Below are 47,108 nucleotides of genomic sequence, written 5' to 3' on the forward strand. Positions count from 1 at the left end.
ATTAATGGAAACGCGGAGATAAGCAACTTCCAAAAATCACCGGTATTTACCACGGCTATAAACGTAAGCGATTTTAATTTTAAAGGTGATACCCTTGGTAACATAGCCCTTAAAGTAAATAACCAAACTGCCAATGCCTATGCCGCTCAAATGAGCATTACAGGCAAGGGTAACCAGGTTGACCTGAATGGTATGTATTATACTTTGCCCGAAAGCAGGTTTGATATGACCCTGAATATTGTTAACCTGGGGATGAAGAGTATAGAAGGGTTTAGCTTTGGCGCTATTAAAAACTCCAGCGGCAACATTACCGGGCAACTAAAAATAACGGGGACAACCACCGCACCTGCCGTGCGGGGCAATGTCAATTTTAATAAGGTGGGCTTTAACGTAAGTATGCTTAACTCCTACTTCACCATGCCGCAAGAGAGCATTACGTTTAATGATGAAGGTATCCGTTTCAACGATTTTACATTGGTTGATTCTACTAATAATAAAGCGGTTGTTTCTGGTTCTATCTATACCAAAACCTACACCGATTTTAAATTTGGGATGAACATCCGCTCGAATAATTTCAGGATGATAAATTCTACCAGGGCAGATAACAAATTGTTTTATGGTAAACTTTTCATGGACAGCGATATCAAAATACGCGGTGATATGGCCAAGCCGGTTGTTGATGCTACGCTTACCGTTAACGATAAAACCGACATGACCTTTGTATTGCCAACCAGCGACCCGGGTGTTGAAGACCGTAAGGGTGTAGTTGAGTTTTATGATGCAAGCGCACCAAAAATGGATTCCATATTAATGGCCCGCCAGTTAGATTCGCTAAAGCAATCGGAATTAACAGGGCTTGATGTAAACGCTACTGTTAATATTGACAAAAACGCCAACTTTACCATTGTGGTTGATGAGCGCAACGGTGATGTAGTTCATCTGAAAGGTGAAGCGCACCTAAGCGGAGGTATCGACCCAAGCGGTAAAACCAGCTTAACCGGTACTTATGTGGTTAGCAGCGGTTCATACAACCTGTCATATGCCACGGTATCGCGTAAGTTTAACTTTAAACCGGGCAGTACCATCACCTGGACAGGTGACCCAACCAGTGCTAACATTGACCTGACCGCTATCTACGTGGCTAACGTCCCACCTATCGATCTGGTAGCTAACCAACTATCAGACGAGAACCCCACTCAGTACAAGCAAAAACTACCGTTTAACGTAAACCTTAATTTGAAGGATGAGTTGATGAAACCAAACATCAGCTTTGATATTACCCTTCCGGATAGTAACTACAACGTATCTTCTGATGTAACAACCAGGGTTGGTACCCGCCTGGCGCAAATTAGGCAAGACCCTAACGAGTTGAATAAACAGGTGCTGGGTGTATTGGTACTTGGCCATTTTATTGGTGATAACCCATTACAAAGTCAGGGTGGAAGCGCAGGCGTTGAAGGTGCTATCCGTAGTAGCGTAAGCAGCTTACTATCCGACCAATTGAATAGCCTTGCAGGCGGCCTGATATCCGGCGTTGATTTAAACTTCGGTTTAACCTCCGGGCAGGATTATTCGTCCGGCACGGCCACGAACCGTACAGACCTGAACGTTGGGCTATCCAAACGTTTCCTTAACGACAGGCTAACAGTATCGGTAGGCAATAATTTTAACCTGGAAGGTGCCCAGCAGGGGCAAAAAACATCTAACATAGCGGGTAACGTATCTGTAAATTATAAGTTGAGCAAAGACGGGCGTTACACCCTGCGTGCTTACCGTAAAGATGAGTTTGTGGTAATACAGGGACAGATCATTGAAACAGGTGTTGGTTTCTCACTTACGGTAGATTATAACCGTTTCCGCGAAATCTTCCGTAAACGTACCGAGCAGGAAAAAGCGATGCGCCGCAAATATAAAGAGGAACAAAAGATAAAAGACGAACAGGAAAAGGCATCACAGCAAAAAGACAAAGAGGACAGAACTAAGACCCAGACCACAACCTTATGATAAAACGTATAATATATTTGCTATCACTGGCTGTAATACTAAACGCTTGTAGTACCACCAAATACGTACCCGAGGGTGAAAAACTATATACCGGCGGTACAGTTAAGGTTGAAGATAAAGCTATATCAGGCGGGGATGCTAAAGACCTAAGTAACGAAATGAAGGCATTAATACGCCCTAAGCCAAATTCATCGTTATTGGGGATGCGAATAAAGTTGTGGTTATATTACAAAACAAAAAACCGCCATGGTTTTATACAAAAGTTTTTAAGCAAATATGGCGAACCACCAGTATATGTAAGTCAGGTAGATTTGGCTAAGAACAGCGAAATTATGACAAACCGCCTGCAGAACGAAAGCTACTTTCAAGCTGCAGTAAGCGGTGACACCGTTGGTAAAAAGAAAACCGCCAAAGCTATATTTACCGCGTTGCCCGGCCCTTCATACACCATACGCAATGTTACTTTCCCAAGTGCTACAGATAACAGTTTGGATACCGCCATTAAAGGTACTACGGCTGGTACTCTTTTAAAACCCGGCGATAAGTACAACCTTGATGTTATTAAATCTGAAAGGATACGTATTGATGCCAGGTTAAAGGAAGAAGGCTTTTTTTATTTTGCGCCCGAACAATTAATAGTTAGGGTTGATAGTACCGTGGATAAGCATAAAGTAGACCTGGTTGTAAAAATTAAGGAGACCACCCCCGAAGAGGCACGCGAGATATATACGATAAGGAACATTTATGTTTATCCAAATTACTCGTTAAGGGATACTTCGTTAAAATTAGACCAAGCCCAGGCATACCGCTGGTATAATATTATTGACCCACGTAAAACCGCACGGCCATACCTTTTTGCTAATACGGTATTATTACACCCTAACGATGTGTATAGCCGCACAATTCATAACAACTCGCTAAACAGGTTTGTTAATCTGGGGCCATACCGCTATGTAAAAAACAGGTTTGAAGACGTAACACCCGATTCGCCAAAGTTAGACGTATACTACTTTCTAACACCCTACAAACGCAAATCGTTACAGGCAGAGATTATAGGCCGTACTACCTCCGCTAACTACACCGGCACACAAATAAATTTAAGCTGGCGAAACCGCAATGCATTTAAAGGCGGCGAGTTGTTAACCGTTACCCTTTTTGGTAGTACCGATGTGCAGATTGGGGGCCAAAATAATGGCTTTAATGTTTACCAGTATGGCGTACAAACCAGCCTTTCGTGGCCGCGCTTAATTCCGTTCAACATCAAATCATCAAATGCATATATACCACGTACTGTAGTTACATTGGGCTATACCTCGGTTGTTAGGCAAAAACTGTATTCGCTTAACTCCTTTACCGGATCATTTGGTTACCAGTTTAAAACAGACGTGCATAAATTGCACGAACTAAATATATTGGAGGCAACATTTGTAAAACCAAGAAATATAGATAGCCTTTATAGGGATAGTATCAATAATCCCAACAATCGTAACCCATCGCTTAAACACGTTATCGATCCTCAATTCACGTTGGGCCCAAGCTATGCCTATACATTTGATAACACTACCGAAGATTACCGCACTAACAGCATTTATTTCCGCGGGAAGCTGAGTTTATCAAACAATTTATATGGTATTATAAGTGGTGCCGACACGCTTGGCGGCAAGCCAAAAAAGTTGTTTGGCACCATATTTAACCAGTACGTTAAGGCCGAAAGTGAGATAAGGTTTTTCCATAAATTGAGCACCAGCAGTAAAATTGCTACCAGGTTTCTTGTGGGCGTTGGCTTACCTTATGGCAACTCTACCATTTTACCATATAACCAGCAATTTTTTATTGGCGGCCCTAACAGTTTAAGGGGCTTTAGGCCAAGGTCTATTGGGCCAGGCACGGTTGACCCTACCCCGCTTGGCGGCAACAGCTTTATTGCAGACCAAAGCGGCGACATAAAACTGGAGGCTAATATAGAATATCGCCAAAAGCTATTCAGTATTGTATACGGCGCTTTATTTGCCGATGCAGGTAATATATGGAATGCTAAACCCCATCAGCCCGGCGGAACATTTGGCCCCAAATTTTTAACTCAACTGGCCGTTGATGCCGGCTTTGGTTTAAGGTTTGATGCCACAATACTGGTATTACGTACCGATTTGGGTTTCCCGCTTGTTAGGCCCTATACCCCTGCTGGTGGATCGCGTACAATAAGCCCAAGCTTTAAAAACAGTATCTTAAATATTGCCATAGGATATCCGTTTTAAGCAAATAGTGAAATGTTGATTAGTGCGTTTGTGATTGGTATATTGCCGAACCTTAACCTGCCAATAACTAATGGTAGCAATTAAATTTAATGACCAAAAGAACCGTTTCCGTTCCGCTAAATATTATCGACTTGCATGGCGATGGCTTTCATCCAGTGCTGGATATTGTGGTATTTAATAAGCCCTTTAAAGTGGTGCTGGATACCGGCGCTTCACGTACCGCGTTTGATCACGAGCTTTTGGTACAAGCTAATGAGGAAGCGGCTATTATCGCCAGCGAACGGCTGTCAACCGGGCTGGGCACCAATACCATGGAATCATCCACAGCTATTATCGAAAACATTTGGATAGGTGATCTGCTCCTCCCCGAAATGGAAGTGGCCGTGCTTAACCTATCTACCATCAATGTAGCCTATCGCGAAATGGGGCACCCCGAGGTGTTGGGTGTTTTAGGCAGCGATATACTGATGAAGTACAATGCCGTGGTAGATTTTGGGAAGAAACGGTTATTGCTGAAGTAAACCTTGCGAATATAACTCTATACCACTTCTCTTTTTATAATTTGATTGCAGAGGCGTAAACAGCTTAAGTTAGTTATCATAAAAAATATGAGCACCACCACCAATGCCGGCAACGGGAGAAATTTTAATGAGTTATAATAATTATCGTCCGTATTACGGCTACCTGCTAAATAAAAAAAATGAGGTAAATAAAAAATGCTGTTTAGCAGCATAGCCGGCAAATACGTTTGCCCTATAAGATGCGCCTTTAATAACGACTTTCTGCCCTTATCTACTTTTATCTTTTTAGTGACGGCTATAAAAGTGTAGATGAGCGGCGAAAAAGCCAGTATAGCTATTGAAGTTATAAAAATTTTATGTACCAGTTTAGTATCGGGCATCACAAAACTCAGGCCTACACATATTGCGGTAAAAACCAATAATGACCAGGTTAGGTACCCCGCAAAAATGGTTTTAAACGTTTTGCCCATAAGCTTACGGTATATTTTCTCCTGCCCGGTAGCTAATTCCTCAATACCAACATAACCGTTAAAATGATCATCAACTACGTTTTGAAAAACTATTTCGATGCGTCTGGTATCCCCTTCTTTACGTTTAACCTCAATGCCCGTAACAATGTGGTCAAATATCTCATTATATATTTCCTGGTATTTGATATCGTATATCTTCATACGGTCAGTTACCCATTGTAGTTCTTCTGGCGATAGTATCATTTGGCTATAGCTGCATTTTTAAATTCACTCCTATACAATTTATATAAAGCCACGTTGTAAATAACGCCAAACAACAGCAATACAGTAGCGCTGTAATGATTTGTATTTTGCCATACTTTATAAAATGGGGTGTATACCCAAATCGTAAGTATTACAAAAATACGTAATGGCATGCCGGCCAATGTTTCAAACAATCTGTCTTTGGCCGACTTTTTAATGGTACCTAAAATATACCCCATGTTGTATAACCGCATCAAATAAATAACACCCGGAACAAAAATTATCAAAGCAAACATTACAGCAAATATGCATTCGGTAATAAACGCGCCAAACCTCATTTGCGATAAAAGATAATATGCAGCTAACGCGAAACCCGCTGTATATAATAAAGACGGAGCCTTAAAGCAGCCTACAAAATAGTCGGCAAACTTGCGAAGGCAATCTTTAACCAATGCGTTTTTACTGGTTCTTTCGGCTTTGAGTAAATTTTTAGCGCTGCCAAAATCACCGTTAATGATGTTATTTACAGCATCCTCGAACGAAATATTTTCCGGTTGATGTTCAATTGCTGATAAGATATGGTCGTAGATCTCTTCGTAAGTTTCCCGGTAGTTTAAAGTTTTATGCAGATAGCCCTGCAATACCTTTAGCTGTTGCTCGGTAGGTTTCATTTAGTCGCCGGTTTAAGGTTTAACAATGTTTGTAGTTGATCAATAAACGCCTGGGCCTCGGTTAATTTGCTGGTTACCTCTTTTCCTCCCTGTTCGGTAAGGCGGTAATATTTGCGTACACGATTATCAACCACCTGAGTAAATGTCTCCAAGAAACCATCTGCCTCCAGTTTATGCAAAGCGGGGTATAAGGCCCCTTCGGTAAGCATCATCCCGCCTTCTGATACTTCTTTTACCTTTTGGGTTATTTCGTACCCATACATCTGGTCGTTATCCTCCAGTAGTTTTAAAATGATGGTTTGCAGGCTACCTTTTAGTAATGGATTAGTGCTCATGACTCAAATATATAAATAATTTATATACATAAGGAAATTATGTATATAAATTTAAAAGTAAGTTTTAATACGATTGGTCATGGGTGAGCCAGTCCAATCATCTACGTGGGCAAATCCTTCGGCAAGCCCTCGGATAACATCATAAAAAAAGCCCTGCTTTTCAGCAGGGCTTTATATATCGGCACAAATACGCTTAGGTATCTATACGTGCGTAACGTGCATTTTTCTCAATAAATTCGCGGCGTGGGGCAACTTCATCACCCATCAGCATAGAGAAGGTATGATCGCATTCGGCAGCGTTTTCAATGGTCACCTTTTTAAGAGTACGGTGAGCTGGGTTCATGGTTGTATCCCATAACTGCTCGGCATTCATCTCACCTAAACCTTTATAACGCTGTACGTGTACGCTATCCTCTTTACCTCCACCTTTCAGGCGTTGTATAGCAACATCACGCTGCTCGTCTGTCCAGCAGTATTCAAACTCTTTACCTTTTTTAACCTGGTATAACGGTGGCGATGCAATGTACACATATCCAAACTCAACCAGTTCTTTCATATAACGGAAGAAGAAAGTTAAGATCAAGGTTGTAATGTGCGAACCATCCACGTCCGCATCCGTCATGATCACAATTTTGTGATAACGTAGTTTGGTTATGTTCAGTTCCTTCGCATCTTCCGGCGTGCCGATGCTAACACCAAGGCCGGTGAACATGTTCTTTATCTCTTCGTTCTCGTAAATTTTATGCTCCATGGCTTTCTCCACATTCAGGATCTTACCTCTTAAAGGTAATATCGCCTGAAATTCGCGGTTACGGCCCTGTTTAGCGGTACCACCCGCCGAATCGCCCTCTACGAGGTATAGTTCGCATAAAGTTGGGTCGCTGTTAGCACAATCAGACAGTTTACCCGGCAAGCCAGATCCACTCATTACACTTTTACGCTGCACCATTTCGCGTGCTTTACGGGCAGCTGCGCGGGCTGTAGCGGCAAGTATAACCTTCTGCACTATCATTTTAGCTTCCCTTGGATTTTCTTCCAGGTAGTTGCCTAAAATTTCGCCTACCGCAACGTTAACGGCACCACTCACCTCGCTGTTACCCAGTTTGGTTTTGGTTTGCCCTTCAAATTGCGGCTCCTGTACCTTTACCGAAATTACAGCGGTTAACCCCTCACGGAAGTCATCACCGGTAATTTCAATTTTCATGTTTTTCAACAAGCCCGATTTATCAGCATAAGCCTTAAGTGTACGTGTTAAACCCATCCTGAAACCGGCTACGTGTGTACCACCCTCAATAGTATTGATATTGTTTACATACGAGTGTACATTTTCGGTATAAGTATCGTTATACTGAAAAGCCAGTTCAACCGGGATACCTTGCTTAACCCCCTCCAGGTAAATTGGGTCGGGGATGATTGCCACACGGGTACCATCTAAATATTTAACAAACTCCCTTAGTCCACCTTCAGAGAAAAACTCTTCCATAATGACAGAACCATCGTCATTAGTTTCGCGTTCGTCTGTTAACGTTAGGCGGATACCTTTATTTAAGAAAGCCAGCTCGCGTAAGCGGGTAGCTAATGTTTCAAATTTATATTCGGTAGTTAATGTAAATATTTCCGGGTCGGGCTGAAAAGTTTGTGTAGTACCGGTGCGGTCTGACACGCCAATTTCCTTTACCTCAAATAAAGGTTTTCCCTGAGAATATTCCTGGGTAAATATTTTGCCATCGCGCTCAACAACGGTTTTCATATGGTTTGACAGCGCATTAACGCAACTTACCCCCACACCATGCAAACCACCCGATACTTTATAAGTATCCTTGTCAAACTTACCGCCGGCATGTAAAACGGTCATTACAATTTGCAATGCCGATACTTTCTCTTTTGTAGTGATACCTGTTGGGATGCCACGGCCGTTATCTACAACTGTAATGGAATTACCTTTATGAATAGTAACATTGATAGTATCACAATACCCGGCAAGCGCCTCATCTATTGAGTTATCAACTACCTCGTAAACCAAGTGGTGAAGGCCTTTTACGCCTGTATCACCAATGTACATGGAAGGTCTTTTACGTACAGCTTCTAAACCTTCTAAAACCTGTATATTATCCGCTGAATAATTTGATTTATCCTGATTTTTTTCGCTCATATTTGATTAATACAATAACCTTTCTCCAAGTGGAGTTCTATACACAAAAATACGATTTTTGCTTCATATTACGTTGAATATTGTGCAACATTAGTGCGATTGTGGATAAATATGACTAATAATAAACATGTTAATTAATGGTTAGGAAACTTGTGATGAAAGATTATATTTGTCAAAATTTTTTTTAAGATAAACAGAATGAAAATCAAGGCCTCAATTGTTACAAAATCAGTATTAGCATTATTAATTGCTGCAGGTGTATCTGCTTGTAACCAAAATAAAACAGATAGCAAACCAGCTGCTGCAACTACTGCAGGTACCGGTGCTACAACCCCTGAAATTGTTTACATAAACCAGGATTCGTTAGTATCTAAATACGATTACATTAAGGACATGAATAAACGCCTTGATGATAAAGGTAAGGCTGCACAAACTGATGTTGCATCACGCCAGCAAGCTATTCAACGTGAAATTGCAGAATATCAAAAAGCTGCCCCTACCATGCCTGCCGATCAACGCCAGGCTACTGAGCAACGCCTGCAACGTAAGGGACAAGAGTTTCAGCAATACCAGCAAAATGCAGGTGCGCAGGTTCAAAATGATCAACTAAGCGAGCAAACTAAGCTTTACGATAAATTGGTAGATTTTACTAAAGCTTATGCTAAAGAAAAAGGTTATAAAATGGTATTAACTACTCAAAAAGGTAACACTAACGTTTTATTTGCAGACCCAAGTCTTGATGTAACTGCTGATGTTGTAAAAAGATTAAACGAAGCTTATGCTAAAGACAAAAAATAATGAAAATGTGCAGATATGCTAATATGCAGATGTGCAGGTTGTAAATAAAAATCAATGAAAACCCCAGCTTTTTAGTTGGGGTTTTTTAATTTAGACTGATATGGAAGATAAAGGCAACGAAAAATTTATGCAGATGGCTATTGACCTGTCTGAATATAATGTAAAACAGGCGCAGGGTGGCCCTTTTGGTGCGGTAATCGTAAAGGATGGTATGGTTGTGGCACGCAGCGCAAACAAAGTTGTTACGCAAAACGACCCTACCGCGCATGCCGAAGTATCTGTTATACGTTTGGCCTGCCAGGAGCTGGGTACTTATGATTTAGAAGGCTGTGAGATATATACCAGTTGCGAGCCCTGCCCCATGTGCCTTGGTGCAATATATTGGGCACGTATTAGCAAAATATATTATGCCAATACAAAGAAGGATGCCGCCGACATTGGCTTTGACGATCATTTTATTTATGATGAACTGATACAACCAATGGAAAAACGCAAACTCCCTTTCGTACAACTAATGCGGACCGAAGCCTTTGCTGTGTTTAAACAGTGGGAGATATCAGAAAGTAAAACAGATTATTGATATAAAAGGCGCCATTGCGAGCGATAGCGTGGCAATCTCTTTAAGCTATTCGTTTATGCTACACGCGAGGATACCTGTTGCGCCAAAGCCTATCGGCCGATTTCATTATCCATAACAGTTTTTTATAATATTCCATTCCGGAATATAACTCCCAATTACTTTGCACATTGGGTAAGGGAACCCTTATATATTTTGTTTCTCTTTCAACAATTCATTAACAATTGCTAATCAGATATATAATGTGTAAATTTATTATACCAATAAGCCTAAGTGATAATATTTCAGAGTAGTTAGAATCTTAGGTGTTTTATCTCACATTTAAACTTAATCATATGAAAAAGATTTTCATTTATGCAACTTTATTAAGTTGCTTGATTTTAGGATGTAAGAAAAAAGAAAAGCCATCTCAGCCAAGCCAGGCAGGTGCATATGAACTCGAAAAACAAGTGCTTAGTCGCGGGGGCAAAGACTCTACGATTAAAAGAACTCAAATCAAAATTTATACAGATAACCACTATATGTATGCCAGTATAGTACCCGATTCATCTGTTGGGTTTGGTGTTGGCACTTATACACTTGACTCTAACAAAATTACGGAACGCAGCATTTATAGCAGCAGAGCGCTTGACTCATCTATAACCAGTAACCTTGAAATTAAAACAAAAGCTGATGGCTATACCCAAATCATTCCAGACTATGCCACAGTACAGGGTGTAAAATATGTTTTGACAGAAGACTATAAAAAATTCCCACCGGCCGATACCTCTGTACTTGATGGTTTGTGGAAATTGGAGAAAGCCTATACAATAAAAGGAAAGGACACTATACCAACCGATGTAAAACAGTATAAAATATTCTGGGGAGGACATTTTACCTTCATACACAGGCTGCCGCGAAATCCGGAAAAAACAAAATTCAAAAATGGTTTTGGCACCGGCACATTTACTTTTAAGGATGACATGCTCAGGGAAGAAGAGGTAACATCAAATTACGCTCTTCTTCGTGGCCATAAGTTTGCTATTAAGATTAAATTAAATGGCAGGGACGAATATACACAGGTAATTAACAGTGCTACGAATGGCCAATCTGTAGAAATATACAGGCGGGTTAAATAAGCATAATAATTAGAGCCACAAACAATCCTGCAGATCTGTAAGCATATGGAAAAGTAGCCCTACCGCTACTATCCTGGTTTTTGGAAAAAGCAACAGAACTAAATATACACTTATAGCATAATACGAATGTAATGGGTGAAAGCCGATACTACAGCGGTTTGGATCGAAAATAGGCCGGGCCAGCAAATGATCGGCATCAACTGCAATTGTAGCAACCATAATTAACCAGGCCTTTTTCCACCTATCCCTAAAAAACAGATATGCCAGTAAGCCCGGAGCTATAAAATGCAGCCCGTAATGCAATATGGGGCGCAGTGCATGCAAAAAATGAAAATTTTGCATCAGTAAAATTAAACTACATTTTACTGATGCCAGCAGTGCTTTATCCAATCAGCGATTTTATTAGCTCTTCCAGATCTTTTAAATAAAGCATATTTGGGCCATCGCTAAGGGCGTGGTCAGGATCTGGGTGGGTTTCTATAAAGTAACCGCTTACGCCAAACGCCCTTGCAGCGTGGGCCATGTTAGGTACAAACTTCCTGTCGCCACCGGTCTTGCCACCTGCACCGCCCGGGCGCTGTACCGAGTGGGTACAATCCATACACACCGGGTATCCAAATTCTTTCATATCATAAATATTCCTGAAATCGACCACCAGGTTATTATACCCAAATGAGTTTCCACGTTCGGTAAGGATAATTTGCTCGTTACCTGATTCCATTACTTTTTGTGCCGGGTAAAACATATCCTGGCCAGATAAAAACTGCGCTTTTTTGATATTTACAATTTTGCCGGTTTCTGCAGCGGCAACCAGCAGGTCGGTTTGGCGGCAAAGAAAAGCTGGTATTTGTAATATATCAACCACTTCTGCGCATGCTGCAGCCTGGAAAGGTTCGTGAATATCTGTTGTAACCGGCAAGCCAAATTTTTCTTTTACATTGTTAAGCATCTCCATACCCTTTGTTAAGCCCGGGCCGCGGTATGCATGCACGCTGGTACGGTTTGCCTTATCAAATGATGATTTAAATACAACCGTTATAGGGTATTTACTTCCAATTTCGGCAACCTTTTCGGCCACGGTATACAAAAGCTCCTGGTTCTCCATTACACAGGGGCCAACAATAAAAAAAGGTTTCTCGGTAATATCTTTATACAGTGCCATTGTCTTCTATTTTTTTACGTGCAAGTTCCAGGTCGGCGGGGGTATCTATACCCTTTTCAATGCCTTTCACTTCAATCATTTTAATTTTATAGCCGTTTTCTATCGCTCTTAACTGCTCCAGCTTTTCGATGCTTTCTAAAAACGAAACCGGCATGGTAATAAATTCTTGTAAGAACGAAGCCTTATAAGCATAAACGCCCATATGCTTTTTATAAACTGATACATCTTCCACCTCCCTATCCCTTGAAAAAGGAATGGCAAACCTTGAAAAGTATACAGCGTTGTTATTTATATCTGTTATAACTTTAACCAGGTTGGGGTTATTTAGTTCTTCTATGGTTGCAACCGGGGCGCAAACGCTGGCCATTACAGCATCGCTTTGCTGTAGGGCCGTTATTAACCTGTCTATGATACCTGCATCAAAAAATGGCTCGTCGCCCTGTACGTTAACAACAAGGTCGCACTCTATCTTTTCGACAACCTCTGCAATACGGTCGGTACCGCTGGGATGATCCTCGCGGGTCATTATTACATTTGGGGTAAATTGCCTGCAAACGTTAAATACCTCATCGCTATCAGCAGCTATCCAAATTTCGTGATGCAGGGTTGCCTTTAGGCAGGCTTCGTAAACTCTTTGTATTACGGGTTTGCCTCCCAGATCAAGTAGTACCTTTCGTGGCAAACGGGTAGATTTTAACCGGGCTGGTATAACAATGATCGCTTTCATTATTTAAGCCTGGTTAAATATCTGGTAAACGCCCGTAAGAATGTTATCATCATTATGCACCAACAGTGTGGTTATCTTACATTCCATCATTAACGCCTCTGCATCATATACCAGTTCATGCTCGTTAATGATTTTAGGGTTGGTATTCATCAGATCGGTAATAGGCAGGTGATGAATATCGTTATACTTAACCAGGCCACGGCGCAGGTCGCCATCTGTTATTACACCGACTACATTTGCCGGTGTGCCCACTATTACCATCCCCAGCTTACCTTCAGACATTTGCAGTACCAATTGCGTAAACGTTGCTGTGGTATCAATAAACGGGAGTTTATCTGTACGCATCAGATCTTTAACCCTAACCAGCAATTTACGGCCAAGCCTGCCGCCCGGATGAAACCTTGCAAAATCGGCCGGACTAAAATCTCTCGCTGTCATTAAAGCTACCGCAAGCGCATCACCCATAACTAAAGTAGCGGTAGTTGACGATGTTGGTGCTAATTCTAATGGGCAGGCTTCTTGTTTTACACAAACATTTAAATGGTAGGTTGCATTTTTTGCCAGTGTAGAATTAGGATTACCGGTAATGGCTATGAATATATTTTTATTGTATTGCAGATAAGGGACAATTTTCAGCACTTCCTCGGTTTCGCCGGAATAGGATACCAGTATCACAACATCATCCTGACTTATCATACCCAAATCGCCATGAAAGGCTTCGGCGGGGTGCATAAAGAAACTTGGTGTGCCGGTGCTGGTAAACGTAGCAGATATTTTTTTGCTGATATGGCCTGACTTACCCATGCCACACACCACTAATTTACCAGCGGAATTAAGGATAGCATCAACGGTCTGGCTAAATTGCTCGTCAATCATCGAAGCAACATACTGCAACGACTCTATTTCTATATCAAATACTTTTTGGGCAATACTCTTCATAAGCTGCAGAAGCTCGGGATATTTTTGTATTGCAATTATACTCAATAAAATCAGATAAGCTAAATGATAGCTTAGCAATCGAACAGGATGATGGTGTTAATCTTGCAGCACCCTTAACTTAGGGGTATCTATCTGCACTCCTTCTGACCGCTCATTATCAAGGCCTTCAAACTTCGAATTTTTGCTGATAAACTCAGGAACTATATCTTTCATTTTATTTACCATTGCAAACTCATCGTTTTGCTTGTTTAATAAGATAAGCTCATCAATATCATCGGCAACTTGTTTATATGAATAAGATATAACCTTTGATATTTTTATTTTCTCGTGGTGTGTTGGCATTGTGCTCTCACCCTGGTTAAGCAGCTCTTCGTATAATTTCTCGCCCGGGCGCAAACCTGAATAAATAATTTTTATATCACGATCTGGTTGTAAACCGGCAAGTTTTATCATTTTAAGGGCAAGGTCAACAATTTTAACAGGCTCGCCCATGTCAAAAATAAATATTTCGCCACCTGTGCCCATTGTTCCGGCTTCCAATACAAGATGTACAGCCTCGGGTATGGTCATAAAGTAACGGGTAATCTCGGGATGGGTTACTGTAATTGGGCCGCCTTTTTGTATCTGTGCCCTAAAACGTGGTATAACCGAACCATTTGAGCCTAATACATTACCAAAGCGTGTAGTGATAAAGCAGGTGCCCTTATTGGCCGGACTATCTTTAAGCGATTGAATATAGATCTCGGCAATACGCTTAGTAGTACCCATAATATTTGAAGGGTTAACAGCCTTATCGGTAGATACCATTACAAACTTTCTAATTCCAAAAGCAAGAGAAAGATCGGCAATATTTTTGGTGCCCAGTACATTAGCTCTTACCGCTTCTGATGGGTTTTCTTCCATCATTGGCACGTGTTTATAAGCAGCAGCATGGTAAACCACTTCTGGTTCATAATCAGAAAACAGTTGATGCATACGGCTGTAATTCCTGATATCGCCAATAAATATTTTTATTGGAACCTCTGCAAATTTCTCTTCTACCTCAAGGCGGATGTCATGTAGTGGTGATTCGGCCTGATCGCAAAGAATAACCATTGCCGGGTTATATTGCAACACTTGCTGTACTATTTCTGACCCAATAGAACCGGCAGCACCTGTAATTAATACACGCTTACCCTGCAGGTCTTCAGATATGCGCGTGGTATCTATCTGTATAGTTTTACGCTGTAGCAAATCTTCAATTTTCAGATCTTTTATTTGCTGCATGTTAAGCTTACCATATATCCATTGGTCAGACGGCGGCACTGTAAGTACCTGGATACCTAATGCAAGGCATGTTTCAAGCGCTGTTTTTTTAGATTGCTCATCAAGGTGGTGGTTCATGATAATCATTTTATCAATAGCACGCTTCTCTTTCAGCTTAGCAAGTTTATTAATATCGTAAACTCTAACCTGCTGTATTTCTTTATTGATCTTACTTGTATCAGCATCTACAAAACCGGCAATAACAAAGTTGGTTTTGGCACTTGCCTCTAAAGCTTGTTTAACCAATACAGCACTGGTATCTGACCCATATATAAGTACTACGGTTTTTTTAGAGCTTGAATAATTATTGAGGTAATTAAAAGCGCTTTTTACAGCACTTCTGAGTAAAATAAGTAATGTACTTGATACTGAAAAATTTACCAGTAATACCAGATCAACCGTAGTGTTGTTGAGCTTTAAAAAAGGTTGAACCCATAGTGTTATAACCGCCAGGTAAATTATACTGCTTATAAATACCGACCCAAAAATACGCAGAACGTCCCTTGTGTTTGAGTACCTGATAAGCCCTATATGAATACGCATCAAGTACATTACTATTACAGCAATCATACAGTATAAACCTGTATAAACAAAAAAGTAGCCTCTTAATATATTGGTAAATTCGAACCGGTGAACAATAAAATAGGATGATGCAAATGACCAGGTAACAATAACAAAGTCTAACAACATTATTATCCATCTGGGCACAACCTTACTAAAAAGTAGATATTTTTTCATAGGTGTATTATATTGCAGATAATTGTGTAAAGTTAATATTTAAACCTAACCATAGTTATCTGTATATGTTTGACTTTAACTATTAATTGTTAATAGCCATCAATAGCCTTTTTAATAGTTAAATTATTGATAATAAGATCAGCATTAGATAAACTAATAACTGTACTTAATTGGTTCATATTAATCAATGTGCTTTCAGAACTATGAACCAATGTAACAACACAACCGGGGGAAATTTGTTGTTAACAGCGGCAAATATAATATTACAGTTTGAATAAATGAAATAATGTATTGATAGTTAACAATAACGAAATAATGTATTGATATTAATAATCCTAAGCTAACACCATTGTATTTATTTAAATACTTTCATTAAGCGGGGCTTAAAAATCAAGTATACAAGCATTAAAGGAAGCAGCACGATTATAAAAACTTCGAGCTGTGAAAAACGTGTATTTAGAATAACAAAAGCAATTACCAGTATCTGAATGAATGCATAACCGGCTGCAATAACTAAATGAGAAACTTTATGCTCGTTTGCCAGTAACTGATAAAAGTGCAGCCTGTGTGCTTTGAATATATTTTGTTTTAAAATTAACCGGTGTGCAATAGTAAGCACAGAATCGACCCCGTACACAGCCAGAAAAAGTATATAAGACCAGTTGTGATTTATAAATATTAGCTGGAACAGTAAAAAAACAATCCAAAAGGCAATGGTAATACTTCCTACATCACCTGCAAAACATTTCGCCTCTTTCCTGAAATTATAAAATAAAAACACAATACATGCCAGCATCGGGAACCATATCAGATCTGGATGAATAAAATTCACACTATATAAATTTACGTATTGTAAGCCGGCCAGTACAATCAAGGTATAGCACCCCGTTATACCGTTAATGCCATCCATAAAATTATATACATTTATTACACCTATAGCAATTATATACAGCGTAATAAACAAGTAGAAAGGCAGCTTGAAAACATCTAAGAATATAAACATGAGGGTTACAGCCACAATGTGTATTATAATTCTTATTTTATTTGAAAGCGTAATCCTGTCATCAATAAAACTAATAGTGCCAATAAGTAATCCCCCTAAAGCAGGTAGCCAATAAGCAGGATATAATACAATAATTAGTAAGTTAACAAGTGGAAAAAGTATTCCGCCCCCTCTAATTGTTATATCAGCATGCGAACTGCGTTCATTGGGGTGATCAATAATGTTATAATGATCTGCAATGCGGAAATAAAACAGCATTGCAACCCATAAGCATATAAATAAAATAAGGTAGGTCATGGGTGTAATTATATTTGTGATTTATAATTAAAGCTCTTTATAGTTTCTATAAGCCCATCTTGCGTACTAACCGGTAAGCTTTCTACATGCATTGCGGCTTTAAGCTTTTGGTTTGATACAACATAGTTTTCTGTAAGCTTCTTTAATCTTTCTGAATTTATTGGTAAACTTAGTTTATCGCCAATTTTCGAAATTGCTATTAACAAGCCCTGGCTTAAATAAAGTAGTTTAGGCTTACGATTTAATGTACCCGAAATAATTTTAACAACTTCAACCGTTGATAAGCTGTCATCATCGGCTATATTGTATATCCCCGATGGTATTGAGCTATCGGTTATCAGCCTGTTTATAATAAACTTTAAATTATCTATAAATAAGAAAGACCTTCGGTTTACAAATGCAGCCAACGGATAAGGTATCCCCTTACTTACAAATTTATATAGTAAATTAAGGTTGCCTTTATTACCCGGCCCATGTATCATACATGGCCTAAGGATGTATAATTTTTTATTTGATGGCAATGTTTGTGCTAACAGGTATTGCTCGGCCCTAAGCTTTGATTGCCCATAAGGCGTTTTAGGGTTTGGCTCTGCTTCTTCATCAAGCACATTGGTAACAGTATCTGCAGCGGCTTTAACGCTACTAAAATATATAAACGTTGTGGCCTGGCTGTTTAAAAACTCATCAAATAACTTAATAGTGAGGCCGGTGTTAACCGTAAAATATTCTTCCGGCTCTGAGGTATTTTGCAGATCGTGCGCTTTTCCGGCCAGGTGGATATAGGCGTCAAGCTGAAGGTTTCTCACCTCATTAACATTGCTCCATGCTATCTGGTTCTCAGAATCATTTACTGTTCTTGATAAATGATATATAGTGTGGCCCAAAGTGGTTAAATATCCACTAAGATTGCCTCCTACAAAACCTGTTGAACCCGATATTAAAATATTGCTCATTATAAATAAGATAGTATAGACTCGGCCATCTTTTTATTTATATTCTCTCTTGTAAAGTTTTGCAGAAAATTTTGCCTAAAGCCTGTAGTGTATGTATAGTTTTTTAGCTGCTTAACCATATCATCTGCGTCGCCGGGTAAAAAAAGTATACAGTTTGGAATATTATCGGCAATAAACTGATTGGCAAAACCTGCCACCCCTGCAATTATTGGTTTATCATAAGCACCCAATTCAAATATTTTTGAAGGTAACACTTTTTTAAATGCCTCATAATCATTCAGGTGCAAAAATAAGAAATCTGATTGATCATAAATAGCTAATAATTCTTTTCGGGATACCGGGCCCCTTAACTCTACATTTGTTACGCCCGCTTCTGTTAAACCATCTACCAGCTTTTGCTTTACACCACCATCACCAATCACCAGGAATTTATATTTATTGCCTAATGCTTTTGCCGCTTGTGGTATAATTTTATGTAAGCCCTGCCCCTCGCCCATATTACCCGCATAAGTAATTAAGTACTGGTCGTTATTGGCTGGTTGCGTAGCGCTCAAATTCATAAACTCAGGGTCGATACCATTAGAGAACGAACTGAATGTGGATCTGTTATATTTATCAAAATAGGATTTAAACCCTCCTGATATTAAATTTATATGGCTGGCGTAGTTAAACACCCTTTTTTCAATAACATTTAAAACAGGCAATACACCTGCTTTAAGAGCTTTACTTTTTAACACATCCTTCATGGTATCTGTAAAGATGTCGCGGATATCAAGATAAAGAGGAATGTTTTGCTTTTTGGCTATTGTGTATCCCAGATAGGCTGTAAATAAGCGTGAAGATGATGCAAATACTAGATCATATTTTTTGTCTTTTATGATCTTACGAGCTTCAAAAAAGTACGTTTTAAAAGAATTGATCTGATCTGTAAAACCACTTTTATGCGTTGGGATATGAATGCGATTTATGATCATATTATCGTGCTCCTCAAACGCGGGGGCACTGGTATCAAACGTTTTGTAACGATTAGGTAAGGTTGTTACTACATCAATTATGGCTTTACCCCGAACTTGTTTGGCTAATTCTTTAGCTAAAGGAGAGTTCCTGAAAGAACCGGCACATAGATCTGGTTCAAAATAAAAGCTTAGGTAAAGTATCCGTTTCATTAGTATTTATTGAAATATTATGCTGGTTTTCAGCTCGTTATTAAATTCTACCGATAGGTATTTGGCGGGCAAATATTTATTGTAACCATCAGCAAGTTCGTAGGTTAGTATTTCGAACTTGTTTACACCTGTAAACTGTATTGTAATAGTTTTGTTTAAAAGAACTTCGGTTTTAGATACCACATCTATTTCATACCCGGCATACAGGTGGAATATAGCCTTTGCGGGCAGGGGCTTTGATGCCGAAATAATATCTTTAATGGTTATAACATCAACGCCAAAAGTAAAACATCTGCTGTGATCTGCTGCAAATGTTTTTTTGTATCCGTTATGACTGGCACACAGCTCATGTGCAAGTTGTGTATGTATTTGCACCTGCGCACGCCTGCCTACCCTAAAACCTCCCCATACTTCTGATTGGTTTTTCCCGGACACTTCAACTGTATTATGCGCGTTGGTTGAACGTTCGTAACTTCTTTTTCCGCCTATCTGATACGTTGAAGTCCCGGCATCAACAAACACAGGTAAATTGTTACTGTATAAAACAAATGAGAGTGCATCTGAATGGCTGTGGCCCGGCTGATATGACGGCCCAACAGCTCCAACATCAATAACGCATTCGTATTTATCTGACTGGTATTTTCTATACCCCGAATCTTTTAAATTAAGCTGATTGTTTGCACTAATATTTAATTGTTGTGCAAAAGATTGCAACTGTGGGGTTGTAAACGTAATACCCGTTGCACTGTCATTAAAATGAGGTATATCGCCATTTTTAAAGCTTATCAATTGCAGCCACTTTAACATATCCGCAGCCTTTTGCTTAATAAACATTAAAAAGTCACCATCATTATTATTTACATTGGTATACCAATCGGCAAGTTCCAACACCCTAAAAAATATAATTTGATGGTACATTGGGCTTAGTTCAAAGTGTGCACCATCATCTAACACCTGTTCGTTCAGTTCCTTATAAAGTATTGCTTTGGCTGTTTCACACCAGGCATCCACATTAAAAAAATGGCCGCCCATAAATAGCGCGAAGGCATCTTCCAGCAAGTGATTGCCTAATAAATGATATTCAAGATTATCATTCAAGTAGGCTAATTGTGCATAAAGATCACGAATGATGTCTGCGTTTTTTAAGTCTGCGGCACTTATAAACCGGATAGTGTTCATTACCCTTAAAGCCACCGGGTAGGGTTCCAGCTTTAGCTTTCCACTTTTAAGCCAGCTGCCTATATCATTAAGTAACGCTTGCTTTTGCTGTGTAGTAATATCAGCCTGGTGCAGATAGTTAAAGTATTGAAGATTATAGTTCCACAGTTTTCCGTAGCCCTGGTAATCCCAATCAACAGCATCATTAAACGAATGCTGAAGATTTAAAAAGTTGAAAGTATTAGAAGGTTTAAGAAGGCCCGCCACCTGGTATTGTATATTGAAACGTAACGGATTGTAAACCGGCCCGGCTTTAAATTTATGTTCAAACCAGGAAAGGTTATGAACAGTTTTTAGCCGGTAATAAACCTGATAAACAATCTGTTTAAATTTCAAATACCTAACGGTACGGGCAAGTAATAAAATCTTCCTGATCACAGCTATGCTTACCTTTGTAAATTTAACAAGGCATCTACAATTCTTTGTGCTGTTTTACCATCCCATAATTCGGGTATTCCCCCTTTTTTCCATTCGCCTTTAAAAAGCTTCTCAAAAGCCGGCCCAATAGCTTTTGGGTTTGTACCTAACAGCTCATTTGTACCCATTGTTATGGTTTCGGGCCTTTCTGTGTTATCACGTAAGGTCATACAAGGCACCGCCATAACTGTTGTTTCTTCAGTAATACCTCCAGAATCAGTAACTACAGCTTTTGCATGCTGTACAAGGTAATTAAATTCCAGGTACCCTAAAGGCTCTATCATGTGTAGGTTTGGCGCGCTCACACCAGCATTAGCAAGCATTTTTGCTGTACGCGGATGAACCGGAAATACTAATGGTAACCCACGCGATGACTCTACTATAGCAGCCATTAGTTGTTGTAAACCTTCTTCCTCGTCAACATTTGCCGGGCGGTGAAGCGTCATTACAATATATTCTTGGGGCTGCAAGCTAAGTTGGTTCCAAACAGCGGGCTGCTTAAAATTAGGCATTTGCTTTAATAACGTATCTATCATGGTGTTACCCACAAAAAATATACGATCATCAGTTATTCCTGTTTTTCTTAAGTTATTATTCGCGGTATCTGATGTAGTAAAAAAGTAATCGGTAATTGCATCGGTAACCATACGGTTAATCTCTTCGGGCATTGTCCAATCGCCGCTGCGGATACCAGCTTCAACGTGGGCAACTTTAATGTTATTAAGCTTTTTAGCAGATATTGCGCAAGCCATTGTTGAAGTAACATCGCCCACAACCAGTACCAGATCTGGCCTTGTCTCCATTAGTACTTTTTCATAACGAACCATTATAGCTGCGGTTTGCTCGGCCTGTGTACCTCCACCTGCTTCCAGGTTTATATGTGGTTCAGGTATACCTAATTGTTCAAAAAAATCACCAGACATCTTTTTATCATAATGCTGACCGGTATGTATCAAACGGTAATTTATATCAAATCCTGCTTCATGTTTTTCTGTAATAGCGTTTATAATTGGCGCTATCTTCATGAAGTTGGGCCTTGCACCGGCTATAATATCAATATTCATATTTATTTATTTGTTTATTTTAAGATTTTGGTAGGTTTTAAGTTTTTGCATAATCTTACTATCGGTAGTAGGACTAAAGTTTTTCATACTGTACTTAAATTCTTTTATCCCGTCTGTACGGGCTTTAAGAGCGGGTGACATGCCATGCATAACACTCCCGTAATCACCCTCGGCAATTTTATACAAGCCATTGGTGTATAAAAAATTATTACGCATAAGCACTCCTTTAGGCAATTCGTCGCAATCGCTGCTCTGCAATACTTTTAAATCAAGCTGGCCTACAAATACATTATCGTTAACGGTTATATTATCTACAGTTTTATAAGTACACCCTGTGCCGCCTTTCATAAAAGTAATGCTGCTGGTAGGGCTGTCAAATACATTGTTACTTATAACATGCCCTGCGCCGCTCACCCTTACAGGCCATATGGTATTGGTAAACTTATTATTAATGATCTGGCATGAATCGCCAAGCCTTAATGAAACGCCCGAACGGCAATCAGTAAACGTATTGCCGGAAACAATAACCCCGCTTGATTTACAGCTTATCGTTTCAGAATCGCCGAAATAATTAAGGAAGTTGTTATTTATAATTTTACAGTTTGAACGGCTGTTACCAAACCCAACCCTGATAGCTTCTAATGCTTCGCCCTTGCGCGATTTTACATTTCTGAAAATGCAATTCGATATAGTGTTATTATCCCCAGTCCAACCTTTTGAGTTTACGTGGATTACCGGCAGCCTGTTTTGCTTACCCTCAAAAGTGCATTTATCAACCAGATTGGTTTTCCCAAAAAATTCGATCCAGTAAAACTGCGACTTTACATCCATATCCGGGAACGTACCTGTGTACTGAAAATCGCAATTACTAATGGTATTATTATTTGCAGAATTTTTCTTTGTACCTATCTGAATCAACGCTTCGTAATCACGGTAATTTATCTGGTTATTTACAAAAGACACATTGCGTACGGTAATAAAATCACCTGTAACAATTATGCTACTGTTACCTCTGAGTGTGGTTTTACCACCTGCACCGGCAACAATAAAGGGCGCCCCCGAACTACCGCTACCGGTTATGATAATATGCGTATCATTCAATGAAGCCGGCAGGTTATATACCTGCCCTGGCGTTGCATTTATACGTATATCATCTGCCTTTACAGCTGATATAGATACAAATGTTAAAAATATAACTGATGCAGCTTTGATAGCTAAATTTGCTACACGGCTTTCTTTCACTAATCGTTTCATGATATTTAAGTTATTGATACCCAAGCCCCTGTTTTTAGGCTTTCTATAGCACCAAACGACGCCTTTGTTGTATTTAGTATTTCATCAAAGGGTATCAATGAATCGCCGCCAGATTTAACACGATCTATAAGTAACTTAAACTGATCTTTGTGCCCTTTATCCAGACCTGTTTTTAGTTTCGAAAATCCTTTAAAGCCATAACCTTCGGTAACCCTGAAGTTATCCATTACAGCGATACGCTCTTGCGAGTAAACTTCAACCCGTTCTTTTGAATATGATTTTGAGCCATTAGCAAAGTAGTTGATAACACCGGTACTACCGTTTTCATATTTAAGTAATATGGAAGCGTTATCGGTATTCTCTTGGGGGTTTGTGCCCATAGCATTCATTACAACGGCTTTTACCTTGCTGCCTGTTAAAAACGTTATCAGGTCAATAAAATGGCAGGCCTCGCCAATTATACGGCCACCGCCAACTTTCATATCATGTACCCAAACGTTGGCCGGTATGCTGCCCGCGTTCATGGTAGCTATAACATTCATAGGGCTGTTGCCTACCAGTTTTTTTATCTTTTGAATATGCGGTGAAAATCTGCGGTTAAAACCAACGGTTAATGTTTTGGTACCGTCGTAAGCTGCAACTATTTCTTCCAGCTCCGCACCGGTAAGCGCCAGCGGCTTTTCAACAAATACATGCTTACCCGCTTTTAAGGCTGCAGTAACCATACGCGCATGCTGATTGTGCCGTGTAGTTATCATTACCAGGTTTACAGCAGGGTCGCTTAATATCTCGTTATAATCTGTAGTACTCTTGGCTATATTATATTTTTTAGCCATTGTGGTACCGCTTAAGCCACTTGCACTTGCAATAGACACAATTGTTGCATTTGCTGTTTTTAAAGCCGGCAACATAGTCATATTGGTAAAGTTACCAGCGCCTATAATTCCAATACCAGCTTCGCCGGCACTAAAACTACCCTGGTGTAATACAACCGTGTTTGATGCGTTACTTTCCTCCGGATACTCTAATACAGATGCTATTGAACCCTTATTACTTATGTTGTCATAAATTTCTTTGTAGTTCTCTAATGCTACCCGTTCGGTTATTAATGACTTAACGTCAAGCTTCCCGGTTGAAATTGACTGCAGGATGGTTTCAAAGTTCCTTTTTTCAGTCCAGCGTACAAATGCCACAGGGTAGTCAATTCCAGATTGCTCGTACATTTCATCGTAACGACCGGGGCCATATGAGCATGATACCTGGAATGACAATTCTTTCTCATAAAACTCAGCCCTGCTAAGGTTAAGCCCAATAACACCTACTAAAATGATACGGCCGCGTTTACGGCTCATTTGCGCTGCTTGCGAAATGATCTCATCTGTTTTAGCTGATGCGGTTATAATAACGCCATCTGCGCCAATACCGTTGGTTATATTTATTACCGATTTAATTACGTCATCTCCTGCTACGGGGTTAACAACCAGTATACCTTTTTTACGGGCGATCTCTATTTTTGCAGGATCCAGGTCAACACCTATTACGCGGCAACCGCTTGCTACAAGTAATTCGGCTGCAAGCAAACCAATAAGGCCTAATCCTATTACAACAATAGTTTCGCCAATTGTGGGTTCGCATAGGCGTATCCCCTGAAGGCCTATGGCGCCTATAACTGTAAATGCAGCTTCTTCATCACTCACATTATCTGGTATAGATGCAACCAGGTTTTTAGGAATGTTAACATACTCGGCATGGGGGCCGTTTGATGCCACACGATCGCCTACCTTAAATTCACTAACGCCCTCGCCTACTGCTATAACTTTACCTACATTACAGTAACCTAACGGCAACGGCTGGCCAAGTTTGTTAAACACAGCTTCAAGCGTGGGCACTAAGCCTTCGGTTTTTATTTTATCTAATACCTGCTTAACCTTATCTGGCTGCTGGCGGGCTTTTTGTACAAGGTTTGCCTTACCAAATTCTACCAGCATTCTTTCTGTACCCAATGATACAAGGCTTCTGGAGGTTTTTATAAGTACGCTTCCTCTTGATACTTGTGGGGCAGGAATCTCTTCTAATATAGTTTCCCCGGTTTTAAATGATTGTATGAGTTGTTTCATCGGCTAAATAAAAATTCCGTTTATAGATTTACTGTGAAGTTTGATATCAGAATCGTTATCAAACCTCATTCTTAATTTTTTTGCGGGTATGCCTGCATATATGCTATAGGGCTCAACTGATTTGGTGACTACCGAGCATGCCGCTATAATAGCTCCCTCACCAATCTCAACGCCATCCAATACGGTAACCCCATGGCCCAGCCAGCAGTCTTTTCCAATAACTACCCCTTTTCTTTCGGCACGGCCTGTATCCCTAATGGGTACGCCAACTACATCAAAACGGTGATCGCCTCCTATAATAGAAACGCGGGAAGCAAACATGGTATAGTCGCCAATTTTAAGATCATCAATTGATAAATGACAATTGTTACCGATATAAACAAAGTTGCCTACCGTTAATTTTTTACAATTGATAAAGTTGTTTTTACCCATGTAAAAGCCTTTACCCACTTCTGAGAATTTATATTTCACAGTAAGCAGATACGCCATGCGGAGCGCTTTATAAACTTTTTTTGGAAACTGTGTAATTGATGGCATTTGATATTTGCTTTACATAATTTTCAACATTGTACTGTTCCTCTATTTTGCGCTTTGCATTCTGTTTTAATGATTGCAATAATTCGCGATCGTTATAGAGTTTCTCCAGATAATTAAATAAGCTATCCTCATTCAAATCCACATCCAGCAAACCATTGGTTTCATCTATTAAGTCTGCTTCACAGCCATCGCCTATAGAAGCAATAACAGGCAAGCCATATGTCATAGCTTCAGAAACCGCCAACCCGCCAAGCCCTGGCAAAACAAACACATCAGATCCAATAAAGTAATTTTCAACGCCCTTTATCATGTTACCTGTGAAATTGATTTTTTTTACACCCAATTTATTTGATAGCGCTTTTAAGACCTCGGAATGGTTTCCACCTCCAACAATATTCAGGGAAACATCTGTATGTTTGGCTTCAAGCTTAGCAAAAGCTTTAATTAACATTTCAATGTTTTTTTCTTTGTTAAGTGCCCCAACAAACAAAACATTAAACGAATGGTTTTTATGAAACTCGCGGTAAATGGCATCTGTATCAATAGTTTTTAATGCCGCCAGTTTGCTGGCGGTATCAACCACATTTACGGCCACAAAAATTCTTTCTTCGGGAACCCCTATCGCTAAAAAGTACTGTTTACCTATTGTACTGTAGGATACTATGGCATCGCTATGCTTCTCCATGTATTGAACAATACGATCTATTTTTTTCCTGCTTACATCATAATCACGCTTTTGCAGTTTACCAAGGCTCCACCAAATGTATTTTTTCCCAAATAATTTGCAATACGCAAATCCTTGTATAGCATTTAAAAAATTTGAGGCCCCCTCGGTTAATATCACATCCGGCTGCTGAAAGCAGAGATAAAAAAACAGGAATGGGCTAAATGGCATTGCAATAAGCCCATTTGCTGATTGCTTTTGTAATTTATATGAAATTAGCTTTTTGCTTTTAAAAGGAATTGCGCCTGTTGAGTTTACAACTTTTGTACCTTTAAAATCAGGGCCGTGGAGTATCTTAAAATCTACATTATCTACCTGAGCTATTTTTTCAAAGATGGGAACACGCCAGTGTTGTATTACCCTGTATAGTACAAAAATTTTTAATTTTTTCATTAACTTTTTAAAGTAAAGTGCGGTTTTGATATCGTAAACCCATCATTTTTAATGATATAATAATGGGCGGGTATAGTCAATTATGATCTTGTCTTTTATTTTATTTGAATCAACATTCGATAACGATCTTGGTATCTTCATGATCTTTTTTGTGCCCTTTTCGCTTCCTTCCCACCAAAATACTCCTTTAACCTTCGTTCCATCTATGTTATAATTACGTATTATTGATATATAATTTAACATATCTTGCTTTTCTATTATCTCGCCGCCATGTAACTTGTTACCAGGATTAATCATGTACCATATAAAAGGTATAACGGGTTTGTTCAATCGTTTTCCATACTCCAAAGCAACTTGCAGATTTTGCCTAAGGTATTTTTCATTGGCAGACGATCCTTTTTCTTTATCAGTAAAAAGTATGTAAAGTGATGGTGAAATGAAATCGCACAAACTTAATACTTTATCAAGTTTGTGGTTATTGTTCCAATAGTTTTGATAAGTATAATAAGTTCTGAATGGCAACCCGTATATGCCAATTTTTAAATTAGGCCTGATCATCCTTATCTCATTTATTAGTTGCACAAATTGGTCAACTGCATCGTTGAATTTATTGTCGTTAAAATTTTTCCTTTGCAGATTTTTGAACGCATCGTTTTCCAAATCGATCGATAATATGCCTGCGGCATTTTTATCAGGATAAAGTTTGTCCAAATTATTTTTTATCAATTGTTTGTTAACAATATTTTGATTTAGCGGATCTATACCGTTTTGCCCCAAAACCCGATAGAACCGATACAGGTCATTATTTTTAAAAGGAGTTTCGTCACTATAACTATCCTTCCTGATATAAAAATGAAACTTGGCATCGACTTTTTGAGAATACACATTTACCGAAAGAAAGAATTCGACGCTAAATAAAAAAACAAATACAATTTTCATAATTATGCTTTATTTAAAATTGTCTTGTATGAACCATTAACCAATGTAACACCTATAGCTTTCCGTTTCCTTTCAATTGATATATTTAATGTTATAACAAGGGCTAAAGAGAACCAAAACCAGCCCGCTTTATACAAAGCTCCGCTGAACATATTTTGAACTAAACTTTGTATAAAAATTACCACTACCCAAGAGTAACGTTGCTCAAACTTCAAAACTTTAAAAGAAGCTGTTAACCCTTTAATTATTAGTAATAAGAGAGGCAAGGTCCCTAAAATTCCGGTGGTTTGTAGCGCTTCGATTATGATGTTGTGGGGATAGAAGGCGAAGCCGACCACTTGAAATTTGTCACCAGCTATAGGATGTTCAGTGAATTGCGCCCAAGATTGCTTCCAGATTACAGTTCGAATAGCTGACGAGTTCCCTTGGCTTATGTCCTTATCGGTATTACTTAACCTTTCAAATAAATTACTACCAAACAATTGCGCTAAGTAGAATAGTATTACCATGGATAGTAATATCAAAACGATGATTTTAACGTTTGCAAAAACACTTCTTTTTTTTGATATCATAATCATAAGAAAAGGAACATAGAGGGCAATTAAGGATCCTCTTGATGCACCTAAAAAAAATGGAATAAGTGAAAGTGCAATGGTTAAAATGCAAAAGGTTTTTAGACTTAATGATGACGCATTTTCAAATAAAAATGAAACAATAACACCGATTGCGAGCGCACCGCAATATGATAATATTAAAGGAGATAAAACTTCCTTTCCTGCTGCATCTATAGTTACGCGCCCGATACTAGATCCGATAAACTGTTTATACACAGTTGCCGCCAATAATGCGAAAACAAACGACGACAAAAGGATGGCGTTAAAAATTATCTTAAGACAATGTGCATTTAATCGAATGCGAGTGGCGAATATAAACGGTAGACAGCCAAATGATAAGAAATATAAAAAAACCTCTTGATAGCTAATGCCGTACCGGTTATTTTGAATAAAATCCATTGCAATACGAAAGAGGTACAGTAAAGAGAACCAAATCATTAAGTTTATTGAATAACGATTCTTGGTTTTAGGGTTCAATATAAAACCAACGCCTAAACCTAGTACTATTAATAAACGGACAGGAATAGTGAAAAACCTAGATAAGCTAGTTAATCCTATGTTAGACAATATAAGTAAGATAATAAATGATCCTATAAATGTCAGGAAGATTGTTGTATATAAAAAACCCGAACTTAGCTTACTATATTTTAAAATTATATTTTTTTTGCTTTTAAAAGAAATTTCACCTGTTGAGTTTACAACTTTTGTATCTTTAAAATCAGGGCCGTGGAGTATCTTAAAATCTACATTATCTACCTGGGCTATTTTCTCAAAGATGGGAACACGCCAGTGTTGTATTACCCTGTATATATATAGTACAAAAAAAAATAATTTTTCCTTCATTGCTTTAATATGATCTCTTATGTTAAGCTTCTTTTACTCATTCGCTTATTCATGATAGACAGAAACACTAATCCTGTTAAATAGCCATAAGAAAGTAAGATGGTATGGTATTCGGTATTAACCAGGTTTATACAGCATAGGCATAATAATACGGTTGCCGGCAACAGCAGGCGTATATTAAGCTTTCTTGTAACTTTTAATGATATATCTAATAGCATAAAAAGAAATGGGTATAATATAAAGGCAAAGTACCCCATGTACGAATAGTAGGAAAAGATGAAAGATGTATTCATTAATCCCGAATCAACCGATAACCTGTCACTTGACTGGTTCATCATATAGTTGGCTACGTTTACATAATTATCGCCCGTGAAGGGTTTTAAGAAGCTTATCCCGTTAATGCCCCAAATACCGTGTCGTTGTACATAGTCGAGCCAGGTTAGCCCGGTTTCCATAGGGACCTTTATGCTCCTCCTCAGTAATATCTCATTATAGGTGAAGAGTATATTTTCTAAACTAAAATTACCATGGAACTTATTTATCTGTAAGGACACCGGCACAAACAATAATACCAGTATAGAAATTACAATAGTTAATATAGGCACCTCGAAATTTACTATGAACAAAATGGTAATTATCGAACTAAGCAATACGTAAATCCCGTGTGACCTTGCCCCGGATAAAGACGACATTAAAGCGATGAACAATATAAGCGTGAGCTTTAGAGCAAAGCTCTTCCATTGCTTATTTTTGAAGTTTCTGTAAAGCCCCCTTGTTATTATAACAACTGCAATTATAGCCAGTACCTTGTTAAAAAACACATAGGTATATCTTACAACAGCCGGTGCATTTTTTAATGACTCCTCACGTGCTATAGTTGAGTCCAATGCATCGCTGCCGCTAAATATTTGGAATAGTCCGGTTTTCTTTAAAGGGGTGTTTAGCAAAAATATACCAACAATTGCTACCGATAATACAAATATCAAGCTAAGTAGAAACTTGTAATCTTTTTCGGGGATTATTTTATTGGTTTGATATAGCTTTGAGTAAATATTTTTGGCTGTGTTGATGTAAGTTCTTTGTACTATAAAGCAAAACAACAAGGGAAGCACCTGCGTAAGTGCGAAAAATAAGTAAGGTTGCTCCAGCCGTTGGAATATCTCCATACTATATATGGTAGACGACCATTGTATTTGAACATGAAAAAATAGCAGGAACCAAAAAGACGGCTTTACTATAAGATACCTTTTAGTCTTAAATACCTTAACTAAGATAATAGAGCATATTACCGAAAACAGTATGGATAATAAAATGAATATCTGTAACATTATGCAACTACCCCTTTAATAGGCTGTATAGCAAATACAGCCTTAAGTTTTTTAAATAATGAAAACAATAAAACCGATAAAATTATTATCCCAATTGCAAATACCAATACCTGCACAGGCATACGGTTATTAAAATATGCCATTATAAGCAATAGGCCATTTACAAACAGAAACATCAAAAAAATAAATCTCAAATAAACAGTATCCCAACCGGCTTTGATCCTGCTCCACAAATTGGTTATGAGCGCTAAGAACAAGTAAGTACAAAAGGTAGATATAGCACCACCCACAATACCCATTTTAGGTATAAATAGAAAGTTTAAGCCAATATTAACTATGGCAGATAGTACCGTTGATGTTGCAATAAACTTAGTTTTATTAATTACTGCTAACTCATAATTGGCTACTGTATAAAACGGAATTATTAAGTGGGCTGCTAAAACATACCCAAGGCAGTTAATTCCCAATATGTAATCTTTTGACACGTATTTTAAAATAATTGGTTCAAATGAACATTTTATTGAAAATGCTAAAATCCCGGCACATATAAGTACAAACACAAGGTAAAACTTAAGTATGGTTTGATAAGCCGCTTTGTTATCATGATGCCTATAGGTTAAGGGTTCAAAGTAAGAGGCTACGGTACCATAAAAAAAGAAGATACTGCTTCCCAATGAGTATACAAATGTATATACCCCTAACTGTTTACTATCTAAAAAGCCGTTAACAAAAAACCTATCGGCATAGCTCAATATATTACCGCTCATAGCATGAAATATTAGCGGAACACCAAAGCCTAATAACAATACAGTGTTCTTATCAAATTTAGCTAAACTTTGCAGTGGTTTATAATTACTGTAAATGAGCTTGGCATAAATAATAAAGAATATAAAGCCTGCTGCAAAACATCCATATATATAACTTAAACCGCTTTTAAACCAGTATGCCAAAATAAATACTGCCACAATTTTAATGATCTGATATAACGCGCGGGTTTTCCAAAACATAGCTGCATTTTCTGTTATACGCGAGAGCGACATTAATAAACGTGCCTGGTTATAAAACAAAATTGATACAAGGAAAACAATAAGGTGAGGAAATATGGGGATGTTAAACATCTCCTTCTTCAATAAGTACACACCGCCAGATATCAACATAATTAATATCAAAAACAATGTAACCAATTGAAAAGAATACTTTAACACATTAAAGCTTTTTGGATTATGAAACCTAAAAATAGCTTTTTCCTGGCCTATTAAAGTTATGGTAGAAACTATCCCTTCAATCGCTACCAGCAAACCAACTATACCATACTCCTTCGGGCTAAGAACCAGCGGCAGTAAAGCTATTGTTAACCAGTTTAGAGCTTTACTTAAGCCCTCGGCTGCGGTATATGAAAAGAATTTTTTTAACACAATTGTTGGTATGTATAATAACTTATTAGTTACACTTGCCCTTTTATTATAGTATACCTGTTCTTTATTTTTAACAGTGGTTTTTCAAAAAGGTAATAGGACAGTGTTGGTATTAAAATGCACAGCATTAATATAAACAAGCCCAGTTTTATAGGTACGCTGTCTACATTATCCATATGTGATACCCCGAAGTAAACTAAAATGGGTAAATGGAATAGATATAAACCATAACTTATTCTACCAAAAAACCGCATTACAGAATTATCAAAGAACTTTAGTAACCGTGGATATATCCCCTGGAAGGCTATGATCAAAATACTCAGTAAAAAGTAATACGAAAAAGCTGCAGAAAATATAAACCTTCCAAAAGACATTAAAGGAACATTTGGAACTAAATGACATGCGCAGGTACAAATTAAAAACAATACGGCTAAAAAAGCAGGTTTTTTAATAGAGTACTGATCTATCTTACTTTCGTTATAAGCCAATAATGCTCCCAGGCAAAGTGTTAAAATACGCACGTTACTAACCCTGTTTATAATTTGCACGCCATTATCAAAAAACATTAAGGCGAGTATTGCCGATAAAATGGCTACGCCAGGAATAATATATGCTATTATTTTGTTCGACCGCTCTACCGAAAAATAGCTTATAACAAATGGCCAAAACATATAGAAATGTTGTTCAACACATAAAGACCATGTATGCCTTAAAGCGTTTTCACTATCATTAAAAGAAAAGTAGTAGTTTGATAGATACAGTGCCGACCACCCCACTTTTGACCATGATATAATTAACCCTACTAATAGTATAACCAGGTAATACACCGGGAATATCCTAATAAACCGCTTAAAGTAAAAATTACCATAGCTAAACTTATTATGCTCTTTTTCCCATAGTAAAATCCGGGTGATTAAAAATCCACTTAGTGCAAAAAATATATCAACACCAATGTAACCCGCATATACAGCTTTTGAAGCTAAATGAAAGTATTTGAATCCGATACCTCCTTGTAAAAGTGGGAAATGGGCCCACAAAACCAGCAAACAAGCTATTCCTCTGATACCATCAAGAGCTATTATTTTTTTCATCCAGTTCTTATTGCGCTATGAGTGTTTAATATATAATACCAAACTACCCTCTATAGCTAATTTGTTATGGAAGCTTATATTATAATCTGCCATCAATTAAAGATCTGTCTAAACAAGCTTTGGTGTCAAATATAACCCCATTGTTGCGTTTGATCTTGTGGTAATCAAATTCAATAAATTCGTCATGAGCTACAGCTACTATAATAGCATCGTATATAACGTTATCTTGTAGTTTGTTTAAAATATCTATTCCGTATTCGTGCTTTACTTCTGCGGCATCAGCCCATGGGTCATAAACATCTACATTTAAACCAAACTGTTTTAATTCATGATAAATATCTACTACACGGGTATTACGAACATCCGGGCAATTTTCTTTAAACGTTATGCCCATTATTAGCACCTTAGAACCTTTTATTTTATGATCCTTATCAATCATAAGTTTTAACACACGGTTAGCAACAAAGGGCCCCATGTTATCATTAACCCTGCGACCTGATAAAATAACTTGTGGATGATAACCTAATGACTCTGCCTTGTGTGCCAGGTAATATGGGTCAACACCTATACAATGCCCCCCAACCAAACCTGGTTTATATTTTAAAAAGTTCCATTTAGTTCCGGCAGCTTCAATTACATCATTAGTATCAATACCAATCCTGTCAAATATTAAAGAAAGCTCGTTCACAAAAGATATATTAACATCGCGCTGTGCGTTCTCAATAGCTTTTGAGGCTTCTGCAACTTTAAGGCTTGGTGCTTTATGTGTACCTGCTGTTATTATTGAACGATATAACTGATCAACTTTTTCAGCAATTTCCGGAGTAGAGCCGCTGGTAACTTTTTTGATTTTTGTTAACGTATTGATTTTATCGCCCGGGTTAATCCGCTCTGGAGAATAGCCTGCAAAAAAGTCAACGTTGAATTTCAATCCAGATACTTTTTCAAGAACAGGCACACAATCTTCCTCGGTACAGCCGGGGTAAACAGTAGATTCATATATAACTAAATCACCTTTTTTTAGTATCGAACCCAACATTTCAGATGCTTTTATAAGCGGAGTAAGATCTGGGGCTTTAAACTGATTTATGGGCGTAGGTACAGTAACTATAAAAATATTGTATTTGTGCAATTCTTCTCTGTTATAAGAAAAATGCAATCCTTTATTAGCGTTTGTCTTTTTAGATTCAATAACTTTTAACAGTTCTTCAATATCAGCCTCTTTGGTACGGTCTGCACCGCGGCTTAATTCTTCAACCCTGTCTTTGTTTATGTCAAATCCCAGTACATCGTACTGTTTCGCAAACTCTAATGCAAGCGGTAAGCCTACATAGCCTAAACCTATAACGGCAATTTTAATTGGATCGGTCTGTTTTTCAAGTGATGGCATAGATGGTGTGTTTTATTATATAATTATTTAGATACCTGCGGTAGATCAGGCATATATCAATTATGATTTGGATTTTTTAGCGAAAAAAGATTTCTTTTTAGGGGTTTCATCGTCCTGATAATATCCCCCACCGTAACCGTAACCGTAACCATAGCCGTAACCATAGCCACCATTAGCATCAATGGAGTTTAAAACAATATTCAGGTTCTTGAACTTTTTGTTGCTATAAAAATTCTGAATAGATGTGATGTGATTTTTAGCTGTGTAGTTATGCCTTACAATAAATAAAGTGGCATCAACGTATTCGGCCAATATTTGAGCGTCTGTTACCAAACCTACTGGCGGGGCATCTAACAAAATATAATCAAAATCCTGTTTAAGCTGGTCTAAAAGCGTTTTGATTTTGCCATTTACCAAAAGTTCCGCCGGATTAGGAGGTATAGGGCCGCAGGTAATTATATAATAATTTTCCTGTTGAGCTATCTTCTTTATAATGTCCTTATAACCAACTTCACCAATAAGGTAGTTTGATAGTCCTTTTGTGTTATCTATCTCTAAACCTGCATGTAATTTAGGTTTACGAAGGTCAAGCTCCAATATGACTACCTTTTTGCCAGACATAGCTAAACTTGCTCCCAGGTTTAATGAGATAAACGATTTACCCTCGCCGCTTATGCTTGATGTAAATAGCATTACCCTGTGCCCTTCTTGTGGTATTACAAAGTTTAAATTAGTACGTAAGGCTCTTAATTGCTCCGCAACCATTGATCTTGGTTTTGTTGCAACCAATAATGCCGATGCATCTTCAGAGTGAGATATTTCGGCCAAAATAGGCACTTTAGTAACACGTTCGATATCCGACCGTTTAGAAACCCTGAAGTTTAACATATCTAACAAGTAGATAATGGCTGCAGGGGTAATCAGGCCTATTAAAACAAATACAAACATTATCATTTGTTTTACCGGCTTAAAAGGAAACTTGCCACTGCGGGCAACATCAATGGTTCGGCTATCTGCCGTTGTAGATGCAAGCGAGATCTCTGTTTCTTCCCTTTTTTGCAATAAGTAAGTAAATAAGGTATTCTTAATTTCCTGCTGACGCATAACATCAATTAAACCACGCTCTTTTGAAGGCACCTGGCTTATAACCGATTGGAAAGCAGAATTCTTAGAATCCAATTGACTCTTTATCACCTGCAAACCACTCTTCAGGTTTTTAGTAGACTGGCTAATTGCAAGCTTTAATGATTTGATCTGGTCATCTATAGAAATAACAATTGGGTTAGTTTCTGGTATGGTTTGCAGTAAACTTTGTCTTTTTAGCTGCGTTTCTGCCAACTGGTTTACTAAACCTAACAAAGTAGGGTCTTCTATACCCAGCATAGATGGCACCTGCGATTGTTCATTACGGGCGCTGTACAGATAGTCTTCAATGTTTTTTAATACACCCAGTTGTATATTAATTTTACTTAATTCGGCATCGTTACCTTGTACACTTTGTAAAAATATCTGCGATTGCGAACTGATATCAGTTATTTGGTTGCCCGATTTATAGTTCTCAACTTTTCTCTCGGCCGTGCCTAATTCTTCCTGTAACTTCTCTAACCGGCCCTTAATAAACACCAGCGTACTTGAAGTAACCTGATTTTTATCATCAATAGCAGCCTTGTTATATTCATAAACTAATCGGTTTAAAATATCCTCACCTCTTGATGGCAATGCATCTTCAAGGGTAATAATAAGAACTGTACCTTGTTTACTTACCGGGTCTACTTTAATTTTTCCGCTAAGGCTTTCAATCAGTAACTCTTTATCATTAAATTTAAACTCAATTGGGTCATTTAGTCCGCTTTTGGGCGCAGAAGGGCTTGGGGTTACCAAAAACTCAGCCCCACCAATATTTATTGGCTGGCCTAAGGGGTATTTTTTACCATTTATGTTTATCTCTTTTGAATTAATCAAACTAAAAGTATAAACTAAACTATAATCAACACTATCATCAGCTTTTAAAAGCTCTATTTTGCAAGGCACACGGTTATATAATTCGTGCTTGCGTACACCTTTTGTATTGTAATAAGTAGTTTGCAGGTTTAAAGCATCAATAGTACGCTGTAACAGGGTGTGCGATTGAAGTATTTGAATCTCGTTGTCAATTATCTTATCAGATGTGAACAGGTCAAGATCTTTTAAAAGATCGTCCTGGCCACCTAAATTACCTTTATTATCCTTTATTAAAAGGTCGGTTTCTATTTTATATAACGGGGTAGTTAATTTAACATATACATAGCCTAAGGCTGTTGCAATGATAACGGATAATATAAACCATTTCCAATGAATAAGGTATTTGTGTAAAATTTCCCTTATGTTTAATTCATTCTCATCCTGAAATTCAAGATTGTTAGTTTCGTTATTAGTGGTCATTTGTATGTATCGGTAGAATGAGTATTATTTATATCTGCTAAATATGATTGCAAGGAACGACAAAGCGCTTAGTATTATAGGTAAAAGACGGTATGATTGCTCAGTTTGTGCAGTCTTACTCTTGCCTTGTTCAACATACACCAAATCGCCCGAATGCAAATAATAATACGGAGAGGTAAATATTTCTCTTGTGTTTAGGTTTACCCGGCCAAACTCTTTTTTTCCATTGTTATCTCTAACAATCAAAACGTTTTCGCGCTTAGCAAATATGGTTAGATCGCCTGCCATACTTAGTGCTTCCGGCAAGGTTACTTTTTCATTTGGTATTACATATACCGATGGGCGTGCAACTTCGCCCATTATTGATATTTTGTAATTTAAAAACCTAACATTTACTGTAGGTTCTTTTAAATATGTTTTTAAACGATTTTTTATGGTATCACGTGCCTGCGCTGTTGTAAGGCCCCCAAGTTTAACCGCACCAATTAATGGCAATTCAATCATACCATTGGCATCTACTAAATTTCCATTTGCAGTAGACTGCGTTAAAGGTAAACTTCCGGTTGCTGTAACAGCATTAGTGTTATCGGTGCCAATATTACCACTTGGCACATTATATGGGTTAAAAAAGCTGCTCGCGGCAGGGTTTAGCGAACTTATAGGTATAGCTAAGATATCGCCGGGCTGTATTGTTGGCACATATTGCTTAGCAACATTTATGGTATCAGACTCGTTAAGTTCTTTTTGAAAGTAGACAATACGCTTTTGATTGGCACAGGACGATAATATAACAAGAGCGGTGAAGAACAAAAAAATATTAAGGCAGATATTTTTTTTCATATATTTTTTCAATGGTATTTGGGGCAAAAGTAGACTTTTTTGTTAAATTAAAAGAATGTAATTAAACGCATTAGCCTTTACACGGAATTAAAAAAAGGCAATTTTAATGAGTGATATAGCCGCCATTGGTTGAATATTAATTACTTTTTTGGTAAACATTCTTCTAAAATAGCCAGCAGCACCCTCATTCCCGAATGCGACGATTAAACGCATACAAGGATTAATTGTTTTTACTTTATTTAAAAAAGTCATCTTTTAGGTCATCAATCTCTCTTCGATCACGCTTTGTAGGGCGGCCTGTACCGCGATCGCGGCTTAATAAAGGTGCATGAAACACTGATTTAAACGCATGAGTTTCTTCTTCCGGGGTAATATCTTCATAAAACATAACGGCGGTTTTGGCATCGGTACGGCTTTCTAACAGCCCGGTAACTTTTAGCACCCTTTTATCCGGCCCTTTTGATACGGTGTACACCTCGCCTATTTTAACCTCATGCGATGGCTTTATATTATTACCCTCCAGTTTAACACGCCCTGCCTTGCAGGCATCGGAAGCCAGCGTACGGGTTTTAAACGCACGTATCGACCATAAATACTTATCAATTCTTAATTTTTCTTTCTCAGCCATGGCGCTATCTATATTCTTAACACTACTATAAAACAAATCTCCTTAAAATTCCTTTAATTTGACAAAATTTATATTTCTGATGATCGACCTTAAAAAAATGATTGAGGATGCCTGGGATAACCGCACCCTTTTAAGTGAAAATGATTATATCAATGCCATAAATACTGTTATTGAGCGATTGGATAAAGGCGAAATACGTGTTGCCGAACTAATAGGCACCCGCTGGCATACAAACGACTGGATCAAAAAAGCAGTTATATTATACTTCCCTACCCGTGCTATGGAAGAAATTAAAGTTGGCCCTTTTGTGTTTCATGATAAAATGAAACTAAAAACCAACTATAAAGAACTTGGTGTGCGTGTAGTGCCCCATGGTATTGCCCGTTATGGCGCTTACCTGGCTAAAGGTGTTATTATGATGCCATCGTATGTAAACATTGGCGCTTATGTTGATGAAGGCACCATGGTTGATACCTGGGCTACTGTAGGTTCTTGCGCGCAAATAGGCAAGCATGTACACTTAAGTGGCGGTGTTGGCATTGGCGGTGTATTAGAGCCCGTACAAGCTGCCCCGGTTATTATCGAGGATAACTGCTTCCTGGGTTCGCGTGCTATTGTAGTTGAGGGCGTACATTTAGAAAGTGAAGTAGTTTTAGGCGCTAACGTGGTTTTAACCGCGTCTACCAAAATAATTGACATAACAGGCTCCGAGCCAATTGAATATAAAGGCCGTGTACCTGCCCGTTCGGTAGTAATACCAGGCTCATATGCCAAAAAATTTGCAGCAGGCGAGTACCATGTACCATGCGCGCTTATCATTGGAAAACGTAAAGAATCTACCGACAAAAAGACATCATTAAATGATGCTTTAAGGGAAAATAACGTAGCAGTATAAGTATGAGATGTGAGATATTAGATTTGAGATTAGCTTCAGCATGGCCTTACAACGCTTAGATTATGCAGCCTGTCTCAAATCTCATATCTCAAATCTCAAATCCCAAAATTTTGATTCGCCTTCCCAACTGGCTTGGCGATGTGGTGATGAGCACCGCTTTCATCAATGCTGTTAGGCAGCTTTATCCTGATGCCACAATTGATGTCATCATCAAAAAAGAACTGGGTGGCATTGCTTTGCTTATTCCCGGCATTAACAAGATTCATCTTTTCTCGAAACAGGAATATAATGGCTTAGGCGGAGTTTATCGTTTTGGTAAATCTTTGCGCACTGAACAATATGATATTTATTTCAACCTGCCCCACTCGCTGTCATCCTTTGTAATGGCATGGGCAAGTGGCGCAAAACAACGCGTAGGTTTTAATAAAGAAGGTGGTTTCTTTTTGCTAACGCGATCTTTTAAGAAACCAGCCAACCTGCACCGGGTAAATGAGTATGTTTCCCTGCTGGAAAGTTTCACCGGCGAAACTATCAGCAATAAACAAGTCGGGTTAGAGGCTCAGATATCTACTGAACTGAAAGAAACGGTTATCATCAACTTTAATTCTGAAGCATCATCCCGCAGGATGCCCCTTGATAAAGGCCGCAGCATTATCAATACCCTTACTTCTACTTTTAAGGTTACAATCTTCGCTTTTATAGGCTCACCTAAGGAAGCGGTATTTATTGATGAACTGCTTATCGGTTTAAACAACGGCGACAGATTGCAAAACCTTGCCGGCAAAACCGATCTGAGAGGGCTGGCCGAACTAATGGCTGGCAGCAAAGCCGTTTTAACTACCGATTCAGGGCCGGCACATTTGGCTAATGCCGTGGGGGTGCCTGCCATTGTGTTATTTGGCGCAGGTAATGAAAACAACACTGCACCTTATAATAAACAAGGCTTAACGGTTATACGTTATGGTGAATTAATATGCGAGCCCTGTGTGCGCAATACCTGCAAACTATACGGCATTCCTAAGTGCATGGAAATGTTAGATGAAATAAAAATAATAAATGCATTAAGTTTGCACCTGAATCATGCTTAAAGACGAAGTAAACAAGGCGCTAAAAATTATACAGGATGGGGGCATTATCCTTTACCCTACCGATACCATTTGGGGTATTGGCTGCGATGCCACCAATACCGATGCTGTTAAAAAGATCTACGAACTAAAACAGCGCGAAGAAAGCAAAAGCATGATCATTTTGGTAGATATAGATAACAAGCTGCAAAGCTATATTAACGAAGTGCCCGATATTGCCTACGAACTAATAGAATACGCCGAAAACCCTTTAACACTGGTTATGCCCGGTGCAAAAAATATCTCTCCGGCCTTAATTGCCGAAGATGGCAGTGTGGGTATAAGGGTTACCAGCCATCCGTTTTGCCAGCAGTTAATTCAGCGCTTACGCAAGCCCTTGGTATCAACATCGGCCAATATTAGCGGGCAGCCATCGCCCGAATACTTTTCAAAGATAGACCAGGATATTATTGATGGGGTTGATTATGTGGTTGACATAGACCAGTATAGCACCGAAATTAAAAAGCCATCAACCATAATGCGCCTGGCCCCAAACGGCGGTTTCGAATTTATTCGCCGTTAATTTTTTTATAATCGCTAAATTTGCGCTGTAATACAAGCCTGTTCGCAGCCTTTATATGAAAAAACACCTGCAACATCCGGTATTTTCTGTTATTTCTAAACTTGCTGCCGAACAAGATGTGCAGGCTTACGCAATTGGCGGTTACGTGCGCGATATCTTCCTGAACCGCCCATCTAAAGATATTGATATAGTTATTTTGGGCAACGGTATTGCCTTTGCCGAAGCGGTTGCCGCCAGGCTAAATGTTAAGGTATCGATTTTTAAAAACTTTGGTACGGCCATGCTCCGCTACCAGGATGTAGAAGTGGAATTTGTAGGCGCCCGCAAGGAAAGCTATCGCTCAGACTCGCGTAAGCCAATTGTTGAGAACGGAACGCTTGAAGACGACCAAAAACGCCGCGATTTCACCATAAATGCACTCGCAATCGCCCTTCATAGTTCACAATTTGGTGAACTGATAGATCCGTTTGGCGGAATTGTAGATTTGGAAGCAAAACTGATCCGAACCCCGCTAAATCCGGTAGAAACTTTTTCTGACGACCCTTTAAGAATGATGCGCGCCATACGTTTTGCAAGTCAACTTAATTTCCGGATAGATGATGAGGCGATTGAGGCGATAAAAAGCAACCTGTCACGAATAAACATTGTATCGCAGGAACGCATAACAGATGAACTGAACAAGATCATCCTGTCGCCAAAACCATCAATTGGGTTTAATTACCTGTTTGATACGGGTCTGCTGCACATTATTTTCCCGCAGATGGTGGCATTATATGGTGTAGAGATAATTAACGGTAAAGGCCATAAAGATAATTTTTACCACACCCTGCAGGTGCTGGATAACATTTGCGAAACCACTGACGACCTTTGGCTGCGCTGGGCTGCCATATTGCATGATATTGCCAAACCGCCAACCAAACGCTTTGAACCCACCCATGGCTGGACATTTCATGGTCACGAGGATAAAGGTGCCCGCATGGTCCCCAAAATATTCGCGCAGCTAAAATTACCGCTGAACGAAAAAATGAAGCTGGTACAGAAACTGGTACAACTGCACCTACGCCCCATTGTGTTATCGCAATCTATCGTAACAGATTCGGCCGTACGCAGGCTACTGTTCGAGGCCGGCGATGATATTGAGGCGCTAATGCTGTTGTGTAAAGCAGACGTTACCACAAAAAACGAATACAAGGTTAAAAAGTATCGTAACAATTTTGAGCTTGTTCAGCAAAAATTAAAAGATGTTGAAGAGCGCGATAATATTCGTAACTGGCAGCCGCCGGTAAGCGGACAGGATATTATGAAGCTTTTTGGCATTGGCGAAGGCCGCGAAGTGGGCATTATAAAGAATAAAATACGGGAAGCGATACTGGAAGGCGAAATTCCTAACGAACGCGAAGCTGCAATAAACTTCACAATTGTAAAAGGAACAGAAATTGGCTTGAAAGTTGTTGCACCCACAATTTAAAATAACATTACTATTTTTGACAAAAACTACTTAAAAAAATGGCACTATACAGGTTCAGGGTTACTTTTGAAGATTATGACGACGTTTCCCGGGATATTGATGTAAAATCTAATCAAACCTTTGAGGATCTTCATAAGGCTATACACCAGAGTACCGGTTATAACCATGAATATCCGTCTTCTTTTTATATCAGTAACGACCAGTGGATGAAGGGCGAGGAGATAACCTATATGCCAAATCAGAAAAGAATTGACCGCAAGATCCCTTTGATGGAAAGAATAAAGCTGAGCAGTTTTATTGATGATCCGCATCAAAAATTTTACTACACATTTAATTTCGACAGGCCATTTGATTTTCATGTAGAACTGATGAAAATAATTTTGGAAGATACACCGGGCGTTACATACCCTTCCGTTGTACGCTCTGTTGGCGAAGCACCAAAACAATTTGGTAATGTATTTAACCCAAGCGCTGCTGCTGCCGATACACCTAATGAAGATTTCGACTTTTTAAATGAAATGGCTTATAGCCCGGAAGATGCCGAAGATTTTTCTGAAGTAACTGATACCGGTATTGATGAGGCAGACGAAAAGAAAGTTGATGACGAAGGCGAAGAAGATGAATTTGGATTTGGCGACGATGAAGAATTTGAAGACGAAGACAAACCCGGCCGCGACGATTATTAATTAGATCATGGCTTATCGTTCATGGTTCATAGTAAAAATTCATAAAGCAGTGCTAAGCATGGAGGCTACCATGATCTATCAACTATGAACCATGAACTCCCTACAAATAAAACCCTTATTGTAATTGCCGGCCCTACAGCCTCCGGGAAAACAGCGGCGGCCATTAGTTTGGCGCAGCATTACAATACAGTAGTTGTTTCTGCAGATTCACGGCAGTTCTTTCGTGAAATCTCTATCGGTACGGCAAAACCCACCGGGGCGGAATTAGCCGCCGCACCACATTACTTTATTAATTCGCATAGTATTACCGAGCCATTCTCTGTAGGCGATTTTGAACGCCAGTGCCTGCAATTGCTTGATGAGCTTTTTCAGAAACATGATGTGGTGATATTAGCCGGTGGCTCGGGTTTATACATCAGGGCTATTACCGAAGGTTTTGATGACCTGCCGACTGCTGACCCCGATATTCGCGACAGGTTAAATACCGAATTAGCTGCAAACGGCATAGCGGCCCTACAGGAGCGATTGAAAGAAATTGACCCTGCATTTTACAGCGAGGTTGACATCAGCAACCCACAGCGCGTTATAAGGGCCTTAGAGGTGTACGAAAGCACCGGCAAAACTTTTTCATCTTACCGCACCTCCAAAATCAACAAAAGGCCATTCAATATTATTAAACTTGGGCTGGACATGCCCCGCGAAAAATTATATAACCGCATTAACCAACGGGTAGATATTATGGTGAAAGACGGTTTGTTAGAGGAGGTTGCAGGCTTAACCTCATATCGCCAGTACAACGCGTTAAACACGGTAGGCTATACTGAACTATTTGATTATTTGGATGGCAAAACAGATGTAGATACGGCCATTGCGCAGATAAAGCAAAACACCCGTCGCTTCGCCAAAAGGCAACTTACCTGGTTCCGTAAGGATAAAGATATTATTTGGTTTGATGCGGGCGATGAAAATCTTGTTGCAAATATGCTATCAGAAATAAATAGCGTTAAGAGCTAAGCTTAAATATTTCGGCTAAAGCCGCCAACTTAGCTTCAAGTTCCGTCCCATAAATGGGAACGGCAATGAATGGAGGTATTTATTGCCGTTGGTTTTAACCAACGGATAATGAAATAATGAAAATTGGCTTTAGCCTAACTATAAATAGTTATCCGTTATCTAATACCGATTGTATGTAAGCCCCATAGCCGCTTTTAATATATTTGTTTGCCAGTACTTGTAACTGGCCGGCATTAATATATCCCATCAGGTAGGCTACTTCTTCAATACAACCAATTTTTTTTGCCTGGCGTTTTTCTATTACCCGCACAAATTCGGTTGCATCGCTTAGCGAATCAAAGGTACCGGTATCTAACCATGCGGTCCCCCTGTCCATAACACCTACATGCAGGTTTCCTTGTTCCAGATAGACACGGTTCACGTCGGTTATTTCGTACTCGCCGCGTGGAGATGGCTCAATGTTTTGGGCTATCTTAACAACGCTGTTATCATAAAAATACAATCCGGGTACCGCGTATTTCGATTTTGGTTTCAGCGGTTTTTCTTCAATGGAAACCGCTTTTAGGTCTTTATCAAATTCAACAACCCCATAACGTTCCGGGTCGGCAACCGGGTAGGCAAATATGGCCGCGCCATTTACATCATTAAAGCTTTGTATCAGTTTGCTAAAGCCCGATCCGTAAAATATATTGTCGCCCAGTACCAGCGCTACTTTATCAGTTCCAATAAAATCGGCACCAATAACAAAAGCTTGGGCAAGTCCGTTTGGTTTTTCTTGTATGGCATATTCAAAGCGGCAGCCAATTTCTTCGCCTGTGCCTAATAGGCGTACAAAACCGGCATTATCCTCGGCAGTAGTAATGATCAGGATCTCGTTTATCCCGGCCAGCATCAAAACCGATAGCGGGTAGTAGATCATGGGTTTATCGTAAATAGGCATTAACTGCTTACTTATGGCTTGGGTTATTGGGTAAAGCCTTGTGCCCGATCCGCCTGCTAATATGATACCTTTCATGCTGGGATAATTAGTGATTTATTGAATTATTGAATTAGTGATTTCATTCCAAAAGGTTGACATCCTTATAATCGCTAATTAGTTTTGTTGTTTTAACCTGCCGATGCAAACCGCAAGGCTATCTCTCCAATACGGAATTTCCAGGCCAAATGTTTGTTTGACCTTTGATTTATCCATAACAGAATATGCCGGCCTTACAGCACGAGTTTTATATTCGCTGGTTGGTACGGGGATAACTTTTACATCGGTACCCGATAGTTCAAAAATAGCCTTTGAAAAATCATACCACGATGCTATACCCTCGTTACTGTAATGATAAATGCCATATGCTATGCTATCCGATTCAATGATACGAATAATGCACCCTGCCAGATCAATGCCATAAGTAGGTGTACCAGTTTGGTCGGCAATAACTTTGAGCTCATCCCTTTCGGCGCCCAGCTTAAGCATGGTTTTTACAAAGTTGTTGGCAAATTCGGAATACAACCACCCGGTGCGGATGATGAAATACTTATCCAGCAAAACAGGAATAACCTTTTCGCCATCCAGCTTGGTTTGGCCATAAACATTAATAGGTTTGGCTACGCTATCTTCCTTAAGCGGTGATGATACATCGCCCTTAAAAACAAAATCTGTTGAAGTATGGATAAGTGTAGTATCGTACTTACTGCACAACCTTGCCAGGTTCTCTACCCCTGTTTTATTAACCTTTGAAGCGGTTGCCACATCATCCTCGGCTTTATCTACCGCGGTATATGCGGCACAATTAATAGCGAACGCGGGTTGATGGGCAGCAAATACTTTTTCTAAAGCTTCGGTATCCAATATGTTGGCTTCGTCTTCATTAGGAAAAATAAGATAATCGAGATTGTTATCTGCGGCAAGCTTTTTAAAACATTGGCCCAACTGACCCGAAGCACCAAAAACTATTGTTTTACTCATTATTTATCTGTTAAAAACTTTAAGCATTTGATATATACTTAATTGCTTAGCGCTCTACGTGTTTCACCAGGAAATCTTCATAGGCAAGCTTAATACCTGTTTCTAATTCGGTTTTGTATGTCCACCCTTTTTCTGCCAGTTTAGATACATCCATTAATTTGCGTGGCGTACCATCGGGTTTAGTGGCATCAAAGGTCAATTCTCCTTCGTAACCTACAATATTTTTAATTAGCAGGGCCAGATCTTTAATGGTGATTTCTTTACCGCTGCCTATATTGATGAAACCGGCTTCGCTAAAGTTTTTCATCAGGTAAACACAGGCTTCGGCCAAATCATCGGCAAATAAAAACTCGCGCAAAGGCGAACCGCTACCCCAAATAACAACTTCGGGCGCGCCATTTTCTTTCGCCTCATGAAACCGGCGGATTAACGCCGGCAGCACGTGTGAGTTTTGCGGATGATAATTATCATTATAGCCGTACAAATTGGTAGGCATAACTGATACATAATCACAACCGTATTGCGCGCGGTAGGCATCGCACATTTTTATACCTGCTATTTTAGCAATAGCATAAGGCTCATTAGTTGGTTCAAGCAGGCCTGTTAACAGGGCATCCTCTTTTAAAGGCTGTGGCGCCAGTTTAGGATAGATACAGCTGGAGCCCAAAAACATCAGCTTTTTAACCTGATTAAGGTAGGATGAGTTGATAATGTTATTCTGGATCTGCAGGTTATCGTATAAAAACTCGGCACGATAGGTATTATTGGCAACAA

The 47,108-nt window shown here is 39.0% G+C and carries 42 protein-coding genes; 12 read left to right on the forward strand and 30 right to left on the reverse strand.

Features of this window, described 5'->3' with window-relative positions; translation table 11 throughout:
• The 3 genes from JWQ85_RS16805 to JWQ85_RS16815 form a co-directional block, all read left to right on the forward strand.
• Positions 1-2,004: translocation/assembly module TamB domain-containing protein (locus tag JWQ85_RS16805; protein WP_299470045.1), on the forward strand; the 2,004-nt coding region annotated here is incomplete at its 5' end.
• Positions 2,001-4,259, forward strand: a complete 2,259-nt coding sequence (locus JWQ85_RS16810; RefSeq protein WP_299470047.1) for a BamA/TamA family outer membrane protein — start codon at positions 2,001-2,003, stop codon at positions 4,257-4,259. The genes JWQ85_RS16805 and JWQ85_RS16810, both read left to right, overlap by 4 nt.
• Before the next feature lie 89 nt (positions 4,260-4,348).
• Positions 4,349-4,780 (forward strand): aspartyl protease family protein, encoded by a 432-nt coding sequence (locus JWQ85_RS16815; RefSeq protein ID WP_299470049.1) that lies wholly within the window; start codon positions 4,349-4,351, stop codon positions 4,778-4,780.
• 17 nt (positions 4,781-4,797) lie between these two features.
• Here the strand turns inward: JWQ85_RS16815 and JWQ85_RS16820 are convergent, their stop codons facing one another.
• From JWQ85_RS16820 to gyrB, 4 genes are all read right to left on the reverse strand, one after another.
• Positions 4,798-5,493, reverse strand: coding sequence for a hypothetical protein (locus JWQ85_RS16820; protein WP_299470051.1), 696 nt, complete (start codon positions 5,491-5,493; stop codon positions 4,798-4,800).
• Entirely contained in the window at positions 5,490-6,164 is a 675-nt protein-coding gene (locus JWQ85_RS16825; RefSeq protein ID WP_299470053.1) for a hypothetical protein, read from the reverse strand. Before JWQ85_RS16825 ends, JWQ85_RS16820 begins: the two co-directional genes overlap by 4 nt.
• Entirely contained in the window at positions 6,161-6,499 is a 339-nt protein-coding gene (locus JWQ85_RS16830; RefSeq protein WP_299470054.1) for a PadR family transcriptional regulator, read from the reverse strand. Before JWQ85_RS16830 ends, JWQ85_RS16825 begins: the two co-directional genes overlap by 4 nt.
• 193 nt (positions 6,500-6,692) lie before the next feature.
• Positions 6,693-8,651: a DNA topoisomerase (ATP-hydrolyzing) subunit B gene (gene gyrB / locus JWQ85_RS16835; protein ID WP_299470056.1), complete on the reverse strand. Its 1,959-nt coding sequence runs from the start codon at positions 8,649-8,651 to the stop codon at positions 6,693-6,695.
• Positions 8,652-8,849: 198 nt separating this feature from the next.
• Here gyrB and JWQ85_RS16840 point away from each other — a divergent pair, with 198 nt between their 5' ends.
• The 3 genes from JWQ85_RS16840 (at position 8,850) to JWQ85_RS16850 (ending at position 11,144) form a co-directional block, all read left to right on the forward strand.
• A complete protein-coding gene (locus JWQ85_RS16840) occupies positions 8,850-9,449 on the forward strand; it encodes an OmpH family outer membrane protein (RefSeq protein WP_299470058.1) in 600 nt (199 codons plus the stop codon).
• Positions 9,450-9,549: 100 nt separating this feature from the next.
• Positions 9,550-10,029, forward strand: a complete 480-nt coding sequence (locus JWQ85_RS16845; protein ID WP_299470060.1) for a nucleoside deaminase — start codon at positions 9,550-9,552, stop codon at positions 10,027-10,029.
• 332 nt (positions 10,030-10,361) lie between these two features.
• A complete protein-coding gene (locus tag JWQ85_RS16850) occupies positions 10,362-11,144 on the forward strand; it encodes a hypothetical protein (protein ID WP_299470062.1) in 783 nt (260 codons plus the stop codon).
• Positions 11,145-11,153: 9 nt separating this feature from the next.
• Here JWQ85_RS16850 and JWQ85_RS16855 read toward each other — a convergent pair whose 3' ends face one another.
• From JWQ85_RS16855 to JWQ85_RS16965, 23 genes are all read right to left on the reverse strand, one after another.
• The gene (locus tag JWQ85_RS16855) at positions 11,154-11,486 is read right to left on the reverse strand and encodes a DUF6122 family protein (protein ID WP_299470064.1); all 333 of its coding nucleotides are present in this window, start codon (positions 11,484-11,486) and stop codon (positions 11,154-11,156) included.
• A 40-nt stretch (positions 11,487-11,526) separates the two neighbouring features.
• Complete coding sequence (gene kdsA / locus JWQ85_RS16860) at positions 11,527-12,306, reverse strand: 3-deoxy-8-phosphooctulonate synthase (protein ID WP_299470066.1); 780 nt, start codon at positions 12,304-12,306, stop codon at positions 11,527-11,529.
• Positions 12,293-13,033: a 3-deoxy-manno-octulosonate cytidylyltransferase gene (gene kdsB / locus JWQ85_RS16865; RefSeq protein ID WP_299470068.1), complete on the reverse strand. Its 741-nt coding sequence runs from the start codon at positions 13,031-13,033 to the stop codon at positions 12,293-12,295. The genes kdsA and kdsB overlap by 14 nt, the downstream gene beginning before the upstream one ends.
• A 3-nt stretch (positions 13,034-13,036) precedes the next feature.
• Positions 13,037-14,017 carry a KpsF/GutQ family sugar-phosphate isomerase gene (locus JWQ85_RS16870; protein WP_299470070.1) on the reverse strand — a complete coding sequence of 327 codons (981 nt, stop codon included), beginning with the start codon at positions 14,015-14,017 and terminating at the stop codon, positions 13,037-13,039.
• A gap of 51 nt (positions 14,018-14,068) precedes the next feature.
• Positions 14,069-16,015 (reverse strand): nucleoside-diphosphate sugar epimerase/dehydratase, encoded by a 1,947-nt coding sequence (locus JWQ85_RS16875; RefSeq protein ID WP_299470072.1) that lies wholly within the window; start codon positions 16,013-16,015, stop codon positions 14,069-14,071.
• 355 nt (positions 16,016-16,370) lie between these two features.
• Entirely contained in the window at positions 16,371-17,315 is a 945-nt protein-coding gene (locus JWQ85_RS16880) for a glycosyltransferase family 4 protein (protein ID WP_299470074.1), read from the reverse strand.
• 8 nt (positions 17,316-17,323) lie between these two features.
• Positions 17,324-18,268, reverse strand: coding sequence for an NAD-dependent epimerase/dehydratase family protein (locus JWQ85_RS16885; protein WP_299470076.1), 945 nt, complete (start codon positions 18,266-18,268; stop codon positions 17,324-17,326).
• Positions 18,268-19,434: a glycosyltransferase family 4 protein gene (locus tag JWQ85_RS16890; protein ID WP_299470078.1), complete on the reverse strand. Its 1,167-nt coding sequence runs from the start codon at positions 19,432-19,434 to the stop codon at positions 18,268-18,270. Before JWQ85_RS16890 ends, JWQ85_RS16885 begins: the two co-directional genes overlap by 1 nt.
• Positions 19,435-19,440: 6 nt before the next feature.
• Positions 19,441-21,030 carry an alginate lyase family protein gene (locus JWQ85_RS16895; protein WP_299470080.1) on the reverse strand — a complete coding sequence of 530 codons (1,590 nt, stop codon included), beginning with the start codon at positions 21,028-21,030 and terminating at the stop codon, positions 19,441-19,443.
• A gap of 8 nt (positions 21,031-21,038) precedes the next feature.
• Positions 21,039-22,133 (reverse strand): non-hydrolyzing UDP-N-acetylglucosamine 2-epimerase, encoded by a 1,095-nt coding sequence (gene wecB, locus JWQ85_RS16900; RefSeq protein WP_299470082.1) that lies wholly within the window; start codon positions 22,131-22,133, stop codon positions 21,039-21,041.
• Positions 22,134-22,139: 6 nt separating this feature from the next.
• Complete coding sequence (locus JWQ85_RS16905) at positions 22,140-23,387, reverse strand: chondroitinase-B domain-containing protein (RefSeq protein WP_299470084.1); 1,248 nt, start codon at positions 23,385-23,387, stop codon at positions 22,140-22,142.
• A 5-nt stretch (positions 23,388-23,392) separates the two neighbouring features.
• Entirely contained in the window at positions 23,393-25,504 is a 2,112-nt protein-coding gene (locus tag JWQ85_RS16910) for a bi-domain-containing oxidoreductase (RefSeq protein WP_299470086.1), read from the reverse strand.
• 3 nt (positions 25,505-25,507) lie between these two features.
• Positions 25,508-26,041: an acyltransferase gene (locus JWQ85_RS16915; protein ID WP_299470088.1), complete on the reverse strand. Its 534-nt coding sequence runs from the start codon at positions 26,039-26,041 to the stop codon at positions 25,508-25,510.
• Positions 26,004-27,158 (reverse strand): glycosyltransferase family 4 protein, encoded by a 1,155-nt coding sequence (locus JWQ85_RS16920; RefSeq protein WP_299470090.1) that lies wholly within the window; start codon positions 27,156-27,158, stop codon positions 26,004-26,006. The genes JWQ85_RS16915 and JWQ85_RS16920 overlap by 38 nt, the downstream gene beginning before the upstream one ends.
• A 48-nt stretch (positions 27,159-27,206) precedes the next feature.
• Positions 27,207-28,097, reverse strand: coding sequence for a hypothetical protein (locus tag JWQ85_RS16925; protein WP_299470091.1), 891 nt, complete (start codon positions 28,095-28,097; stop codon positions 27,207-27,209).
• Positions 28,098-28,099: 2 nt separating this feature from the next.
• Positions 28,100-29,554, reverse strand: coding sequence for an O-antigen ligase family protein (locus JWQ85_RS16930; protein WP_299470092.1), 1,455 nt, complete (start codon positions 29,552-29,554; stop codon positions 28,100-28,102).
• Positions 29,555-29,571: 17 nt separating this feature from the next.
• Positions 29,572-30,720 (reverse strand): hypothetical protein, encoded by a 1,149-nt coding sequence (locus JWQ85_RS16935; RefSeq protein WP_299470093.1) that lies wholly within the window; start codon positions 30,718-30,720, stop codon positions 29,572-29,574.
• Positions 30,721-30,881: 161 nt separating this feature from the next.
• The gene (locus tag JWQ85_RS16940; RefSeq protein WP_299470094.1) at positions 30,882-32,297 is read right to left on the reverse strand and encodes an oligosaccharide flippase family protein; all 1,416 of its coding nucleotides are present in this window, start codon (positions 32,295-32,297) and stop codon (positions 30,882-30,884) included.
• Positions 32,298-32,326: 29 nt separating this feature from the next.
• A complete protein-coding gene (locus tag JWQ85_RS16945) occupies positions 32,327-33,388 on the reverse strand; it encodes an acyltransferase (RefSeq protein ID WP_299470095.1) in 1,062 nt (353 codons plus the stop codon).
• A 79-nt stretch (positions 33,389-33,467) separates the two neighbouring features.
• Positions 33,468-34,778, reverse strand: a complete 1,311-nt coding sequence (locus JWQ85_RS16950; RefSeq protein WP_299470096.1) for a nucleotide sugar dehydrogenase — start codon at positions 34,776-34,778, stop codon at positions 33,468-33,470.
• Positions 34,779-34,838: 60 nt separating this feature from the next.
• Positions 34,839-37,199: a tyrosine-protein kinase family protein gene (locus JWQ85_RS16955; RefSeq protein WP_299470097.1), complete on the reverse strand. Its 2,361-nt coding sequence runs from the start codon at positions 37,197-37,199 to the stop codon at positions 34,839-34,841.
• A gap of 24 nt (positions 37,200-37,223) precedes the next feature.
• On the reverse strand, positions 37,224-38,039 hold the full coding sequence (locus JWQ85_RS16960) for a polysaccharide biosynthesis/export family protein (protein ID WP_299470098.1): 816 nt from the start codon (positions 38,037-38,039) through the stop codon (positions 37,224-37,226).
• Between the two features lie 235 nt (positions 38,040-38,274).
• Positions 38,275-38,667: an RNA-binding S4 domain-containing protein gene (locus JWQ85_RS16965; protein WP_299470099.1), complete on the reverse strand. Its 393-nt coding sequence runs from the start codon at positions 38,665-38,667 to the stop codon at positions 38,275-38,277.
• Positions 38,668-38,746: 79 nt separating this feature from the next.
• Here JWQ85_RS16965 and JWQ85_RS16970 point away from each other — a divergent pair, with 79 nt between their 5' ends.
• From JWQ85_RS16970 to miaA, 6 genes are all read left to right on the forward strand, one after another.
• Complete coding sequence (locus JWQ85_RS16970) at positions 38,747-39,562, forward strand: 2,3,4,5-tetrahydropyridine-2,6-dicarboxylate N-succinyltransferase (RefSeq protein WP_299470112.1); 816 nt, start codon at positions 38,747-38,749, stop codon at positions 39,560-39,562.
• Positions 39,563-39,672: 110 nt separating this feature from the next.
• Positions 39,673-40,650 (forward strand): glycosyltransferase family 9 protein, encoded by a 978-nt coding sequence (locus JWQ85_RS16975; RefSeq protein WP_299470100.1) that lies wholly within the window; start codon positions 39,673-39,675, stop codon positions 40,648-40,650.
• Positions 40,643-41,209, forward strand: coding sequence for an L-threonylcarbamoyladenylate synthase (locus tag JWQ85_RS16980; protein WP_299470101.1), 567 nt, complete (start codon positions 40,643-40,645; stop codon positions 41,207-41,209). Before JWQ85_RS16975 ends, JWQ85_RS16980 begins: the two co-directional genes overlap by 8 nt.
• A 55-nt stretch (positions 41,210-41,264) precedes the next feature.
• Positions 41,265-42,677, forward strand: a complete 1,413-nt coding sequence (locus JWQ85_RS16985; protein WP_299470102.1) for an HD domain-containing protein — start codon at positions 41,265-41,267, stop codon at positions 42,675-42,677.
• A 38-nt stretch (positions 42,678-42,715) separates the two neighbouring features.
• Positions 42,716-43,363 carry a hypothetical protein gene (locus JWQ85_RS16990; RefSeq protein WP_299470103.1) on the forward strand — a complete coding sequence of 216 codons (648 nt, stop codon included), beginning with the start codon at positions 42,716-42,718 and terminating at the stop codon, positions 43,361-43,363.
• An 84-nt stretch (positions 43,364-43,447) separates the two neighbouring features.
• Positions 43,448-44,377, forward strand: coding sequence for a tRNA (adenosine(37)-N6)-dimethylallyltransferase MiaA (gene miaA / locus JWQ85_RS16995; protein WP_299470105.1), 930 nt, complete (start codon positions 43,448-43,450; stop codon positions 44,375-44,377).
• A gap of 148 nt (positions 44,378-44,525) precedes the next feature.
• Here miaA and rfbA read toward each other — a convergent pair whose 3' ends face one another.
• The 3 genes from rfbA to JWQ85_RS17010 all read right to left on the reverse strand — a co-directional run.
• Positions 44,526-45,392, reverse strand: a complete 867-nt coding sequence (gene rfbA, locus JWQ85_RS17000) for a glucose-1-phosphate thymidylyltransferase RfbA (RefSeq protein WP_299470106.1) — start codon at positions 45,390-45,392, stop codon at positions 44,526-44,528.
• A 78-nt stretch (positions 45,393-45,470) separates the two neighbouring features.
• Positions 45,471-46,334, reverse strand: coding sequence for a dTDP-4-dehydrorhamnose reductase (gene rfbD / locus JWQ85_RS17005; RefSeq protein ID WP_299470108.1), 864 nt, complete (start codon positions 46,332-46,334; stop codon positions 45,471-45,473).
• A 46-nt stretch (positions 46,335-46,380) separates the two neighbouring features.
• A partial coding sequence (locus tag JWQ85_RS17010; RefSeq protein WP_299470110.1) for a GDP-L-fucose synthase occupies positions 46,381-47,108 on the reverse strand: 728 nt, incomplete at its 5' end.

The organism is Mucilaginibacter sp., from assembly GCF_028288105.1.
Lineage (GTDB): Bacteria > Bacteroidota > Bacteroidia > Sphingobacteriales > Sphingobacteriaceae > Mucilaginibacter.

What these genes read in the sequence shown, in the direction of transcription:
- JWQ85_RS16810 (WP_299470047.1), top strand. Translation starts at nt 2,001, where the DNA reads ATGATAAAACGTATAATATATTTGCTATCACTGGCTGTAATACTAAAC.
- JWQ85_RS16815 (WP_299470049.1), top strand. Translation starts at nt 4,349, where the DNA reads ATGACCAAAAGAACCGTTTCCGTTCCGCTAAATATTATCGACTTGCAT.
- JWQ85_RS16820 (WP_299470051.1), bottom strand. Translation starts at nt 5,493, where the DNA reads ATGATACTATCGCCAGAAGAACTACAATGGGTAACTGACCGTATGAAG.
- JWQ85_RS16825 (WP_299470053.1), bottom strand. Translation starts at nt 6,164, where the DNA reads ATGAAACCTACCGAGCAACAGCTAAAGGTATTGCAGGGCTATCTGCAT.
- JWQ85_RS16830 (WP_299470054.1), bottom strand. Translation starts at nt 6,499, where the DNA reads ATGAGCACTAATCCATTACTAAAAGGTAGCCTGCAAACCATCATTTTA.
- gyrB (WP_299470056.1), bottom strand. Translation starts at nt 8,651, where the DNA reads ATGAGCGAAAAAAATCAGGATAAATCAAATTATTCAGCGGATAATATA.
- JWQ85_RS16840 (WP_299470058.1), top strand. Translation starts at nt 8,850, where the DNA reads ATGAAAATCAAGGCCTCAATTGTTACAAAATCAGTATTAGCATTATTA.
- JWQ85_RS16845 (WP_299470060.1), top strand. Translation starts at nt 9,550, where the DNA reads ATGGAAGATAAAGGCAACGAAAAATTTATGCAGATGGCTATTGACCTG.
- JWQ85_RS16850 (WP_299470062.1), top strand. Translation starts at nt 10,362, where the DNA reads ATGAAAAAGATTTTCATTTATGCAACTTTATTAAGTTGCTTGATTTTA.
- JWQ85_RS16855 (WP_299470064.1), bottom strand. Translation starts at nt 11,486, where the DNA reads ATGCAAAATTTTCATTTTTTGCATGCACTGCGCCCCATATTGCATTAC.
- kdsA (WP_299470066.1), bottom strand. Translation starts at nt 12,306, where the DNA reads ATGGCACTGTATAAAGATATTACCGAGAAACCTTTTTTTATTGTTGGC.
- kdsB (WP_299470068.1), bottom strand. Translation starts at nt 13,033, where the DNA reads ATGAAAGCGATCATTGTTATACCAGCCCGGTTAAAATCTACCCGTTTG.
- JWQ85_RS16875 (WP_299470072.1), bottom strand. Translation starts at nt 16,015, where the DNA reads ATGAAAAAATATCTACTTTTTAGTAAGGTTGTGCCCAGATGGATAATA.
- JWQ85_RS16880 (WP_299470074.1), bottom strand. Translation starts at nt 17,315, where the DNA reads ATGACCTACCTTATTTTATTTATATGCTTATGGGTTGCAATGCTGTTT.
- JWQ85_RS16885 (WP_299470076.1), bottom strand. Translation starts at nt 18,268, where the DNA reads ATGAGCAATATTTTAATATCGGGTTCAACAGGTTTTGTAGGAGGCAAT.
- JWQ85_RS16890 (WP_299470078.1), bottom strand. Translation starts at nt 19,434, where the DNA reads ATGAAACGGATACTTTACCTAAGCTTTTATTTTGAACCAGATCTATGT.
- wecB (WP_299470082.1), bottom strand. Translation starts at nt 22,133, where the DNA reads ATGAATATTGATATTATAGCCGGTGCAAGGCCCAACTTCATGAAGATA.
- JWQ85_RS16905 (WP_299470084.1), bottom strand. Translation starts at nt 23,387, where the DNA reads ATGAAACGATTAGTGAAAGAAAGCCGTGTAGCAAATTTAGCTATCAAA.
- JWQ85_RS16910 (WP_299470086.1), bottom strand. Translation starts at nt 25,504, where the DNA reads ATGAAACAACTCATACAATCATTTAAAACCGGGGAAACTATATTAGAA.
- JWQ85_RS16915 (WP_299470088.1), bottom strand. Translation starts at nt 26,041, where the DNA reads ATGCCATCAATTACACAGTTTCCAAAAAAAGTTTATAAAGCGCTCCGC.
- JWQ85_RS16920 (WP_299470090.1), bottom strand. Translation starts at nt 27,158, where the DNA reads ATGAAAAAATTAAAAATTTTTGTACTATACAGGGTAATACAACACTGG.
- JWQ85_RS16925 (WP_299470091.1), bottom strand. Translation starts at nt 28,097, where the DNA reads ATGAAAATTGTATTTGTTTTTTTATTTAGCGTCGAATTCTTTCTTTCG.
- JWQ85_RS16930 (WP_299470092.1), bottom strand. Translation starts at nt 29,554, where the DNA reads ATGAAGGAAAAATTATTTTTTTTTGTACTATATATATACAGGGTAATA.
- JWQ85_RS16935 (WP_299470093.1), bottom strand. Translation starts at nt 30,720, where the DNA reads ATGGAGATATTCCAACGGCTGGAGCAACCTTACTTATTTTTCGCACTT.
- JWQ85_RS16945 (WP_299470095.1), bottom strand. Translation starts at nt 33,388, where the DNA reads ATGAAAAAAATAATAGCTCTTGATGGTATCAGAGGAATAGCTTGTTTG.
- JWQ85_RS16950 (WP_299470096.1), bottom strand. Translation starts at nt 34,778, where the DNA reads ATGCCATCACTTGAAAAACAGACCGATCCAATTAAAATTGCCGTTATA.
- JWQ85_RS16955 (WP_299470097.1), bottom strand. Translation starts at nt 37,199, where the DNA reads ATGACCACTAATAACGAAACTAACAATCTTGAATTTCAGGATGAGAAT.
- JWQ85_RS16960 (WP_299470098.1), bottom strand. Translation starts at nt 38,039, where the DNA reads ATGAAAAAAAATATCTGCCTTAATATTTTTTTGTTCTTCACCGCTCTT.
- JWQ85_RS16965 (WP_299470099.1), bottom strand. Translation starts at nt 38,667, where the DNA reads ATGGCTGAGAAAGAAAAATTAAGAATTGATAAGTATTTATGGTCGATA.
- JWQ85_RS16970 (WP_299470112.1), top strand. Translation starts at nt 38,747, where the DNA reads ATGATCGACCTTAAAAAAATGATTGAGGATGCCTGGGATAACCGCACC.
- JWQ85_RS16980 (WP_299470101.1), top strand. Translation starts at nt 40,643, where the DNA reads ATGCTTAAAGACGAAGTAAACAAGGCGCTAAAAATTATACAGGATGGG.
- JWQ85_RS16985 (WP_299470102.1), top strand. Translation starts at nt 41,265, where the DNA reads ATGAAAAAACACCTGCAACATCCGGTATTTTCTGTTATTTCTAAACTT.
- JWQ85_RS16990 (WP_299470103.1), top strand. Translation starts at nt 42,716, where the DNA reads ATGGCACTATACAGGTTCAGGGTTACTTTTGAAGATTATGACGACGTT.
- miaA (WP_299470105.1), top strand. Translation starts at nt 43,448, where the DNA reads ATGAACCATGAACTCCCTACAAATAAAACCCTTATTGTAATTGCCGGC.
- rfbA (WP_299470106.1), bottom strand. Translation starts at nt 45,392, where the DNA reads ATGAAAGGTATCATATTAGCAGGCGGATCGGGCACAAGGCTTTACCCA.
- rfbD (WP_299470108.1), bottom strand. Translation starts at nt 46,334, where the DNA reads ATGAGTAAAACAATAGTTTTTGGTGCTTCGGGTCAGTTGGGCCAATGT.